This window comes from Bartonella sp. EBT8, from assembly GCF_055796165.1.
In genome coordinates this window covers 344,553-402,223 of sequence record NZ_JBTTDJ010000001.1, presented here as the reverse complement: position 1 = coordinate 402,223, position 57,671 = coordinate 344,553, and the positions used below count along the sequence as shown (strand labels likewise).

Genomic DNA, 57,671 nt, shown 5'->3' with positions numbered 1-57,671 from the left:
AGAAAATTAATTGCATCATAACAAACCTCTATGGTGGACGTGGAGCCATTATCCCGTCCCCTCTTCTCAAACAATTAGAATCTTGGGAAAAAGAAGGTTATGGCACATACCCTATTTGTATGGCAAAAACACCCTATTCCTTTTCTTCTGATCCCACTCAATACGGTGCTCCTGTTGATTTTGAAATTCCTGTACGTGAAGTTCGCCTCTCGGCAGGGGCTGGCTTTATTGTCGTTATTTGCGGAGATGTCATGACCATGCCAGGCTTACCGCATTATCCTGCCGCTGAAAAAATTCATCTTGACACAAGTGATCGGATACAGGGGCTTTCATAAGCCTTTCTTCGTAAACTTAATCATGCATTATGAAAAGCACTTTATAGCGAAAAGAATAGAATTATAAAAAGCGATCTAGACAAGTACCTTATTTATATGATATATGCTTTGTAGCGTATGTCCTTTTAAATGCAACTTAAAAAGGGCTAGGTTTTTTACCTATTATTTATGACACTGAAACAAAGCAGGATAGATCGTGCAAGTACTCGTTCGTGATAACAATGTTGATCAAGCGCTGCGTGCGCTGAAGAAGAAGATGCAACGTGAAGGCATTTTCCGAGAAATGAAGATGCGTGGATATTATGAAAAACCATCTGAAAAGCGTGCTCGTGAAAAAGCTGAAGCTATTCGTCGTACACGTAAACTTGCCCGTAAACGTGCACAAAGAGAAGGTCTTGTTACTAACGGCCGGACTGCTGCAATAAAATAATATATTCTTTAAAGTGTTCTTAAAGTTGCGACTACGATGGTGTAAGTGCAACATTAAGAGTGTTTTAGTGATACTTTTCTCTCTGTTTTTTGTTCTAGTGGTTTTCTGAATAGAAATCGATTTAGAGAGAGGGTTGTTTTGTAGTATTTTTGACCTCTCTTTAACTCTTATCTTTTTAAGTGATAGGAATGCAAATTATCACTTAGAATTTTTGAAGATATCCGTTGTTATACGAAAACTTATCGGATGCGGAGTTTTTTTGTTATCGCTCAAATTTTTCTTGACGTACAAATCTTGTAAGATTTTTTTATTGATATCAAACATTTCGCATCTTTTACATCCCTTGAATTCATTAAGCTTCTAAATGTCAATTACTATCACAGTATATGATTGCATGATAAATGATATAATATAAAATAAGTGATTTTCTCTCCTTCACTTAATTTAATGAAGCGGTGAAATTTGTAGTTTTTATTTGAACAATAACATTTTTATTTATAATGATAACTCACAACTTGAGTTTGTCCCTCCCTCGAATATTGAAGATTTCCTCATTTCAAATCTGTTTTTGTTGAATCAAAAAAATCATTCCTTTCCAGAAGTATAAGAGGATTTGTGTGTGGATAAAACTATGAAGAGAGGAATAAAAATATCTCTGATAAACCATCTAAATACAAGACCTGTCACACCACTGGGAGCTAGAAAAGGTTATGATAGTTCTAGCTTGTTATGTCCTTCCCCTTCTCAAAAGACAAAGATTCCTAACCTCTACCAGCCTGATTAACAGATTAGTTTTTTCAAAAATAGCTTTTTTCTGCTGTTTACTTCGATAATTCATTTTATAGATTACTCAAGCGAATTCTGCATTAAATCTTCCGTCGAATTTTACACCTCTATACTTGGTTTGATACAAAAAGCTGAAATGAGACATCAACGATCATTGTATTTTTAATATGCCCACATGTGCATCACATCACCGTACTGCAAAGCAATGTCGTCCGCTTCTACCAAGAATGATCTGAAATTGATATAGGCGCACATAGTCTTATCTGGCTTAATCTATCTGTTTAGCATATTACAGCATTCCCAATTAAAGACCATAACGCTACCCAAACTATACAAAGCTTGCAAAAAACATTGAGATTGAGAAGCACTCTCTTTACGATCTACAAAATTTAAACTCGTTTATTATATCTTAGCTTGCTCTCAATAAGCATATTTTTTCATTTAAATGCCTCATGAAATGTATGTTGCAACCTATTCCAAAACTGCTTTTTAAAATCCTATGTCTCTTTTTTATTAACCTATCGTTAAGCAGTTTTTTGATCAGATCATAATATGTAATGTGTATATGGCTGCCGTTTAAAAAATAAACCCTGTCGATAGCTATACATTTTAACCCTTTCTATCATACAAAAGGTGACATAATTTATAACACATTCAATCGTTGTAAGATTTATCTCAAGTATACGACCGTATGAGGATCGAATATCGATTTCCTAATCCTCTACAAGTGAAAAAATAGACATTAAGAAAAGCAAATTTTTACATTATTTATTGCATTTTTTTGTAAAAATTTTCTCATTGTTTAGATCTCTTTAACTAGCAGTATGCCATAGCTTTAATTTATTTTTCAATTCTATTTTCCAGATCTTAGATTGCAATATAGAGAAGAGATAAAAGGTTTCAGTGTGCAAAGTCCTCGTTGGTTTCGCTTTTTAACACTCGCATTATATATCCTAACGGCAGGATTCTTTATATTTAATTCACCTCATTTTTTGTATGCTCAAACACTTAATCAAAATTTAGGCCCAAGTGGTTTACCGCTTCCGCGGTTTGCTTCCATTAAACCGACCCGTGTTAATGTACGCATCGGACCGGGAAGCAATTACTCTATCATCTTCACCTATAGAAAACAGGGGTTGCCGATTGAAATCATCCAAGAATATGATCAATGGCGTAAAATTCGTGATGCCGAAGGTGACGAGGGTTGGATATACCAATCACTTTTATCAGGAAAACGAACCGCTATAACTGTCCCATGGCAAAAAGATAAAACTAAAAGACTGATGCTCCGCAAAAAACCAACAGATGACGCAGAACTTGTGGCAGAAGTAGAACCTAATGTTATCGCTAACATTCGCCAATGCGATGGACATTGGTGTGAACTAAGTATTAATAACATCCGCGGATGGCTTCCTCAACCCCAATTATGGGGAATCTACCCTGATGAAAAAATTAAAGGTTAGTGAATTTCCAAACAAAACACATTGAAATTTTACGGCTTGCTGAATTTTTCCTGTTCTATACTCAATCAGGTTAATTTTTCGGCTTTAACCGAACTATCAAATCAACATGTGAAATTTCCATACCTTCTGGTGGTTGAGGCAAATTTGCAATGATTGGAGTTTCCTCCAAATTGCAAGGAATATCGAGAATACGATTTTCGCCTTCTATATAAAAATGATAATGATCAGATGTATTGGTATCAAACCAAGTTTTCGAACCCTCTACTGCAATAATCCGTAATAACCCTGCCTCTGTAAATTGATGAAGCGTATTATAAACAGTGGCTAAAGATACAGGTACACCCAATGCTATTGCTTCTTCATAGAGCTCTTCAGCAGCAATATGACGATTCCCTTGAGAAAAAATCATATTAGCAAGTTGTAACCGCTGGCGTGTTGGCCGTAAACCATTTTGACGCAAACACTTTTCCAACATAGGCATAGAACAATAACGCACAACCTTCTCACAATCTTTTGCAGGCTGTTGCTTTTCATTCAAACTTAAATTATCTGCGCTCACTGTCATTTTAAAACCACACTGTATTTTTATTCGAAGGAGGTTAAAATACAAGAAATAGAAACAATATGGTATAATTTTTTACCCATTTTTAAATAACACCCGCGCAGGATACATAAAAAAGGGCTTTTGTCATTAAAAATGATATAAAATCATTTCCCTCTCCTTAAAATTTGCTCTAAAAGTAGGTTGAGAAAAGCGCAGAAGTAAAAATATATGCAAATAAATGGAGTAACAATGACTGAACAAAAGTCTCGCTACACTTATGAAGAGCTTCTAAGCTGCGCTCGCGGCGAAATGTTTGGTAAGGGTAATGCACAGTTACCTGCACCGCCTATGTTAATGATTCATCGAATCACTCAAATTAGTGAAACTGGAGGTGAATACAATAAGGGGATGGTTCGTGCCGAATTTGACATTACTTCAGACCTATGGTTCTTTAACTGTCACTTTATAGGTGACCCAGTTATGCCAGGATGTCTTGGTTTAGATGGTTTGTGGCAATTAACAGGTTTTTTTCTCGGTTGGTTAGGGGAACCAGGGAAGGGAAGAGCTATCTCAACAGGGGAAGTAAAATTATCAGGCATGGTAACTCCTCAAACAAAACTCCTTGAATATGGGATAGATTTTAAACGTATCCGGCGTGGAAATTTAGTCCTAGGAATAGCAGACGGATGGGTGAAAGCAGATGGAGAAGCCATCTATAAAGCAAGTGATTTACGGGTTGCTTTATTTAAAGAAGACTGAAATTATTTCCATGAGAAGAGACATAAACAAGGAGGTATGAATGCGTCGCGTTGTTGTAACCGGAATGGGAATTGTCTCCGCAATTGGAAATAACCCTAAAGCTGTTTTAACCAGTTTGTATGAGGCAAAATCTGGGATTTCTTATGCACCCCAATATGCCGAATTAGGCTTCCGTAGCAGAGTTTATGGCAAACCTGATATTGATATAGAGGAATTGGTTGATCGGCGTGCTTTGCGCTTTCACGGACGTGGTACTGCTTGGAATCACATTGCCATGGATCAAGCAATCGTTGATTCGGGTTTAGAGCTTCATGAAATATCCAATGAGCGCACTGGTATCATTATGGGTTCTGGAGGACCTTCGACTCAATCAATCGTTGCAGCCGCTGATATTACACGCCAAAAAGGCCCGAAGCGCGTTGGTCCTTTTGTTGTACCTAAAGCAATGAGTTCTACCGCATCAGCGACGCTTGCAACTTTTTTTAAAATCAAAGGCGTGAACTATTCAATCTCTTCGGCGTGTGCCACCTCTAACCATTGTATTGGCAATGCTTACGAATTGATACAATATGGCAAGCAAGATCGTATCTTTGCTGGAGGCTGCGAAGATCTAGACTGGACGTTATCTGTTTTATTTGATGCTATGGGTGCCATGTCGAGTAAATATAATGACACACCCCAAAAAGCTTCACGTGCCTATGATATCAATCGTGATGGATTTGTTATTGCTGGTGGAGCGGGTGTTTTGATTCTTGAGGAGCTAGAACTTGCTAAAGCACGCGGTGCAAAAATCTATGGAGAGATTGTGGGATATGGTGCAACATCCGATGGACACGACATGGTTTCTCCATCTGGTGAAGGAGCAGAACGATGCATGCGCATGGCACTTGAAACGGTAAAGAATAAAATTGATTATATAAACCCCCATGCAACAGCAACACCCGTTGGTGACCCTCCTGAAATAGAAGCGATCCGTCGTATTTTCGGGGAAGGTGATCAATGTCCACCAATTTCCGCTACAAAATCTCTGACTGGTCATTCTTTGGGGGCGGCAGGTGTTCAAGAAGCAATCTATACACTGTTAATGATGAATCATAATTTTATTTGCGAGAGTGCCCATATTGAAGAGCTTGATCCAGCTTTTAGCAATATGCCTATTGTTCGTGAACGTCGTGATCACCAACAACTTAATACTGTATTATCAAATACTTTTGGCTTTGGTGGTACCAATGCAACGCTCGTTTTCCAACGCTATGTGTAAAACAAAGGTTTTTAGCGGATCGAAAAAAAGCATAGTCTTATGGAGAATAATATGAAAGGTTTGATGGAGGGCAAACGTGGCCTTATTATGGGGGTTGCAAATGACCATTCAATTGCTTGGGGGATTGCCTGTCAACTAGCACAAGAAGGAGCTGAATTAGCTTTTACCTATCAAGGAAATGCTTTCGGAAAGCGGGTTCAACCACTAGCAGAAAAACTCGGTTGCAAATTGTTGCTTGAATGCGATGTAGAAAAAATTGAAAATGTTGATTATGTCTTTGAATATCTTGAAAAAGAATGGGGAACTATCGATTTCATTGTTCATGCCATTGGTTTTTCAGATAAAAATCAACTAAAAGGGCGTTACGTTGATGTAACAACACGCGAAAATTTTAAACGCACAATGGTTATTTCAGCCTATTCCTTTACTGAAATTGCCCAACGTGCTGGTAAACTTATGCCCAATGGAGGCGCGCTTTTAACGCTCACTTATGGAGCGTCACAGCAAGTTGTTCCTAATTACAATATTATGGGTGTTGCTAAAGCTGCTTTAGAAGCTATGGTACGCTATTTAGCAGCAGATTTTGGCCCTCAAAATATTCGCGTGAATGCAATTTCTGCTGGACCTGTTAGGACATTAGCAGGAAACGGTATTGCATCTGCGCGTGCAATCTTCTCATATCAACGCCGTAATGCGCCACTACGGCGTACCGTAAACATCCATGAAATTGGAAAATCTGCTCTTTATCTGCTTTCTGATTTATCGTCAGGCGTTACTGGTGAAATTCATTATGTTGATTCAGGCTATAACATTATGTCTATGCCAACACTTGAAGAACTAAAACAAAGTGAAGAATCTCAAGGAGAATAACTATCCATAATACTGTTGAAAAGTGTAAAAAGTAATCATCGTAACGTTTTAAAAGTGTATTGCGTGCTTTTTCGAACGTAAATGCTATAGATAATTAAAAAATATCTCTTCTCTTTAGAAGATATGACTTAGAAAACAGCTCAAATTATACTGCATAAACAACTGCCTCATAGAAACCCATCATTGGTTAAAGTGATGGTTTTGTTAATGATCAAGACAACTCGTTATTAAGTTTTTGTTGTAACTACATCATATCTCTTATCTATTTCAATAATTAAAAATTTACTGTCTCATCACTCTCATTTTTAAGTGTCCGGCTCAGTAATGCATTGGCTGCTTCAACTACGCTTTTATCACAAAAGAGAACTTGATAAATTTGTTCTGTAATTGGCATTTCCACCCCGATACGTTGCGCTAATGTACGTACTTCTTTAGTATTTAAATAACCTTCAACAACTTGACCAACTTGTTTTTCTGCTTCTTCTCTCTTTATTCCTTTTCCAAGCAGCATTCCAAAACGACGATTACGCGACTGGTTATCAGTACATGTCAAAACTAGATCACCTAAGCCCGTCATACCCATAAATGTGGAAAGTTCAGCGCCCATAGCAATGCCTAAACGACTAATTTCAGCTAATCCTCGTGTAATAAGAGCTATGCGAGCATTTGCTCCAAATCCCATACCGTCCGATATACCTGCACCAATAGCAATAACATTTTTAACTGCTCCACCTAATTGGACACCGATCATATCTGAATTTTTATAAACTCTGAAATTTTTGCTACAATGAAAAAGTTGCTGGAGTTCTTCACTAAATTCAGCATCAGAAGCCGCTACTGTAACTGCTGTAGGCAAGCCAATAGCAAGCTCTTTAGCAAACGTTGGTCCAGAAAAGACAGCTAAAGGAATTTTATCACCTAAAATCTCACAAGCAACTTCTTGTAAAAGACGTCCCGTACCATGTTCTAAACCTTTGGTTGCCCAAATAATACGTGAGTGCTGATCCAAATAAGGATGGATATTACACAATACCTGACGAAATACATGACTTGGAACAACAATCAATATATTGTGACTTGCCCTTATTGCGGTCTCAAGAGAATCTTCTAGCGATAGATTTTCAGGAAATTGAATATCAGGCAAAAAAGCCCGATTACAGCGATATTTCTGTAATTCTTTGATATGATGAGGATTATATCCCCAAAGGAAAACACGACGGCCGTTACGGGCAAGAGCAATAGCCAAAGCAGTACCAAAAGAACCGGCACCAATAACTGTTATCGAAATTGCTTTCATTAAATTTTCTAATTATTCTCCAAACCTTTAATTCGCATTGTAAGCTATTCCTGTAAATAGATTCAAATAAGATATTTTTAATATAAATTCACCGAACTTGAAAACTCTCTTTTTTTGGCTTCACCTCACACGACATAAATTTTTTTAAATTCCTCATATTTTCTGTACTGAATTGTATCAATGTTATTTTTGTACAGTCTATAATCGATACTTTTATCAAAAAAATTAAGGTAACAGCACATTATCTATGGATATTCTCATTTCAGAATAAAAATGTATTCAAAATTCTGGATTCTATCCCCCCTGTTTTTATCATTTTTCTATCACCCATTTTATATTCTAAAAACTGTTTTGTAACTCACACATATACAAAAAGAGCCAATGCCTTCAGCACTGGCCCCACGAATTTTTTACTCTTTGTTACTACTCTACGGGAGTGGCATATTTGGTGCCTGCTCCACAGGTGTTTGCCCCACAGGCATTTCAACACCTGGTGCTTGTTCCACAGGTGTTTGCCCCACGGGCATCTCAACACCGGGTACCTGCTCCACAGGTGTTTGCCCCACGGGCATCTCAACACCGGGTACCTGCTCCACAGGTGTTTGCCCCACGGGCATCTCAACACCGGGTACCTGCTCCATAGGTGTTTGCCCCACAGGCATCTCAACACCTGGTGCCTGCTCCATAGGTGTTTGCCCTACAGGCATTTCAACACCTGGTGCCTGCTCCATAGGTGTTTGCCCTACAGGCATTTCAACACCTGGTGCCTGCTCCATAGGCGTTTGTCCCACAGGCATCTCAACACCTGGTGCCTGCTCCACAGGTGTTTGTCCCACGGGCACTTCAACACCTGGTGCTTGTTCCATAGGCATTTTCACTCCCGACGCTTGCTCTATAGAAGTTTGCGTATTTGATAATTGCTCTGACACTGATGCAGAACTACCTAATATTTTTGGCTCAATAACACGCCCTGAACCACCCATCATATTATAATTCAAATGAGAAATAGCCCACCACGTGCCTCCAATAATAATAAAAACGCAAATAGCTGCAAACCACAAAGCACTTAAATTCCATTTGGCATCTGGACCAGAATTCAAGTGCAAAAAGAAAACAATTTGCACTATAATCTGAATAATCGCCATCCCAATAAGGTACATTACCTTTGTGCTAATTGCCCAACTGTCCATCATTCCATACATTACAGGAATAAAAGAACCCATTGTAAAAAATACAGCTAAAATAAAACCGATTAAATAAGAACCAGTACTGGGTCCATGTGTTTCGTTATGCACGCTCATTACAATGCTCCTAATAGATATACCATAGTGAAAACACCAACCCATACAATATCAAGCAAATGCCAGAAAATTGAAAGGCACACCAAACGCGTTTTATTGTCCTGATCCAAGCCATTACGACGAAGATGAAAAAACATAACGACCATCCACAGGAGACCAACACTTACATGAAGACCATGGGTTCCAACCAAAGCAAAAAATGCTGACCAGTAAGCGGATAGAACCTCTCGTCCAAAAAGCTGTAAACCTGTTGTAGGATCAATACCAGCATAAGCACCAGGATCGTAATAAAATACCTCACCTAAAAGCTCATGAAACTCGTAAATTTCCATTCCAATAAAGCAACATCCAAGGACAAAGGTGATAGCCATCCACAACCGCACACCACTGAGATTACGTTTATACGCTTGCACCATTGCAAACCCATAAGTAATTGATGAGAATAATAAAATAGCAGTTTCAACTAAAACAAACTTTAAATCAATAAATTCATTACCGGGTTTTCCTCCACCATAAGAAGCAGAAAAAACAGCAAAGCTTGAAAAAAGTGTCGAGAACAGTATCAAATCCGAAAGAATATAGACCCAAAAACCAAATGTCATTATTGAGCTACTGTCGTGATGATGTTCATCAATATGAGCATTATTCATTGTCATCGTATTCATACTGTTGCTCCTTGTTTTTTAAGAACAGCTGTAAAAACATCCTCAGTTTTTTGCACTTCTTCAACTGGAATATAGTAACCATGATGATCACCGGTTAACGAATGACACACAAGCGTTGCCACGAAACCAATTAATCCGATCGCAACAAGCCACCAAATATGCCAAACGAGAGCAAAACCAACGATTAAAGAAAAGAAGCCTGCAATAATCCCTGCTGATGTATTTGAAGGCATATGGATTTTTGAAAACCCATTTGTTGGACGCTGATAACCATTTTTTTTCATATTCCAATAAGCATCGTCCGTCTGTACTTCTGGAATTATTGCAAAATTGTAAGCAGGAGGAGGTGAAGAAATAGACCACTCAAGCGTACGTCCATCACCCCAAGAATCATTTAATGTTACCGGTAAGTGTCCCTTATGCTTGATACCATACCAAATTGCCAAAACAACCTGCAGCACAAAACAAAGAATACCAAGCAAAATAATGAATGCACCCAACGCAGCAATTATAAACATGGGCTGCCAGCTAGGTTCCATGTAATGTTGGAGACGACGTGTAGCTCCCATTAAACCAAGTGCATAAACTGGAAAAAAAGCAAGGTAAAAACCAATGAACCAACACCAGAAAGACGCAATACCCAATATTCGATTTGGTTTATAACCAAAAACTTTTGGAAACCAAAAAGCAAGTCCTGCTAAATAAGCAAAAACAACACCACCAATAATTGTATGGTGAAAATGCGCCACTAAAAAGAGCGAATTATGAAACTGCCAATCAGCAGGCACGATAGACATCAAAACGCCGGTTAATCCACCACCAACGAACGTAAAGATCATTCCCATACACCAAAGCATTGGAGGCTCAAAACGAATTCGACCTTTATACATAGTCAGCAACCAATTAAAAACTTTAACTCCTGTTGGAACCGCAATGATCATCGTTGCAATACCAAAGAAAGTATTTACAGCCTCTCCTCCACCCATTGTAAAGAAATGATGTCCCCAAACAACAAGGGAAAGAATTAAAATAACCAACATTGCCCATACCATTGAAGTATAACCGAAGAGGCGCTTTGAAGAAAAAGTCGATACAACCTCAGAAACAATCCCAAAAGCAGGAACAACCAAAACATAAACTTCAGGATGACCAAAAATCCAAACATAGTTAATCCATACCATTGGATTTCCGCCACCAACATTGGTAAAAAAATTCATACCCAAATAACGATCGCATGCCAAAAGTGCAAAAGCTACAGTCAAAACAGGATAAATAACTAAAATAAGGACATTGCTAACAAAAGCGCTCCAACAAAAAACAGGCATTTTCATCATTGTCATCCCAGGAGCACGCATTTTAATAATGGTTGCAACAAAATTGATTGCCCCCATCGTCGTTGCAATACCAGAAAGCTGAAGTGACCATAAATAATAATCTACCCCTGTATCTGGACTCCCTTGCAACTCAGAAAAAGGTGGGTACATCAACCAACCACCGCGACCAAAATTACCAACACCTAGGGATATGTTAATCAATATTGCTCCTGCAGCTGTAATCCAAAATCCTAAATTATTAGCAAAGGGAAAGGCAACATCACGAGCACCAATTTGAAGCGGTATAAGATAATTGAAAAGACCAAATAAAATCGGCGTCGCCATGAAGAAAATCATAATCGTGCCATGAGCCGAAAAAATCTGATCAAAATGATCAGGTGGTAAATATCCCGCCGCTTCACTCCCAAGTGCCATAGCCTGATGTGTCCGCATCATAATTGCATCGGCAAAACCACGAACAAGCATGATAATACCAAGAACGATATACATAATACCGATGCGTTTATGGTCAACTGTTGTAATCCAATTTCGCCATAAAACTCCCCACCACCCAAGTACTGTTAAAGCAATAACTGCAATTAAACCAACCAAAACAATCGCAATACATGTGTATAAAACGATCGGCTCATGTGCAAGTGCATGAAAAGCACCTGCCGTAGGATCTGTAAGTCTTCCAAACATTTCTCAACCCATATCAAATGAATTTCAGTTAAAAGAAACCTTCTTTTCAAAGGTCGCTTTCTCTATTGATGCTCTAAATGGCACCAGGATCAAAAACAGAACAAAGTGCACCCCAAAGTGTCTGAGCCGCAGCACGCTTCATTAAGTCTTCATTACATACCGTATTCTCATCAACGCATCGATTTACAATCCGGTAATAAAGCCGTTCTTCAATGGGCGCAAAATAACGGACTTCAGCATCTTTTTCTTTCGCAGCAATATCACCCATACGAGGCGCAATAGAAAGCTGACGATAAGATGCACGATCAAGAGCTCGTCCATGAGACCGAGCTTTAGCAATCCAGTTATCAAAATCTTGCGGAGACACAGAATACCATTTAAAGCGCATCTTCGCAAAACCATCACCACTATAATTCGCAGAGGTTCCTTTGAATATTCCTTGCTCATCCGCCACCAGATGCAACTTAGAATTCATCTGCGGCATAGCGTAAAGAACCGTCCCTAGCTTTGGTACCCAAAAGGCATTTACAGAATTTTCTGATGTCAACTGCAACAAAACTTGACGACCTTTAGGAGCGTAAATTTCATTGATCGAAGCAATATTATATTCAGGGTAAATAAAAAGCCATTTCCAATCAAGAGCTACCACATCTACTTGTAACGGCTTCCCTTCACCAACAACCTCAACTGGAAGCGGATTCTCTGGTTCAAGCTCATAGGTGTAATAGGCTGTCAAAGAACCTAAAACCATTACAATAGCAATTGGAATGCCCCACATAAATGCTTCAATTTTATTCGAATGCCCCCACTCAGGTAAATATTCTGCTGCACTGTTCGATGCACGGTACTTAATGGCCAAATATACCACACTTGCCATCACTGGAATCACAACGCAAAGCATAACAGCAACACAAATAACAATCAAAATAAGCTGTTGCCGTGCAACATATCCTGCTGGATGAATAACGTCAAATCTACAACCAGATAAAAGCAACGCCACCCCTAAAATTACGAGCATCTTTATTTGTTTAACAAAGTTTCTCATTTCACCTGCCCCATCTTTACATATCAGAAGTTAGCATCAAAAACGACGCAACCTCAATGATATGCTTACCTATTTAAAAACAATTATCAAGTAAATTCAAATGGCCTCATCAATATTATACAATTTTTGACCCCTTTAAAAAGGATTTAAGTCTCTTAACAATATATTCAAGCGCAAACCAATATCCATCACTCCCACAACCAGCAATGACCGCATCTACAGCCGTAGACGTATAGGAATGCTGGCGAAAAGACTCACGGTGATAAATATTAGACAAATGAACCTCTACTTTGGGACCTGAAAATATTTTTAATGCATCAAGAAGCGCAACAGATGTATGACTATAAGCAGCTGGATTGATGATCAAACCAGCGCTCATCCCAATCGCTGCCTGTATCCATTCTACCAATTGGCCTTCACAGTTACTTTGATGAAAATGAACTATTACACCAGTCCTTATTGCCCATTCTTTGCAAAATTGTTCAATATCCTCTAGAGTTTCAGTTCCGTAAATTTCTGGCTCTCGTCTCCCAAGAAAATTTAAATTAGGACCATTTAAAATCGTTATAATTGTAGACATAATAAGCCTCTTCCGTTCAACCATTACTTTATAAAAAATTCAGCATGTCTTTTAGTTCAATAAAGCTCCATCCTTAATCTCAAAAAACTCTGCTCGTCCTTTTAAGGCATCAAATAAAAGACGGTCTGTTCCTGTCATAAATGTTTGCCCACCTAAATCATCAAGAATATCAAATAAAGCAGCACGGCGATGAAGATCAAGGTGTGCTGCCATTTCATCAAGAAGAAGAATGGGGGCTCTCTCTGAGATCTCGCCTGTTAAACGCGCATGACACAAAACCAAACCTGTTAAAAGGGCTTTTTGCTCTCCTGTTGAACAAGATGTTGCAGCCATATTTTTATCAGCATAAAAAACCTGCAAATCTGTGCGATGTGGCCCTTCCAATGTCCGCCCAGCAGCACGATCTATTGCCCGATTATGCTGTAATCGATTATAAAATTGCTCTTCAACCTCAACCGCGGATATCTTACTAAGAGCTGTTTCTAAGAAACCATCAATTTGCAAAAAAGCACGCGGAAAAGGTATCTGTGATGGTGTTTGTGCAAACATGTCATTTAAAAGACGAACAACATCAATACGCGCCGCAGCAATAGCTGTTGCCAATTCTGCCATTTGTTTTTCTAAAGCAGCAAACCAAGCATAATCTTCATTTCCATCTAAGAACAAACGGTTACGTGCCCGCATAACCCTATCATAATCTGCTATGCGGCGGCTATGTAAAGGATCAATAGCCAAAACCATACGATCCAAAAAACGTCGGCGCTCAAGTGAAGGACCTGTAAAAAGCCCATCCATAGAAGGTGTCAGAATACTAATATGACAATAATCTGTTAAGCAATCACCTGTCTCATTCACACCATTAATATGAACCTTTCGACTGCTCTCACCAACTTCCAAAGATGTCCCGATCTTTACTTCCCCATAAAGAGCACATTCAAGACGTGCAAAAACAACAAATCCTCCACCCCTGCCATCTGCAAAACTAATATCAGAATAAGCGGCACGTCGTAAACCACGACCAGGTGAGAGAAAAGATAAAGCCTCTAAAAGGTTCGTCTTACCAGCACCATTATGGCCGGTAAAAACCACATGCTGACCTGAAAAATGAATATTAAAGGAAGCATAATTGCGATAACGTACAAGCTTTAGCTGCCTCACTGCCACTTTGTGCACATGACCAGCTATGTATTGCAAAATAACTGTCCCTAAACGCGGATCGGCATCAACACGTAAAGTGCATCTGCATTATCATTATCACGAATTAGAGCTGGAGCTACAGCATCGGACAACATAAAAACCATTTCATCATTCGAAAGTTGTCCAGCAATATCCAAAAGATAACGTGAATTAAAACCTATCTCAAGCGGAGCAGATGTATAAGCCGCTGATAACTGGTCTTCCGCACTTCCTGAATCGGGACTATTAACAATAAGCTTCAATTGTCCATGTTCAATCGTTAACTTCACCGCACGCCCACGATCATTTGAAATTGTTGAAACACGATCAACCGCAGAAGAAAAATCCTGCCTATTAACAACCAACTTTTTATCATTTCCAAGAGGAATAACACGTTGATAATCTGGAAAGGTTCCATCAATTAACTTTGATATCAAAATCACAGAACCTACAGAAAAACGAATCTTTGTCTCTGAAAGCTCTACAGACACATCACCATCAATTTCTTCCGAAAGAAGCTTTTGCAATTCTCCCACAGTTTTACGAGGAATAATAACACCCGGCATTCCATCAACACCTGAAGGAGCTTCCATCTCAACTTGCGCCAAACGATGACCATCAGTCGCAACTAAACGCAACTTTAAAACACCATCATCAATAACATGGAAATAAATACCATTAAGATAATAACGGGTTTCTTCAGTAGAAATAGCAAATTGCGTACAATCAAGTAAACGCTTTAACCCTGAAGCCGGTAGAGAAAAATGATAACCAAACTGCCCTGGAAGTGACTCTGGAAAATCTACTTTGGGAAGGCACTGTAGATGAAAATGCGCACACCCTGAAACAACAGACATTGTACGCGCTTGATTCTCATCAACTGATAATATGATTTCACTGCCATCAGGAAGCTTTCGAACTATGTCATACAACAAATGTGCCGGAACAGTTATTGCACCACTCTGTTCAACATTGACTTTAAAAGATTCCGTAATCTCTAAATCAAGATCCGTTGCTTTTAATTGCACACTACCGTTGTCTGCATCAATCAATACATTCGATAGAATAGGAACAGTATTACGACGTTCCACCACACGATGAATACGCCCTAGAGATTTAAGAAATTGACTGCGATCAACTGTAATACGCATAAAATCCCCGTTACAAATTTACAAAAAACCACAAAAACTCTCTAGATTAAAAATAACCTATCCCCTTAAGAATCACCTACCAAATTTTATTCTTCCTCTTTTAAAATAGCAAGTAACTGCTGGATAAGAAAAGACAGTTATTGTTACTAATTCTCTATGAAAGTGCATTTAAAGAGAGGTAAAATATTATACTGCCTGCTCTCCAATCAACCGCTTAAGCAATTCAAGCTCTTTGGCCAATGTTTGGTCACCACAAACCAAATCTTCAATTTTGCGTACGGCATGTAAAACTGTTGTATGATCACGTCCACCAAAACGACGTCCAATTTCTGGTAATGAGCGAGGCGTTAATACTTTGGCTAAATACATTGCAACTTGTCGCGGTTTCACAACTGTACGCGTTCGACGGTTAGATAACAAATCCTGTTTAGAAACATTATAATGACGCGCAACCGTACGTTGAATTTCTTCAATGCGAATGCGTTTAGGTTCGCCAGAACGTGTCAAATGACCTAATAATTCATCAATTCGTTCTAAAGATAAATCAGATTCAAAAGACTGACGAAACAATAACTGATTAAATGCCCCTTCAATATCACGTCCCGATCCTAAAACTGTTCTAGCAATATACTCCAGAATATCATCAGAAATTGAAATCATACCATCATCTTGTTGCGCCACCTTTAACCGCTGATGCAGCATTTTTAAACGCATTTCATAATCTGGTGCTTCAATTTCAAGAGCTACTCCTCCCTGAAGACGAGACCGAACCCGAAGATCTAGCGATTCTAACTCCGCTGGTGGACGATCCGCCGCAACAACAACTTGTTTTGCACTATCAAGCAACATATTAAGCAAATGGCAAAATTCATGCTGTATCGACTTTCCTTGCAAAAATTGCATATCATCAATAATAAGAAGATCAATATCACGAAGCTGCTCTTTAAAAGAAAGAGCATCATTATCACGAATAGCTGTCGCAAAACGCCACATAAAATACTCAGCGGTCAAATAAATAACCCGCGCAGACGTTAAACGCTTCAACGCTGCTGCCGCAATAGCTTGAAGTAAATGTGTTTTTCCCAAACCAACAGATGCATGAATAAAAAGAGGATTAAACCTTAAAGCACTCTTGTGCCCTTCAGCAATCGAACGAGCAGCCGCTAAAGCAACACGATTAGAAGAACCCTCCACAAAACTCTCAAAAGTATAACGAGAATCAAGGGGTGAACCTAAAACACCAGTTTGAAGACTCTTAACTGGATGTTCAGAGCAACTTTCAACAAAAGGTAGCTCCACATGCTCTTCCAAAATAACAGGAGCTGTACTTGTTCTACAAACGACACCTTTTGAAACACGCTTCATACCGCGAACGATAACTTCAACACGAAGAATCGCTGAATTCTCTTGCTTCCATAAATTGGTCAAAAGAGAGCCATAATGATTGGTAATCCATGATCGCAAAAACGCTGTAGGAACAGAAAGCTTTACAAGATTACGGCTATATTCAGCAAGCTTCACACGTCCAAACCAACTTGTATAAGCCTCAATACCAACCTGCACCTTTAATTGCGCCATCACACGCGCAAAAGCCGCTGCTCCCGCCTCTTCTGATATAATAGGATACTCTAAAGAGGCATTTATATCAGCTGCCCCACTCCTATCCGTCATATTACTCTTGATTATTTTCTCTGCCGACAGGATATTCACCGAAACCCTTTTAAAGGAACTAGCTCTAGAGTTCAACTTATCCACCATCTTTCATCCTGATAAAAATAAAAAAATTGTTCTACCAAACAGCTAACATTCAAATTAGCAAAGGCAAAACGCCCTACCCCAATAAGATTACTTACCCTCCCCTAGGATAGCCTCATTACAATCCCACCAACAAAGATGACTAATTAAGATTTACTTGTACTCACAATGCGACCCACTCTTCTAAAATGGCAAATAGACTAATAGAAAACTCAAAAAACATGCCGTCCCCCATGAAAGCCTATATAGCTTAACTCAAAGCATCTTACATTTAGCATAGAACAAGATAACAAGCTGATGTAACCCCTATATGTTTTTAGTCTCCACAAGAACCATACAAAACAGCAGAGGTAGAATGCAAGAGGTCAAAATGAAATCAAAAGGCCCTAAAAAACGCCATAAAGCTGATCATAAAAATAAGAAATGAGAAAAATTATTGATTCAATTCATTTTTTTTCTCTAAATTTACCAATAATTAAAGAATCTTTTCAGATAAAAAAAAAAAAATAAAAATACTTGACAAAAAAGACTCTGTAAAAATCCACAGAGCTTGTGGATAACCATACAAAATCTACGCATTTTCTCTCCTTTTAAGAAGGAGAATCGTTACCGATTTCTCTCCCTAAAAAGGTTGGTTTTTTAAAAAAATAAGCAAAAAAAACCAGCACCCACGCGGATGCTGGTTCTTTTAGTAAGAATGGAAAAGTCTAAACGCTAAGAGCTTTTAAACGTTTTGCCAAACGTGATACTTTTCGTGCAGCAGCATTTTTATGAAAAACCCCTTTGGAAACTGCACGCATAATTTCAGGTTCAAAATTCTTAAACGCTATTTCTGCAGAAGCCCTATCGCCACCAGCTAAAGCATCATCAAACTTACGCATAAAAGTACGAACGCGCGAACGACGGGCCTTATTAACCTGTGTGCGTGCTGCAACTTTGCGCACGGCCTTTCGCGCAGAAGGTGTATTCGCCATAAATATCTCTCTCTTTCAAAGCATCAGATAGGATTAGTCCAAACAAAATCTCTACCAATCTAAATAAAGCTAAGCAATAAAATTATAAAGCAGCTGATAACCGTATGGTTTATAACGCAATCCTCAAGCTAACGTCAATCAAATTTTCAAAGATAAGCATAAAAAGATAAAGCCAAATTTCTGAACACTTCCTTTAAAGGTTTAAAGATCTTCTGAACAAATGTGATTTAAACTGCTAGATTTCGCAAAACATATTGCAAGATTCCACCATGATGCAAATAATCTAACTCATCTTCCGTATCAACACGGCATAATAATGGAACAATTTTTATGGTTCCATCAGAAAAAGTAATGGTAGCTATCGTTTTCTGACGAGGCTTCAAATTGTGAATCTCTTCTATCGTTACCTTCTCATCCCCCTTTAAACCTAAAGATTGCCAGCTTGTACCCGCTTCAAAAACAAAGGGAACAATTCCCATACCAACAAGATTAGAACGATGAATCCGCTCAAAAGACTGAGCAATCACGGCTTTTACACCAAGAAGATTGGTGCCCTTTGCTGCCCAATCACGCGATGACCCATTCCCATATTCAATACCGGCAAAAACAACAAGTGGAATACCTTCCTGCTTATAGGCCATTGCCGCATCATAAATTGCTTGCTCTACCCGCGATGGATAATGAATTGTATACCCTCCTTCACGACCATTTTCTCCCAGCATGAAATTGCGAATGCGAATATTGGCAAAAGTTCCACGCATCATCACTTCATGATTCCCACGACGTGTTCCATATTGGTTAAAATCAGCAACTTTAACACCATGATTCGTCAAATATTTTCCTGCAGGAGAATCAATTTTAATGGAACCAGCCGGAGAAATATGATCTGTCGTGATTTTATCACCAAACAGACCTAAAATTCGCGCCTCCTTAATATCTGACAACATATTAGGAATTTTCTGCATATTCTCAAAATATGGGGGATTACGTACATATGTTGATTGCTCATCCCAAGAATAGGTAGCACCCGTTGGAACCTGAACTTTTTGCCAATATTCATCTCCCTTAAATACATCCGCATATTTTTCGACAAAAATCTTACGTGTGACATTTTCTTCGATAAATTCTTGTATTTCTTTAGAAGTTGGCCAAATGTCTCTCAAGTAGACAGGTTGACCATCTGAACCTATCCCAAGAGGTTCCTTGGTTAAATCTTTACGCACTGTTCCTGCCAAAGCATGTGCAACAACCAATGGTGGCGAAGCTAAATAATTCGCTTGCACATCAGGGGATACACGCCCTTCAAAATTACGATTTCCTGAAAGAACCGCAGCTGCAATTAAACTATTATTATTAATTGTTTTGGAAACAGCTGGGGACAAAGGACCAGAATTCCCAATACATGTTGTGCACCCAAAACCTACTAAGTTAAACCCTAGTATATTTAAATCTTTTTGCAAACCGGAATTGATAAGATAAGCCTCAACAACTTGAGAACCAGGTGCAAGAGAAGTCTTAACCCATGGTTTGCTCTTAAGACCTTTCGCTACAGCATTACGGGCTAGAAGACCTGCAGCAATAAGAACACTTGGATTTGATGTATTCGTGCAAGAAGTAATCGCAGCAATTACGACATCGCCATGACCAAGCGTGTATTCCTCACCCTCAACCCCATAACGGTCATCTTGCCCAACAATTTTTTTATAATCCTCGACCAATGCTCCCTCAAAACCCTGTCCAACATTTTCTAATGCAATACGTCCTTCAGGACGTTTAGGACCGGCCATAGAAGGCACAACACTTTCCATATCGAGTTCAATTGTATCACTAAAAACGGGATTGGCTACTGCTTCATCATGCCACATCCCTTGTGCTTTGGAATAAGCTTCTACTAGAGCAATCCGACTTTCATCACGCCCTGTCATATTGAGATAACGCACCGTTTCTTTGTCAATTGGAAAAAAACCACAAGTTGCGCCATATTCAGGTGCCATATTTGCAATTGTGGCCCGATCAGCAAGTGTCATGTGTTCCAGACCTGGGCCAAAAAATTCAACAAATTTACCAACCACGCCCTTCTTGCGTAGCATTTGTGTTACCATCAACACTAAATCAGTAGCAGTCACACCTTCTTTAAGTTTACCTGTTAAACGGAAACCTATCACTTCAGGTAACAACATAGAAATGGGCTGACCTAACATTGCTGCTTCTGCTTCAATACCCCCAACACCCCAACCCAAAACACCCAAACCATTCACCATAGTTGTATGCGAATCAGTCCCTACACAGGTATCAGGATAAACTGTCTGATGGGCCTCATCATTCTTCATCCACACACATTGCGCTAAATATTCCAGATTAACTTGATGGCAAATCCCCGTTCCTGGAGGAACAACACGAAAATTTTGAAAAGCTTGCTGTCCCCACTTAAGGAAACGATAACGTTCACCATTGCGTTCATATTCACACTCAACATTTTCTTTAAAGGCCATAGGATTGCCAAAATAATCAACGATAATTGAATGGTCGATGACAAGATCAACAGGAATGAGAGGATTGATTTTTTCAGCGCTCCCTCCAAGTTTAACCATGGCATCGCGCATCGCAGAAAGGTCGACAACTGCAGGGACACCTGTGAAATCTTGCATAAGAACACGCGCTGGACGATAGGCAATTTCCGCACCAGCACTCCCTTTGTCGCTTAACCACTTAGCAACATTTAGAATATCTTCCTTTTTGACCGAACGCCCGTCTTCAAAACGTAATAAATTTTCGAGAATGACTTTCATTGAAAACGGCAAATGAGAAACACCATCGAGCCCATTCTTTTCCGCTTCAATCAAACTGTAATAAATATATTGCTTGCCCTCAACATCTAAAATTCTACGGCAATTAAAGCTATCAATTTGAGTCATGACTGTCCACCCTCATACTACAAACCATCCAATTTCCCGGAATGAACAACACAAACTACGAATCAAGGTCGCAGCCTGAGCGCAGACGCAATCACCTCCGCTATCCATTTCCCCCTTTGCCTTTCCACAGGCAAATTCGGAAATCAGCGCCAAAAACTATTCTACACCAGATATTAATGTAACACAGAGCTTATAGAACTATTTCTAGAACTATTCTAGATATAATCGCATAAAAAACGTGTTTTTTGTGCGATAATGCAATTTTTTATCTTATGATGCAATCAATGTTCTAAAAAATAAAAGCAAAGCAAGAAATTACATGGTATTATCAGGTAAAGATTTAGCAGCTCACAGAAACCAAGAAATTCTGTTCGAAAATCTTTCTTTTTGCTTATTCCCCAAGCAACTTATGATAATTACAGGCCCAAACGGAGTTGGAAAATCTACCTTATTGCGAATCATAGTTGGTCTTCTTAAAGCTGCTGAGGGCAACATTATTCTTAAAGAGTATGAACAAACATATCCTGTAGGGACGGCATGTCATTATCTTGGTCCACAAAATGCCATGAAGCCTTCTTTATCCGTCATCGATAATCTAAAATTTTGGTCAGCATTTTATGGACAACATTTGCTTTATCCGCAGGAAGCTCTTGCCGAGATCGGTCTTTCTGATCTTCAACACTTACCCTTCAACGTTTTATCAACTGGGCAAAAAAGGCGTGTAGCCATTGCTCGTCTTTTGCTCTCCCATCGTCCTATTTGGATTTTAGATGAACCAATATCAGGAATTGATAATCATGCTCAAATTCTTGTTGCAAATATTTTTCAGCGTCATCTCAATCAAGGAGGTATGATTATCGCTGCAACCCATCATCCCCTAGGTATTCCAGAAAACCTTAAAATCGCGCTGGAAGAATTCTTACCTCCCCAAGAGAGAAGAAAATGAAAGCATTATTCTGGCATGATCTTAAATTAGCCTTAGCTCCACAAGCCTCTTCGTTAACAGGGCTTTTGTTTTTCATCGCTGTTGTTTTGATAACGCCCTTCGCCATTGGACCAGATCCTAAAGTCCTTGCACAAATAGGACCAGGCATATTATGGTTTGGAGCTCTTCTCGCAGGACTTCTTAATCTGAATAAACTTTTTCAGACTGATCACGATGATGGAACTCTCGACCAATTTATTCTCTCGGAACAAAGACAAAGTTTCACATTGATTATATTTACTAAATGCCTTGCCCATTGGGTAGGAACAATGTTTCCTCTTATTTTTGCTACGCCTATTTTAGCATTCATGCTCCATTTAGACGCTACAATAACTTTTACAACAATACTTACCCTCTTATGCGGAACACCAGCCATTATTTTTATCGGCGCTATAGGAGCAGCCCTTGCAACGTCATTGCTACATAGTACTCTTCTCATTTTTATCATCATCTTACCGTGGATTATTCCAATTATGATTTTCGGTGTTTCAGCTGCTATAGCGCCAATAAACCCAAATGTTTCTTTTCTCACTTCTTTGGCTCTTCTTATCGCTTTTTCACTTCTTTTGAGTCTTTTTAGCTGTTTTATTACAACCATAACGTTCAAGCTTTTATCAGAATAGTAAAAGGAATTGCCGCACAGTAAAACTGTGCCTATTATAAACCTCATGAATGAAACATCTCACATCTATAAAACGAGGACGCTTCCTACAAGTTTAACTCGTTTTATGAAAATAAGCAGAGCCATTTTACCTTGGTTAACTGGTATAATATTCTGTCTTCTTATCTTAGGGCTTATTCTGATTATGCATTCTCCTGATGACTATCAGCAAGGTATCACCGTCAAGATTATGTATATCCATGTGCCATTTGCGTGGCTCTCTACAGTTTGTTATATAATAATAAGTATTGCTGCTTTAGAAAGCTTGATTTGGAAACATCATCTTGCTGATGTAACGCTTAAATGTGGTGCGCCAATTGGAGCAATTTTTACAGCTTTGGCTCTGATGACAGGTGCGCTTTGGGGACGCCCGACATGGGGAACGTGGTGGGTATGGGATGCACGACTCACATCGGTTTTAATTCTGCTTTTTATCTACCTTGCCATTATCATGCTGGCTCGCGCTTTTGATAACCAAACAAAAGCTACACGCGCTACAGCAATTCTCACCCTCGTTGGACTCGTGAATATCCCCATTATCAAATTTTCCGTTAACTGGTGGAATACACTCCATCAATCAGCATCCCTTCTACGTTCAGGAGGACCAACAATCGAGCATGCTATGTTATGGCCCCTCATAACAATGATATTTTGTTTCAGCTTGATGTTTATTTTACTCTATTTGATGGCTATGCGAAACGAAATCAATCGTCGTCATATCCAAATACTCCAGTTTAAAAAAGCCCGTCATGCACAACATAAGGACTCTTCATCATGCTCAACCTAAACAATATTCATAATGGACTTTTAGGGAGTCTCTCTCAAAAAATTGACGGGTTTCTTGGTACCCTTCACCATGAGCAAATTGTGGTTCTAAGCTATATGCTTTCTGCAATCTTTCTTTTATGTTTTATTGGATACATTCTCTACAAAGGTAACGATCAAAAAAAAATCTTAAAACAGTTGAACCAAAAAGAGTTATTTCGAAAAGAAAAATAGAATGAAAAACATCTCTCAAAAACCTAAAAATAGTGGATCTTTATTCGTTTTATTTGGTCTCTTTGGACCATTTGTGTTTGTTCTTCTTTTCATTATGCTTTTTTTTTACTTTATGAGCAGTAAACATCCCAATGATACTTCTCTTCTCCCCAACACATTATCTGCAAAACCCGCCCCCAAAACCAGTCTTCCCCTTCTTGATAAGGAAAATCATCTTCTTAATTTAGAACAATTTAAAGGACACGTAACATTGGTCAATTTTTGGGGATCTTGGTGCTTATCTTGTCGTGAAGAGCATGCACTCCTCATGAAGCTTGCACAAGATCAACGTTTTGATATTATTGGCATTAATTATAAGGATAGCAAAGAGAATGCACAACGCTTTCTGAGAAATTTTGGTAATCCTTTTAAAGCCATTGGCTTTGATGCCTCAGGGCATATAGCCATTAACTGGGGCGTATATGGACCACCAGAGACCTTTCTTTTGAATAAGGAAGGCACTATTATTGCCAAACATATTGGTCCTTTAACATGGCAAATTTATCAGAAAAAAATCCTGCCAGAAATTGAAAAAGCGATAATGACAGAAGAGCTCTCTAACAACAATACATTGCTTCATAAAAAAATTCGTTTTCTTTCTCCTCTTGAGGAGAGAAAATAGTTAAATTTCCTTGCTTCAACTCCTCCTATAATGAAGCCTCCAAAGCTTACTTGCATACCACAAAGAAGATAAATGTATGATAAAAATTATTTGAAAAAAATAATATATTTCTTATGCACTCTTTTAGTACAAAAGAAGGCATAACATTGGAAGCTGAGAAAGAATATAAAAGTACTGTGATTGCCCCCTTCACAAGCTTAAAAATCATAGTACTTAATGTAATTTCGCACGACACATAAATGATCGAATTGAAAGGGAAAAACGATATTTTTTAACATAAGTATGAAAATGAATAAGTGAGTTGTCGTTCTTTGTAAAAGGTGAAATTTTATTCAAGAACATGAAAAACAAAAACATGAGATTTTTACTAATCCCTCTTATTAAAAAATATCGCTGTTGATACCTTTAAAATCGCAAAGCTGAATTCAACAAGATGATAAAGATGGAAATGACTAATACATAATTACACAATGAGGTGTAAAAATGAAACTTGAATCCCCCTGAGGAAAGCGTTTCCCTCTTGATTAAAATCCTCACCTGTGCAATTTTCTCTTCTAGAATATTATAGATTGAAACAACAACTGAATGAGAAAGCATAAATATAATATTCGTTACATTGCCAATATTATACTCTTATCCGTCGTCTTTCAGAGATTGGCTGAAATGCTATCTTGGCATGAAAAGCACAATAAGGACCATTTTCACCAGAATCCGCACCACAAAAATGGAAATCTGATGATAAAGGATCTCCAACTGGCCATCTACATGTATTTTCACTCAATTGTAAAAGATTAAGCTGGCGTGATATAGGCACAACGACATTTGATTGTGAGGGTACCTCCGTTTCTATTACAGCTTCCGCTACACGTTCCACCTTTAAATCTGTTACGCCAACACTGCTAGAGGCAGTATTTTTTGGCAATCCAGCTGATGGAGTACGACGCATACGCGGAGATGATGGATCAGTAGGTGCCTTTTGTGCACGGGCCCCGCCTGGTGCTGTCTTACCGCGTCCTGGTAACTTTAATCGGTGTACTTTACCGATCACTGCATTCCTGCTAACCCCACCTAACTGAGCTGCAATCTGACTTGCACTTAACCCTTCACTCCAAAACTTCTTAAGAAGTTCAACACGTTCATATGTCCAACCCATATCAGCACTCCATTCTGATCACTTCATTGAGATGCATCTCGTTGCATCTTCAAATGCTTAAATAAAAAATCTTATACTCCAACACGAGCATAAAAAAATTTACTCAACCTATGGAACTTACAAACTGAAACACAACCTTACTTCTGATTTAAACTACAATAGGCACTAACTCTCTGACAAGTACCTTTCCCTCTTGAAGAGTTTATTTAGAATGTTTTCCCCAACTTGCAAATAAAGAGAGAAAAAACCTCATATTTACTTAAGATTTTTCCCTAATAAATGCTTCTTACAAAATTTTATTTTTTTTGCCAAAATGAAACTCTGATTGCACCGTATCTAAAACGACAACACTGCTTTATTTGCGTCGTTGTTTTGTTTATTATATGGCAAAATGTAGAACATAAAGGAAATAATGATGGGCGATAGCGTTATACAGTCACTTTATACATGCTTTGCTCGACGTAATTTGCATTTCAAAAAAGGTGAGGGTGTATGGCTTATTTCCGATAAAGGTGAGCGTTATCTCGATTTGGCATCTGGCATCGCTGTTAATGCATTAGGATATGCACATCCAAAATTGGTTGAGACCCTCAAAAAACAGGCTGAAAAACTTTGGCATATTTCCAATCTTTTTCAATCACCTGAACAAGAGGCTCTTGCTAAACGACTTTGTGCAAACAGTTTTGCTGATAAGGTTTTTTTCTGTAATTCTGGTGCTGAAGCACTTGAATGCGCCTTCAAAACTGCTCGTCACGCACATTATACCTCTGGCCATCCAACACGCATTGAAATTATTACTTTTGAAGGAGCATTTCATGGGCGCACACTTGCAACGCTTGCCGCTACTGGGCACGAAAAATATCTTGAAGGCTTTGGACCAAAAGCTGGTGGATTTATTCAAATTCCTTTTTGTGATGAAAATGCTTTGCGGAACGCTATCAATAAGAATACCGCTGCTATCCTGATTGAACCTATTCAAGGCGAAGGTGGAATACGAACAGTCTCTCACGAAACTTTAAAGTTTTTGCGCAAAATCTGTGATGATAATAATCTGTTACTCATTCTGGATGAAGTTCAAACAGGGATTGGACGAACAGGAAAACTTTTTGCTTATGAATGGAGTGATATTACACCTGATATTCTTACTCTCGCAAAAGGACTTGGTGGTGGATTTCCGTTGGGAGCTTGTCTTGCAACAGATCAAGCTGCAAAAAGTATGACACCAGGAACCCATGGCTCAACTTTTGGCGGAAATCTTCTTGGGATGGCTGTAGGAAACAGTGTTCTTGATATCATATTAGAACCAGATTTTCTTCCCCATGTTCAGCAAATGGGCAATAAGCTAAAAAGTGGACTTTCAAACATTCTCAATATCTATCCTGATATTATCTGCGCAATTCAAGGTGTTGGCCTTATGCTAGGTATCCAATGTGTTGTTCCTGCAAATGTTGTCGTCACTGCTTTAGAAAAGCAATATGTTCTAGGTGTTGCTGCTAACAACAATGTAGTGCGTTTATTACCTCCCCTTATTATAAAAGAAGAAGAAGTAGACGAAAGCCTATATCGTATTGAAAAAGCAATTGCTTCTCTTTCACAAACAAATAAAAAAAGGCAAGTACCATAAACATGACAAATGCTCTTCGCCATTTCACCGATTTATCGGTTTTACCCCCTCAGACAGCACGTACTCTTATCGATTATGCGAAAAGTCTTAAAGCATCCTTTAAAGCAGGGAAAGGTGCAAAACCTTTTATTGGTAAAACATTAGCAATGATTTTTGAAAAACCGTCCACACGAACTCGTCTTTCATTCGATATTAGCATGCGCCAACTGGGTGGTGATACAATCATGCTAACCGGTTCAGAGATGCAGCTTGGTCAGAGTGAAACTATCGCTGACACAGCACGTGTTTTATCGCGTTTTGTGGATATCGTTACCTTACGAACAACACGCCATGACCGAATGCTCGAATTGGCACAATACGCACAAATTCCTGTTATCAATGCTCTTACCGATGATACACACCCTTGCCAAATTCTTGCAGATATACTGACTTATGAAGAACACCGTGGGCCTGTTGCGAACAAAATATTTGCGTGGATGGGAGATGGTAACAATGTGCTTCATTCCTTGATCGAAGCCACTGCTCTTTTTGATTTTCATCTACGGATTGCTACTCCCAAAGGCAATGAACCACAAGAAAAATTTGTCAACTGGGCACGTGAACGAGGGGCGCATATTACACTGACCAACGATCCTCAAAAAGCAGCTAAAGATGCTGACTGTATTATGACTGATACATGGGTTTCCATGGGACAAGAATTTCGTGCTCGCAGTCATTCTATTTTTCAGCCTTATCAAGTTAACGACGCTTTAATGAAACGAGCTAAACCTGACGCCCTTTTCATGCATTGCCTTCCTGCTCATCGTGGCGAAGAAGTTGTCGATGCTGTAATAGATGGAGCGCATTCCGTTGTTTTTGATGAAGCTGAAAATCGCCTTCATGCCCAAAAAGCAATTCTTTTTTGGTGCTTACAAGAACCATTTTTCTCTCCACAATAGCCTACCAAAACAAATCATATAAAAGGCAAAGATATGATGCATGAACAATCCACAGAGACATTCTCTCTCAATAATATCCATTCAAGTGAAGATGATACTGTTCTTCCCTTTCAAGTCGAAGAACTTGATATTCGTGGGCGTGCTGTACAAATTGGAGAAACTTTAAATTCTATTCTCACAAGACACCAATATCCCGAACCGGTTTCTTATCTTCTCGCAGAAGCTTTAGTTTTGACCGTTCTGCTTGGAACCTCCCTAAAACTTATGGGAAAATTTATTTTACAGACCCATTCCGATGGACCGGTTAATATGGTGGTGTGTGATTTCTCTCCTCCGTCCAGTCTCCGCGGTTATGCGCGTTTTGATAAAGAAAAGTTAAAACAAGCAATAGCCAATGAGCAAATATCTTCAGAAACACTTTTGGGAAAAGGGACTTTAGCTTTCACTATCTACCAAGGCACCCATACGCAACCTTATCAGGGAATAGTGGCATTAGATGGAACAAATTTACAAGAAGCTTCCCATACCTATTTTAATCAGTCAGAACAAATTCCCACCGATATACGTTTAGCAGTCGCTATACTAATCAACCGAGATCAACAAGGAAAACCACAGAAAAACTGGAGAGCAGGAGGAATTTTGACTCAACTCTTGCCCAAAGCATCGTCTCATCATCAAATATATGAACCAAATAAAAATCCAGAAGAAACGAAAACCCGCACACAACTTGAAAATCAATGGCAAGAAGCCAAAGCATTGACAGCAACCATTGAAAGTGCAGAATTGACAGATCCCCAAGTTGGCAGTAAACGGCTGTTGTTTCGTCTTTTCCATGAACAAGGTGTTAGAGTTTTTAATCCCTTTTCTCTCATCGATCAATGCTCTTGTTCGCGTGAAAAGATTAAAGAAATACTGGAAGGTTTTCCTCTTGAGGAACGTAATGAAATGGTTAAAAATGAATATATTTCAGTTACATGTGAGTTTTGCTCAACAACTTATCGTTTTAAACCACAAGAATTTTCTGAAAATAAAACATAACAAATATTCTTCACAAAGAGGAACATATTGGCTACAGCTAAAATCAATTTAATGACGCATCTGGAACATAAAAAGAACTAACATCAATCTTTAGAATATATGGTGTATCTTGTTCCCTTAGAATTAATAGTTCTTTCATTCATTGCTTACATAATCACGCTCCTTATTCAAATTAACACACACGCCATGTACTTTTTATTTTATAAAAAAGATCCTTCTTGTTGATATGTTTCTTGCTCTCTGAAAAAACCTCTCCTTTACTCGTAACATATCAACAAGAAGGATCTTTTAACACAATCAAGTTTTTGAAGCCTTTTATAAGCGCATCAAGTTCTTGATTTTAAATATAAATAATCTTTATAAATTGAATGAGATTCATGAATAAAGTTATATTTTTTATTCGAGTTCTCTTAATTTAAGAATCAAAAAATGTCGTTGTAAGAAAAGCAATTATCATGAATAATAAAATGGGGATTTTATGGATTATCCTCATACAAAAACAAAAACCCTATGGGGATAGCGTATAATAACAGTCTTAGTCTGTGTCATACACCAATCCAAACCTATTATACTAATCTCAATAATCAAGAACAAAGTCAGTCAATAAACATCTCATTGCTTAAGAAAAATTTGAACATCTTAAAAATTATGGAATGTTTTGGATATTCTTTAGACAGATCACTTCATTCAACAAATATTTTTTTGGATAACGATCATCAACTTATAAAAAATAGTTTCAGCAGAATCACGATTTGTAAAGGTTAGACGTAATGGTACGGACCTCACAATAAAATTTTACACTCATACCTTTTCCCAAAAATATAGCTTGTAAAATACTATAACTGATAAAATCAATATTGACTTGAAAAAAATCTGAACAACATCATAGCTCTTTGCTTGGCACAAAACGGCGTAACCAAACATAAAGCGCACCTCCACCACCATGTTGATGAGCTGCACGCTCAAATGCATGAACATAATATCGAAAAGCTGATGTTGATAACCAATGAGGAACAAATTTATACAAAGCACCATCACTTCCGGCTGATCGACCTTTCCCTGTAATCACAAGCACATAACGCAATCCACGTTGCTGAGATGATTGTAGAAATTCTTTTAAGAAAAAATACGCTTCTTCCTGTATACAACCATGAAGATCAAGACGAGCTTCAAGTGGATAATGGCCTTTTGCAATTTTACGATGAATAGCATGATCGAAGAAATGGACCTTATGTGCTTTGGCAATCGCCATCTTTTCTCTTTTAACCACTGTTGGTTTCTGCTGTTTTCCCTGAGATAATGAAAGGATTGATGGTCCATGCTGTTTTTTATGATCGATATTTGTAATATTTTTTTCGATAGAAAAATGGAGTTTATCATGAAGAGGAACTATTGTACGACAAACACTCTCCCATAGAAGACGATCTTTTGAAGTTAATAAATCCTTCTTCTCTCTCCATGCATTCGTGGGCATTTCAATCTTCAATCTCTTCTAAAGCTTCTTTCTACGACCTTATGAACCAAAGAGATTTTAATTTTCATCTTCTGTTGCAAAAAGTTTCCAATTTGGATCTGACGATAGGCTATTGCGAACAAAAGTCCAAATATCCCTAATTTCTACAATCGCATCAGGATCACCATCTATACGCTCTCCCTGCTCATTATAGGTTACAGAAATCATTTCGCTAATAATTCGTACAGTTAAAAATTGTTCCTTTTCTTGCATTTCTGCTGCGACAAACTCAATTTTATTAATTCCAACAAAAGTAAACTCGACTTTTTCATTGTTTTTTTCGCGTTGCTCAATAGCAGCACTAAAGCTCTCAAAAACATTCTGAGAAAGTAATTTCTTAAGCTGATCACAATCCCCTTTAGCAAAAGCTGTTACAATCATTTCATAAGCAACTTGAGCACCTTTTATAAAAAATTGAGGAGAAAACTGAGGATCGCTCTGACGAAGTGCGCGTAAACCTTTATTCAGTGCACTTCCCTCTGGTGAAATCGCATCAATTTCATTAAAATCGCTCTTTTGTGAATTATCCTGATGAGGGAACGAAACAACATGGTCTGTCGTTTCTGATTCAATCTGTTTTTTAGAATGACGTGAATAGGGGTCGAAGGGAGGCTTTTCAAAACCAATCCGTTTTCCTAATACATTACGTAGTTGTACAAAAACGACAACCATAATAACAAGAGCTATGACAAGTATAACGTCAAATTCCATGGGCGCTGTTAATCTCCAAATCTAAGATGATCTGTAATAAACATTGCAGTCAATATCATTTATAAATAAAGATGTAAAATAAGGAATCTACTATTTAAATATTTTTATAGCCTCTCATGCATTTTCATAGCCTTTATTCCTTCGTGTTTATACAAAAATAGCTCTGTCGTTTTCTATCACAAAACTTGGGAAGGAAATTTTTGTGTGATAAAGTCTTACTCTTTAAACCCTCGCTTTTTTATCGTTCTCTTCCTCAGCGCTCTCTTGATTGAAATCGCCGGCTTTATCGTTGTTGGAAAAGAAATTGGAATTTTAGCAACTTTAAGTTTGGTTGTTCTCACAACAATAGCAGGAATTATTTTGTTGAGAATTCAAGGATTTAGCCTTTTAAAAAACATACAACGTGAATTTATCCAAGGGCAAACATTAAAAAATTATATGGTTGATGATGTTTTCATCATTCTTGGCGCAATTTTACTTATTCTGCCAGGTTTTGTAAGTGATCTTTTGGGAATATTACTGCTTATTAAACCAGTCCGTTCTGTTGTTTGGCGTTTTTTATCATCCCTTAGCAAAAAAATGAATTCCCATCCTAAGCACAAGACCAACGCTCAAAATACATCTGAAAAAATAATTGATCTTAACGAAGAAGACTATCAAGTCCATAATTCCACAGATTCTCCATGGCGTAAAGGTGATGATAATCATTAAAATACCCAAAAAATCTACAAGCGACCTAAAAAACAATCAAGACAAGACAGAGGGTTCCTTGCAACCTTTTGCGAAGCGTGTTAACCAGCTTGATCTTTAGATCCAAAACAGAAATATACACAATAATGATGAGAGGTTGCTAATATGGCCGAAAGTGAAATAAACAATAACGGTGGAGAGCCCGTTTTTGCTGTATTAACTCAATATTTAAAAGATTTATCATTCGAAAATCCAAGTGCTCCTCGCTCACTGCGTCTACGTGAAAAGGCACCACAAATCGATATCAACATTAATGTTAACGCCAACCCGATTGGTGATGATAATTATGATGTCATCTTAACCCTCTCTGTCAAAGCGAATGATGACACTGAAACATTGTTTCATGTAGAACTCATTTACGGTGGCGTTTTCCATATTGAAAATATTCCACAAGAACATGTGATGCCTCTCGTTTTTATTGAATGTCCTCGTCTTTTATTTCCATTTGCTCGGCAAATTATCTCTGACGCCACGCAAAATGGTGGTTTTCCGCCTTTATGGATTGACCCAATTGATTTTGCTGCTCTGTTCCAAAAACGACTTGCTGAAGAACAAAAAGACAATCAAAGTGAGAGACACCCCTCTTAAAGGATTATTTTTTATTTTCAAAAAGGCCCTGAAATATCAGAGGCCTTTCTTTTTTACAATTTTTTCGCATGATAAGCGGCTAGCATTGCAATATTAACAACATCGGTATCGCTTCCACTAAACGGTACAATTTGGACAGACTTTTCTAATCCAATCAAAATAGGACCAATAATTGTTGCTTCACCAAGCTCTTGTAACATTTTGCTCGCAATAGAAGATGCATGGTATCCTGGCATCACTAAAATATTAGCAGGGTCTTTTAATCCCATAAAAGGATATTGCTGCATCAATTTCGAATTAAGTGCCACATCAGCACTCATTTCTCCATCAAATTCAAAGCTAACTTTGCGTTCATGTAAAATATGAACGGCATCTTGAATATGTTGTGTAATCTGTCCTTTCATATAACCAAAAGTAGAAAATGCTACAAACGCTACCCGTGGTTGATATCCTAATCCACAAACAAAAGAGGCTGTTTGTTCTGCTATATCAGCAAGTTCTTCAGCGTTGGGGTTTTCATAAATAGCTGTATCGGCAATAAAAACAGTGCGCCCACGACAAATAGCCATGGAGATACCAATCAAACGTTCTTTTTGTTTCTCACCAATCACACGACGTATATCAATCAATGCTGTTTCATAATTGCGTGTCACTCCTGTAACCATCGCATCAGCATCACCTAATGCTATCATGCAAGCAGCGAAATAATTGCGATCATTATTGATACGACGGTGACAATCACGCAACAGCCAGCCTTGACGTTGCATTTTTTTATAAAGATAATTTGCATAAGCATCGGTGCGACAAGAGAGCTTGGCATTCGTAACAGAAATACCTTCACGTTCAAGATCAATCCCAGCAATAGCAGCCGTTTCCTTCACTTGTTCTTCACGACCAATTAGAATCGCCTGTCCTAGTTTTTGGTGAACGTAGGAAACAGCAGCCCGCATTACTTGCTCTTCTTCACCCTCTGCAAAGACAATTTGTTTTGGCGCTTGACGAACATGATTGTAAACGCCACGCATAATGGAGGAAATGGGATCACGTCTCGCATTTAAATCACGTTCATAAGCTTCTAAGTCATCAATATGCTTTTGTGCAACACCACTTTCCATTGCCGCTTTTGCAACCGCCATTGAAACAACGGTAAACAAACGCGGATCAAAGGGAACAGGAATGATATAATCCGGACCAAATTTTAAGCGCTTTCCATGATAAGCTTCCGCAACACTGTCAGGTACATCCTCATGAGCCAAACGAGCAAGAGCCTTTGCCGCAGCAATTTTCATATCCTCATTGATGACCGTTGCACGCACATCAAGCGCACCACGAAAGATATAAGGAAAACAAAGGACATTGTTAATCTGATTTGGATAATCGGAACGGCCTGTTGCTACAATGGCATCATCACGCACTTGCATAACCTCTTCCGGTGTAATTTCCGGATCTGGGTTGGCCATAGCAAAAATAATTGGTTGAGGTGCCATAGACTTTACCATTTCAGGAGTAATTGCCCCTTTAGCAGAAACTCCGAAAAACATATCAGCGCCTTCCATTGCTTCAGCAAGAGTGCGTTTATCCGTTCGCACCGCATGCGCAGATTTCCACTGATTCATCCCCTCCGTGCGTCCTTCATAGACAACACCCTTCGTATCACATAATATGATATTTTCAGAACGAAACCCCATTGCCTTAATCAATTCAATGCAAGCAATTCCGGCAGAACCAGCGCCATTACAAACTAACCGCGTATTTTGCATATCGCGCCCCGTTAAATACAATGCATTAATGACACCAGCAGCGACAATGATTGCCGTACCGTGTTGATCATCATGAAAAACAGGAATATTCATGATCTCACGTAAGCGACTTTCAATTATAAAACATTCGGGCGCTTTAATATCTTCAAGATTGATGCCACCAAAAGAAGGTTCCAAATGACGCACCAGATTGATAAAACTTTCCGTATCGTTTGTATCAATTTCCAGATCGATTGAATCAATATCCGCAAAGCGCTTAAAAAGGACTGCTTTGCCTTCCATCACCGGCTTAGATGCAAGTGCCCCTAAATTGCCCAAACCTAAGATCGCTGTTCCATTGGATATAACAGCAACAAGATTGCCCTTTGCTGTATAGTCATAAGCCAATGCTGGATTTTCAGCAATCGCTTTAACGGGAACAGCAACACCTGGTGAATAAGCAAGTGCTAAATCATGCTGTGTTGCCATAGACTTTGTTGCAACAATTTCAAGCTTTCCAGGCCGACCACGACTATGAAAATCAAGGGCTTCCCTCTCACTAGCACTGTAAATCGTTTGAGGTATTTTCTGATCCTGATCACTTTTTTTCATTTCATTTAGCTTTCCAAAAACAGTGTAAATTCTGCTCTATAATGTGCGTAATTACCCGATTTTAAAATTTGATTCCTATGTTATAAACCGTTATGCTTTCTTTAACAGAGCCGGTCTGTGTTTCAATTTAGGGATAATGAAGATAAACATTGAAGTAAACAAAAAAGGGTGTCAAAGCCTCACTTGAAGGAAACAGGCGCATAAAAATGGATAAAAAAAACGATCATAAAAATAATTTAATTCCACAGTCTACCCCCTCATCTGCTCTTCCTCAACAGCGCCTCACACCTATGATGGAGCAATATATAGAAATCAAAGCAGTTAATAATGACTCTCTTCTCTTTTATAGAATGGGTGATTTTTATGAATTATTTTTTAATGATGCAGTTGAAGCCGCCCAAGCATTAGGTATTACACTCACAACACGCGGAAAACATTTAGGTGAAGATATTCCTATGTGTGGTGTTCCCGTTCATACTGCTGATGATTATTTGCAAAGACTTATTGCCTGCGGCTATCGTGTTGCTGTTTGTGAACAAACAGAAGATCCTGCAGAAGCCAAAAAACGTGGATCAAAATCGGTTGTTCAGCGCGATGTTGTTCGTCTTGTCACACCTGGAACCATAACAGAAGAAAAGCTCCTCGATCCAACGCGCGCAAATTACCTGATGACACTTGCCCGTATAAAAACTAGCGACGGAGAGGAATTTGCCCTTTCTTGGATTGATATCTCAACAGGCATATTTCGTGTAACAGAAAGCCGCAATGAAAAGCTTTTGGCAGATATTATGCGCGTAGATCCACAGGAAATTATTGTCGCTGATTCTTTCTTTCATGATAAATCCTACAAATCGCTTTTTGATGTTCTCGGTCGCATCATTTCACCTCAACCCATTAGTCTCTTTGATGTAGTTACCGCTGAACGGGATATTTGCAGTTATTTTAAACTCTCAACCCTTGAAGGCGTTGCCGATTATTCACGCCCCGAACTTTCCGCAATCGCTGCTGCCATTCGTTATATTGAAAAAACGCAAATCACACATCGCCCTCCTCTCATGCGCCCCGAACGGCAAAATGAAAGTGCTACCCTTTTCATTGATGCAGCAACCAGAATGAATCTTGAGCTTATTCGAACAACATCCGGTCAACGTGATGGTAGTTTATTAAAAGCTATTGATCGTACCGTAACAGGAGGAGGATCACGCCTTCTCGTCGATCGTCTCATTGCGCCTCTCACTACACCGGCGGCTATTGATAAACGTCTTGATTCAATTGACTTTTTTCTACGCAACCCATCCCTTGCAGAAGCCATAAAGCTGATTTTAAAAGGGGGACCAGATATGCCACGCGCAGTTTCTCGGTTGGCTCTTGGCAGAGGCGGTCCCCGTGATATGGCTACAATCCAACGTGGCTTTGAAATTATTCGTGAACTTCATCAGCTTTTTAACAATGAATTGCTTCCTCAGGAAATAAGTGATGTACAACAGACTTTTTCAAATGTACCTACTGCTTTACATTTTCATCTAGAACAAGCGTTAGCGGATGACCTTCCTCTCCTTAAACGTGATGGTGGTTTTATTCGCCCTCAATACCATAAAGAGCTTGATGAAATGCGCGCTCTGCGCGATGAATCTCGCCGCGTTATTGCTGAACTTCAAGCACAATATGCTCAAGAAACAGATATTAAGACACTCAAAATAAAGCATAACAATATTCTAGGTTATTTCATTGAAGTCACTAATGTACAAGCGTCTGCTCTCACAAATAGCCCTCAAGCTAAAGCCCGTTTTATCCATAGGCAAACAATGGCAAATGCTATGCGCTTTACCACAACAGAACTTGCTGACCTTGAAAGCCGTATTGCTCATGCCGCAAACCATGCACTCACACTCGAATTGGAAATTTTTGAGACTCTTGTTCATGAAATTACCGAACAAGTTGATTTCATCCGTAAAGCCTCTGAAGCACTTGCTGTTTTAGATGTCACCGTTGCGTTAGCACATCTTGCTGAAGAACAAGGATATTGTCGTCCTAAAATTGATCAATCTCTTACCTTTCATATTACAGCAGGGCGCCATCCTGTCGTAGAACAAGCATTACGGAAACAAGCAGCAGAACCATTTGTTGCTAATAACTGTGATCTTTCTGTGCAAGAAAATCATCAATATGCAGCAATTTGGCTTTTGACAGGTCCTAATATGGGGGGAAAATCAACCTTTTTGCGGCAAAATGCTCTTATTGCTATTATGGCACAAATGGGTTCTTTTGTTCCGGCTACGACAGCTCATATTGGCGTTGTCGATCGCTTGTTTAGTCGTGTTGGTGCCTCTGATGATCTTGCACGCGGACGTTCAACTTTTATGATGGAAATGGTTGAAACAGCAACGATTCTTAATCATGCTAGTAGTCATTCCCTTGTTATCCTGGATGAAATCGGACGAGGCACATCAACTTTTGATGGGCTTTCTATTGCTTGGGCCGCTGTTGAATATCTTCATGAGGTTAATCACTGTCGTGCTATTCTTGCTACGCATTTTCATGAAATGACAGCTCTTACCCAGAAACTGGATCGCCTCCATAATGTAACAATGAAAGTAAAAAATTGGGAGGGTGATGTGGTTTTTCTTCATGAAGTTACAAAAGGAGCTGCTGATAGATCCTATGGCGTACAAGTCGCAAAACTAGCTGGACTTCCCGAAGCAGTTATTACACGTGCTACGGATGTACTTCATCAATTAGAACAAGGTGAAATGGCTGGAAAAGGACATAAATTAATTGATGATCTTCCACTCTTTTCCCTTAAAGCGACATCTCCCGTAAATGACAAAACAAATAAATATTCTGTACTTCATGAAGCTTTAAAAAATATCCATCCCGATGAACTCTCTCCTAAACAAGCTTTAGAGGCACTCTATCACCTCAAACAACTTGAAAAAAATCATCCCTTATGACGAAATTAAGTGATGTGCTTTTTCATGATCCCTCTTGATACGAAGTGAATTATTTCTTCATATTATTACTGCTTTTTAGCGCAATGTATATTGATCAGAGGAATGTATAGAGAGGAAAAGCCTGCGCGTAATCTTTCTTAAGATTCAATCTCTTATATGAAAAGAAACAATCTCCGGTGCGATTTTCAAATCATAGTCACAATGGCTTGAAATACTCCATCAAGCTCATTGAGTAGCCTGCTTGCAATATCCCCCAAGAGATGCACAAATCTCTAAAAAACTCTCTTTCACAAGATGAATTTTACCATAGTCAAATGCTACGAACCGCTCCTTTAGCAGCTGAAGTTGTCATTGCTGCATAAGCTTTGAGAGCCTTTGAGACCTTACGTTTACGCTCTTCAATGGGTTGCCAAGCTGTTTTTCCTTTCGCTTCCATTTTAGCACGACGATGCACCATCTCAACATCATCAACCAACATATTAATGGTACGATTAGGAATATCTATTTCTATAATATCCCCCTCTTCCACCAAAGCAATTGCTCCTCCTTCAGCCGCTTCTGGTGAAATATGCCCAATAGAAAGCCCTGAACTTCCCCCTGAAAAACGACCATCTGTTATAAGCGCACAAACTTTTCCTAATCCTTTAGATTTGAGATAGCTTGTTGGATAGAGCATTTCTTGCATCCCAGGTCCACCACGTGGACCTTCATAACGGATTAAAACAATATCACCTGATTGAATTTTATCGTTCAAGATTGCCGCAACAGCTGAATCTTGGCTCTCAAAAATCCTTGCTGGGCCTTTAAAAGTTAAAATCGACTGATCAACACCTGCTGTTTTTACAATACAGCCATCTTCTGCAAGGTTTCCATAAAGGACTGCCAATCCTCCATCTTGCGAATAAGCATGTTCACACTCCCGAATCACACCATTTTTACGATCCAGATCGAGGGTATCATAGCGACAAAATTGACTAAAAGCTGTTTGAGTTGGAACGCCTCCTGGAGCTGCACGATAAAATTCATGAACAGCTGCCTCATGTGATTGCTTCACATCCCAGTGTCCAAGAGCTTCTTTCATTGTTTTCGCATGAACTGTATACGTAGATGTATCAATGAGTCCCGCGGCATCCAATTCTCCTAAAAGCCCCATAATACCACCAGCACGATGAACGTCCTCCATATGCACATTGGCAACAGCAGGAGCAACCTTGCATAAAACAGGGATACGACGCGAAAGGCGATCAATATCTGTCATGGTAAAATTGACCTCACCTTCTTGCGCCGCAGCCAAAAGATGTAAGACAGTATTGGTTGATCCTCCCATAGAAATATCTACAGTCATTGCATTTTCAAAAGCCTTGCGTGAAGCAATAGAACGCGGCAAAACTGTCTCATCGTCCTTTTCATAGTAACGCTTGACCAGCGCAACAATCTGTCGTCCAGCTTCTTCAAAAAGCATCCGTCTGTCTGCATGGGTCGCTAACATTGACCCGTTTCCAGGAAGAGAAAGCCCTAATGCTTCGGTCAAACAATTCATAGAATTGGCTGTAAACATTCCTGAACAAGAGCCACATGTAGGACAAGCAGCGCGTTCTATTTCCGCAACTTCTTCTTCTGAATTATACTCTGAAGCCGCAGCAATCATTGCATCAACTAAATCAACAGTAAGATTTTGACCTTTCCATTTAATCTTACCTGCTTCCATAGGGCCGCCTGAAACGAAAATTGTTGGAATATTCAACCGCAAAGAAGCCATTAACATACCAGGTGTAATTTTGTCACAATTGGAAATACAGACAAGCGCATCAGCACAATGAGCATTGACCATATATTCAACAGAATCAGCAATAATTTCACGCGAAGGTAAGGAATAAAGCATCCCATCATGCCCCATAGCAATTCCATCATCTACAGCAATTGTGTTAAACTCTTTCGCAACACCACCAGCAACAGCTATTTCGTGAGCTACAAGCTGCCCGAGATCTTTTAAATGGACATGTCCTGGTACAAATTGTGTAAAAGAATTCGCAATGGCAATAATGGGTTTACCAAAATCGGTATCTTTCATCCCCGTTGCACGCCAAAGACCGCGGGCCCCTGCCATATTGCGCCCATGAGTTGATATTCTTGAACGGTAAGAAGGCATTATTTTTTCCCCTCAAATAATTCCATTTTCTATGTTGTGCTGCAAGCCAACCTTAAATACAAGAGCTGGTGCATGAGAAAGAGAAAAATACCTCTTTTGAGACATTTAAACCACAAAATTCGAAGTTATTCATAAAACCCCATTCGACAGCACTTTTCATAATCTCATCAAGCTTTTTCTAAAGATTTTACCACTGTTACTTTTTACGAAGGGTATCATCAATGATAAACAACGTGCTTTTTATGCATCAGATGAATATCACTCACTTCTTTTTCGTTTTTATTACAGGAAAGCTCTATAAATAATAAAAAACACGACCAACAATCGCAAACAAACATTCTTCAAGAATCACTAAAAAATTACAAGGAAAAAATAGCACCAACGACCATCGATCCTCTTAAAATATGCAAAATCCTGTTATAAATGACGACGCTTTTCTAACAAAAATTAGTCTCTTTTTGGTGGAGCTAAGCGGGATCGAACCGCTGACCTCTTGCATGCCATGCAAGCGCTCTCCCAGCTGAGCTATAGCCCCACATTAAAGATAGACCCTCTTCAAAAAGGATAAAACACCTTTAAGAGGGGTTTTCTAGAACGAGAAAAATCGAAGATCAAGAAGAATTTGTATTCAAGAAAAAGAATACCCTTTTAACTTCTCTTAAAGATCGTCATCGTTAGAAACACCGCCTCCGATAATACCAGTAACGTCATCATCATTGTCGTCTTCATCGTGAGATAAAAACGCATCATCGTCATCGCCGAGATCCACATCACTATCTTCCAAATCAGGAAGATCATCATCTTTAGAATCGTCATCATCCTCTTCGAGAAGCATAAAGGCAGACTTTTCAAGCGCTGTATCAAGCTCTTCTGCATCAACTTCTTCTTCACTACTTGCTTCAGCTGCCACAACCTCAAAATAAGAGCGCGGGTAAGAAATTCCTGTATAAGGTGATACAATAGGGTCGCGATTAAGATCATAAAACTTTTTTCCTGTTTCTGGATCGGTACGCTTCGTTCCAAGTTCTTGTTTTGCCATGAACCATCCCTCTTGATTAACTATAATTCCATTAAAATAAATTTTATGGTCCTTAATCGAAAAATAATGTCTTTGTCAAAGATAAATACCTCGTTCTACATAGATTTTCTCATGACGCCTGTCAAAGCATGTGCTAAAAGATGCTTAATTCAGTCAAATTTAGATAAAATTAAATAGAATTTCTATGCAAAAAGCAATACCTATAACCGCCTACAAATCTACCAATCTCTCTGGTAAAATTAAAATACCAGGAGATAAATCAATCTCCCATAGATCCCTTATATTAGGAGGATTAGCAAGTGGTGAAACATATATCCACGGATTGCTAGAAAGCGATGACGTTCTCAATACAGCTAAGGCTATGCAAGCTATGGGCGCTTGCATTCAAAAGAAAAATGATCTCTGGATCATACGAGGAACAGGAAATGGTTGCCTTTTAACTGCACAAAACCCTTTAGATTTTGGCAATGCTGGAACAGGTGTTCGCCTCGTTATGGGAATGGTTGGTCCTTATCATATGAAAACAACTTTTATCGGGGATGCCTCTCTTTCCAAACGCCCAATGGGACGTATTCTCGATCCCCTCCGTTTAATGGGTGTTGAAATTGAAGCAACTAAAGGCGACCATCTTCCTATAACGCTTTATGGACCCAAAACGGCTAACCCGATTCGCTATCCTATTCCAATGGCTTCTGCCCAAGTTAAATCAGCAATCCTTCTTGCTGGACTTAATACCGCTGGCACCACAACTGTTATTGAACAGATTCCCACACGTGATCATACGGAAAAAATGCTAAAAGCGTTTGGTGCTGAACTTGAGATAGAAACAAATGCTCAAGGGACACGCTTTATTCATCTCAATGGCCAAACACATCTTACTGGACAAGCGATTGATATTCCTGGGGATCCCTCTTCTGCCGCTTTTCCACTGATCGCTGCCCTTCTTGTAGAAAATTCTGATATCATCATTGAAAATGTTCTTATAAACCCTTCTCGAATAGGACTTATCGAAACATTATGGGAAATGGGCGCTCAAATTGAGCTTTTGAACCAACGCCAAACAGGAGGAGAAAATGTTGCTGATTTGCGAGTCATATCCTCAAGACTAAAAGGTGTCACTGTACCCAAAGAACGAGTCCCTTCAATGATTGATGAATATCCAGCTTTAGCGGTAGCAGCAGCCTTTGCGGAAGGCAAAACAGTTATGCTAGGCATTGAAGAATTGCGTGTTAAAGAATCAGATCGTTTGTCCGCACTTGCTCAAGGGCTCAAAATTAATCATGTAGAATGTGAAGAAGGGAGAGATTTTCTCATTGTTCATGGAAAAGGCTCTGAAAAAGGACTGGGTGGTGGAAATGTTACCACATATCTTGATCATCGAATTGCTATGTGTTTTCTAATCTTTGGGCTCATATCAGAAAAATCTGTTACGATCGATGATAAACGAATGATCGCTACAAGTTTTCCAGAATTTATCCCTTTTATAAAACAACTTGGGGGAAAAATCTCTTGAAACCTTTTGTTATTGCAATTGATGGACCAGCGGCCTCAGGAAAAGGGACATTAGCACGAAAAATTGCTGCTCATTATCACCTTCAACATCTCGATACTGGTCTCACTTATCGCGGTGTTGCTTTTGCACTTTTACAACGAAAACTGACTCTCGATAATGAAAAAAGTGCTCTTACCTGTGCCATAGAACTTGATTTTAATACTTTAAATCCAACTCTCCTCTCTTCCCATGAACTTGGTGAAGCCGCTTCAAAAATAGCACTCATCCCTGCTGTACGGGAAATTCTCGTTGCCAAGCAACGTCATTTTGCTAAAATTATGCCCGGCAGTGTGCTTGATGGGCGTGATATTGGCACTGTCGTGTGTCCCGATGCTGATATTAAATTTTACGTTCTCGCTAATGTTCAAACACGTGCAAAACGCCGCTATCAGGAAATTTTAAAAAAAGGCATGCACGCAGATTATCATGAAATCCTCGCTCAGCTTGAACAACGCGACAACCGTGATACAATGCGCAAACAAAGTCCGCTAAAACCCGCAAAAGACGCCCACTTGCTTGATACATCAGAATTGAGTATAGAAGCAACATTTGCAATTGCATGCGCTTTTATTGATCCAATCATAAAAGAGCGTATAATTGGATGAAATCGTCAAGGTGATTTTCAGCCTAGCGCTAATTTTTCTTCTTATATTTAAGAAATATTAAGAAAAAAGGCATGAAGTTACCCTATGTTAACACTAACCTAGCGCTTATACCTTTTAAATCTAAGGTATGTATCAGGAGTTCTTATGTCACAATACAATCCTACAACAGCGGATTTTGAAGCCCTTTTAACAGAATCCTTTCAAACCAATGATCTTACCGAAGGATCCGTTGTTAAAGGTCATGTCATTGCAATCGAAAAAGACATGGCCATTATTGATGCTGGACTTAAAGTCGAAGGACGCATTCCACTCAAAGAATTTGGAGCTAAAGGAAAAGATGGTTCTTTAAAAGTTGGCGATGAAGTTGAAGTTTATATTGAACGCATTGAAAATGCGATGGGTGAAGCTGTTCTCTCACGTGAAAAAGCACGGCGCGAAGAAAGCTGGATTCGTTTAGAAGAAAAATTCAATGCTGGTACACGCGTTGATGGGATTATCTTCAGCCAAGTTAAAGGAGGGTTTACAGTCGATCTTGATGGTGCTGTTGCTTTCTTGCCTCGCAGCCAAGTCGATATTCGCCCCATTCGTGATGTTTCCCCTCTCATGCACAATTCACAGTCCTTTGAAATTTTAAAGATGGATCGTCGTCGTGGTAATATTGTTGTTTCACGTCGTACTGTCTTAGAGGAAAGCCGTGCTGAGCAGCGTTCAGAAATTGTACAAAATCTTGAAGAAAACCAAATCGTTGAAGGTGTCGTTAAAAATATCACTGATTATGGTGCCTTTGTTGATCTTGGTGGAATTGATGGACTCTTACATGTTACAGATATGGCTTGGCGCCGTGTTAACCACCCTTCTGAAGTCCTCACAATTGGACAAACTATTAAAGTTCAAATTATTCGTATCAATCAAGATACACACCGTATCTCTCTTGGCATGAAACAGCTTGAAAGTGATCCTTGGGAAACTATCAGCGCTCGATATCCCGTTGGTACAAAAATTACTGGTGCTGTTACAAATATTACCGATTACGGTGGTTTTGTCGAAATAGAACCAGGAATCGAAGGACTGATCCACGTTTCCGAGATGAGTTGGACAAAGAAAAATGTTCATCCAGGAAAACTTCTCTCTACATCACAAGAAGTAGAAGTCGTTGTTCTTGAAATCGATCCTTCTAAACGACGTATTTCTCTTGGCTTAAAGCAAACATTTGAAAATCCGTGGATCGCTTTTGCTAATAAATTTCCTGTCAATTCACAAATTGAAGGAGAGGTCAAAAACAAAACAGAATTTGGTCTCTTCATTGGACTTGAAGGCGATGTTGATGGCATGGTTCATCTTTCCGATCTTGATTGGAATCGTCCGGGTGAACAGGTCATTGATACTTACAATAAAGGTGATGTTGTTAAAGCCGTGGTTCTTGATGTTGACGTTGAAAAAGAGCGTATCTCTCTTGGAATTAAGCAACTTTCTAGCGATAAAGTTGGAGAAGCTGCTGCCGCTGGGGAACTACGCAAAGGGGCTGTCGTAACATGTGAAGTTATTGCAGTGAATGAGAACGATATTGATGTAAAATTGATTGACCACAATCTTGAAACAACTATTCGCCGTGCTGACTTGGCTCGTGATCGTGACGAGCAACGCCCTGAACGTTTTTCAATTGGTCAAAGAATTGATGCTCGTATCACCGCATTTGATAAAAAAACACGTAAACTTTCAGTGTCTATAAAAGCTTTAGAAATTGCAGAAGAGAAAGAGGCTGTTGCACAGTATGGTTCTACAGACTCAGGCGCTTCTCTTGGTGATATTCTCGGTGCAGCTTTGAAAAAACAAGAGCAAGATTAATGTTTAGTTATTAAAAAATTGTCAAAACTAAGGTCGCTTATCATTCTAGCGACCTTTTTTTTTAAGAAATTGTTTGCTCACTTCTTCAATTATCTCATCAAAAATTATAAATAATCTTAGAAGAGAAATAGAAATTTTATTTTTTCTTATAAACTAATTATTATTAAGATAAAGTGCTCAAAGATTATTAAATGTAAAAAAACCACGTAATTGAATAGCAATAAAATATTATGGCACGTACAATATCTTTCATGAATTATTTCTTTTCTAAAAAAATTGAAACCGGTCATCTTATTAAAAGCAATTCTCCTCTTCGCTCAACTTATAAATCGCAAGATGAATTGTATAAATTAGGTCATGATATCGCCTCTAAAAAAGAAATATTACTTCCTGAATATAAAGGAGAAAATAATTTTTACAGAAGATTGAAAGAAAATGGCAAACTTATTTTCCATGCCTTTCAGACCAGCGATATTGCTGCTTGGAATGATGAAACCATTGCTCCATCTGCTCAATGGCTCATTGATAATCATTATACAATTGACAAAACTATACAAAAACTCCGTCGTAGCCTCTCTAAATCATTCATCAAACAACTCCCCGCTTATAAACAAAATATAAGCATACCACGTATCTTTGCTTTAGCTTGGCTTTATATTGCTCATACAGATAGTGGATTTTCACAAAAAACACTCACAGCTATGATCAATGGGTTTCAAGAGATTTGTACCCTTAAAATCGGTGAATTATGGGCACTCCCTTCTATCATACAAATGCTGTTAATTGAAAATGTTTGTCGTCTCTCACAGCGTATTGAACAAACTCGGTCGATGCGCCTTCTTGCTCATAAAGCAGCCGATAAAATTTCCCTCGCAGATAATATAACAAAATTACATGCTCTTTTAATGCAGTATGAACCATGCACTGTAGATTCAACCTTTTCAACGCATTTATTCTACCGTTTACGGAGCGCATCTGTCGATTCAACAAACGCATTAAATTGGCTTGAAAAGCAATTACAGAGTCGAAGTAGTAACTTAGAAACTGTAACAGCTGATGAACATACCCGCCAAGCAGCAGATGGTGTAACTATGGGCAATATTGTTCGTTCCCTTAAAGCCATTGATGATGTTGACTGGACAATATGGTTTGAGACTGTCAGTTCCGTGGACTCTATTTTGCGTGAAAATAGTGATTTTTCTGAAATTGATTCTCACTCACGCAATATCTATCGACAAGTCATCGAAAAAATTGCACGTCTTTCGCCTCTTAGTGAACTAGAAGTTGCACGCAAAGCTGTGGAAATGGCACACTCTTCTTCTAAAGAATCCTTTCATCATAGTCTTTCCTCTGTTGGTTGGTATCTTGTCGACGATGGACGTTATACTTTTGAAAAAGCTTGTGGTTACACGCCTCCTCTGCTCATAAAATGGGCACGAGTTTTTTCTTCTTTACAAATAAAAACTATTGCAATTCCTGTCTCTTTTTTAACCTTCACTTTTTTGCTTACAATTTATTTTCTGTTCCAGAAATCTGGCATAGCTCCATGGATGTCTATTTTCTTTACTGGATTAGCACTTTTTCCTGCTATGGATGCAGCTTTTGCCCTCTTTAACACTGTTGTTTCATGGGTTATTCCATCAAAACAACTCATTGGTTACGAATATAAAGCAGGTATTCCTGAACATGCGCGCACAATAGTCGTCGTACCTACCCTCATTACATCACGTGATGATATTGATGAACAAGTGCGTAATCTCGAAGTGCACTATCTTACTAACCCGAAAGGAGCCATTCATTTTGCCCTCGTAACGGATTGGGGTGACGCTTCCTTCGAACAAACGCAAGATGATCTTGACCTGCTGCATTATGCACAAAAAAAAATTGATAAACTCAATCGCCGTTATCATCGTGATGACATCCCCCTCTTTTTTCTTTTACACCGTCGGCGTCTTTATAATACCAGCGAAAAATGCTGGATGGGATGGGAACGAAAACGTGGCAAGCTTCATGAACTCAATCTGTTGTTAAGAGGCGATAAAAATACAAGCTTCTATCCCCCAAATCCACTTCTACCCATGGATTGCCGTTTTGTTATGACACTGGATTCAGACACACGTCTCACCCCTGAAAGTGTTACAAAACTCGTTGGAAAACTTAACCATCCACTCAACCAGCCAATTTTCGATCCACACAATGGAAACGTTGTGAAAGGTTATAGTGTTTTGCAACCTCGTATTACACCTTCCCTTACAACAGGAAAAGCAACATCAATTCTGCAACGTGTTTTTTCTACCAACCGTGGACTTGACCCTTATGTCTTTGCTGTTTCTGATACTTATCAAGATCTTTTGGGAGAAGGAAGTTTCATTGGTAAAGGTCTTTATAATATTGATGCATTTCAACACGCGCTTGAAGGAAAAATTAAAGAAAATACCGTTCTTAGTCACGATCTCTTAGAGGGAGGATATGCACGTACGGCATTGATAAGTAATGTAGAAGTAATTGAAGATTATCCAACCTCCTACAATATTGATGTTATGCGTCATCACCGTTGGATTCGTGGTGATTGGCAACTCTTGCCTTATCTCATTTTCCCTCATAAAATCAGTTCTACGACACGTTGGAAAATGCAGGATAATTTGCGTCGTTCTCTCACACCACTTCTGTGGATGATCGCAACCATTACAGGGTGGTCTCTTTTACCATTAAAAAGCGCAATCATCTGGCAAATATTCTTGCTCATTAGTCCCTTTATCTCACCAATTTTAAACATATTACAAACTCTTGTTCCATCCACTCTTGATCATTCTTTACGCGGATATTTTCAATTAATTTTGAAAAAAATTATCCTTACGGGTGCAAATATATTTCTTAAAATTACATTTCTTGCCCATTCAGCTTATTTTATGACTGATGCTATTCTTCGCACACTCTATCGCATAATGATTTCAAAACAACATCTGCTTGAATGGAAAACCTTCGCTGCAACAAAATCAATTCCCAACAGTCTAAGCTTTTATATCCTTACAATGTGGCCAGCATCACTTATTGGTATTCTTGCCGTTGCATTCCCTCTTTTTTTTAAGAGTTTTGCAAGCTTTATTGCTTTGCCTTTTGGACTTGCATGGTTTTTTTCGCCCTTAATTGCTTGGTTTGTCAGCCAACCTTCAACATTTCAAGATACCCTTGATATCTCTTCCGAAGATAAAAAAATACTACGCTCTATTGCACGACGTACATGGTTTTATTATGCAACCTTCGTCAATGCACAAAGCAATTATTTGCCACCTGATAATTTTCAAGAAGATCCAGAACCTCTTGTTGCTCAACGCACATCTCCTACCAATATTGGTGTTTATCTTCTTTCTGTTATTGCTGCACGTGATTTTGGTTGGATTAGCTTTGAAGAAACAATTACACGCATTGAAGCTACATTAAGCTCTCTTGCAAAAATGGAAAAATTCCGTGGACACCTCTACAATTGGTACGCAACGGATACACTCAAACCTCTCTTGCCAACTTATATATCAACCGTTGATTCAGGAAATCTCGCCGGCCATTTGGTAACACTTTCTTCAGCCTTAAGTGAATGGGCTGAAAAACCTCATGTTTTTTTTCAAGGCGATCGAGAAGGTCTATGGGATATTCATGCTCTTCTTGAAGAAACTATGAAAGAAATTCCGGATAATCAACCCAATTTATATCCCTTACGCCAACAAATCGAAGAGCACATCGCTAATCTTTATCACTCCATTAGTGCTTTCATAGAAAAATCAGAAGCAACCACTGCTCATATCACAAACCTTTCACTTAAAGCCCGTGCTCTTCAGTCCTTAATAGAAGACCTTGATCAAAAAATTCAAACTGTAGAATCTGCCCGCGCACACTGTTGGGCTAAATGCCTCCTAGAAAACTGCCAAGTTCATCATGATGATAATACTAGGGATTATGATATAGAAAAAATACGTCAAAAATTAAATATTTTAGCTATAAGTGCACGACAAATAGCCTTTAATATGGAATTTGGTTTTTTAGAACAACCTGAACGGCAACTTTTGTCCATTGGCTACAGTGTTCAGGAAAATAAACTTGATGAAGGATGTTATGATCTTTTGGCTTCAGAAGCTCGTCTCTCAAGCCTTTTCGCCATCGCAAAAGGTGATATCAAATTCAAACATTGGTTTCATCTTGGTCGATTACTCATCCCAATTGGTTGGAAAGGTGCGTTATTATCATGGTCTGGATCCATGTTCGAATATCTGATGCCATCTCTCATTATGCACGAACCCAAAGGTTCGATCCTAGATCAAACAAATAGATTAATTATTCGTCATCAAATACAATATGGTTATGAAAGAAGATTGCCATGGGGTATTTCAGAAGCCGCATTTAATGCTCGCGATCATTTAATGAATTACCAATATGCCAGTTTTGGGGACCCAACTCTTGGACTCAAACGTGGTTTATCACGCAATGCAGTTATTGCTCCTTACGCAAGCCTTTTAGCAGCACAATATATGCCAAAACATGCCATAAAAAATTTAAAGCGACTCCGTGATCTTGGAGCTTTAGGAACATATGGTTATTACGACTCCGTTGATTTTACGCCTTCACGTGTCCCGACAGGAGAAAAATACGCCATTGTACGTAATTATTATGCGCACCATCATGGCATGTCAATTCTTGCTATTAACAATGTCATTTTTGATGGGCGCATGCGCAATCGTTTTCATCATGATCCAGTCATTGAAGCAACACAATTTTTACTCCACGAAAGAGCCCCCTATCAAATTCCCGTCATTCACACAAAAGTTGCCAATCCCATCCGCAACAACTCTCAAGAATTTGATAACGCTCCTACCCGTACTATTACAAACCCACTTCTCAAACCTCGTGCAACTTTACTCTTATCCAATGGCTTTTATTCTACAATGTTGACAGCCAATGGTTCAGGTTACAGCCGTTGGCATGATTACGCAATTACGCGCTTTATGCCTGATGCAACAGAAGATCAACAGGGACTCTTATTTTTTCTACGTGATATGCATAGTGGACGTTGGTGGTCTGTTACCGGTGAGCCAACACGCGTTGTTGAAGAAGAAGCAATCAGCATTTTTACAGACGAAAAAGCTGACTATATGAAAATGGTTGATGGCGTAAAATCAAGGCTTGAATGTCTTGTTACATCCGAGAATGATGGTGAAGGACGACGTCTCCAGCTGATAAATACGACCAACAAAGATCGTTTCATTGAAGTTACCTCCTATGGTGAACTAGCGCTCGCAACCATGGAAGCAGACTGCGCTCATCCTGTTTTTTCACGTATGTTTATAGAAACAGAAATAGCTGAGGGAGGAAAAACAATTTTTGCCAAAAGGCGCAAACGCTCGCCTCATGAGCCTGAAATTCATATCGCCCATTTTGTTAGCGATATCACGAAGAGTATCCAAGAAACAGAAGCTGAAACTGATCGTTCTCTGTTTATTGGTCGGGGCCGCTCCATTCATCGACCTGCTGCGTTTGATCAAAATGCTCGTTTTAGCAACAGTCAAGGCTGCGTCCTTGATCCAATCATCTCACTTCGCTGCCGTGTAAAAATTCCTGCCTATGAAAAAGTTGAACTCATTTTTTGGACTTTCGCTGCTCATACGAAAGAAAAACTGGATAATTATATTAAACATTATCAACAATCTAATGTATTTCAACGAGAGTTTTCAATGGCATGGACACGCTCACAAGTCTCGCTATACCAGCGTGGCATCAGCCTTAAAGAAGCTATTACTTATCAAAAATACGCAACGCCTCTTATCTATCCAGACCACACATGGCGTCTTTCTCCTGAAATACTAGCAAAAACTCTCGGCAAACAGTCTGATCTTTGGCCAATGTCCATTTCAGGAGATATTCCCATCTGCCTTCTAAGATTAGATAATGGGACGGATATAACTGTCCTTCGCGAACTCCTTAAAGCCCATGAATATTGGCGTATACGTGGACTCATTGTTGATCTTGTTATTTTAAATGAGCAAGCCTTTTCCTATGTACAGGATACGCAACACGCTATTGAATGGGTATGCGAATCTTACCGACACAACACCATTGAAACCGATAAACGCCAACATATTTTTACCCTTCGGCGTGATCAAATGAATGAACAAAGTTTCAAAACACTTCTTGCATCAGCCCGTATTATCCTTCATGCGCAAAATGGATCTTTGTCTGAACAACTCAAACGTATAGAAAATATTGATTCTGATCTGGGTGTACGCAATAGCAATCAAGAATTCAATAATAAATTCAATGATAGCAAATGTGATAAAAGAAAGCAAATAACAACACCAACTGAACAAAATCTCTTTACTTCTCTTGGTCTTATTGGCCCCAAAAAAGTCTTGCCTCTTGCTACGAATGGCAAAGATCTAAAGTATTGGAATGGTTACGGTGGCTTTAATCATGACAATCATTATGTCATCCGTCTTCATGGGCATACAACGACACCGCATCCATGGATTAATGTCATTGCTAACCACAGCTTTGGCTTCCATGTCTCTTCTGAAGGCACACTCTTTACTTGGGCTCACAATAGTCGCGATTATCAATTAACTCCTTGGGCAAATGATCCTGTTTCTAACCGCCCAGGAGAGGCACTTTATCTTGTAGATCGCTCGTCCTTAAAACGTTTCTCACCAATTTCTGCCGTTGAATGCAATGAAGATGTTGTTTATGAAGCTTGTCATGGTTTTGGATTTTCAACATTTAAATCTACACATTCAGAGATTGCGTTAGAACTGACTCATACGCTCGATCAAGAAAAACCTGTTCGCCTTTCACGCCTCATTCTTAAAAATGAAGGAAAAAAATTGCGTAGTTTACGCCTCTATAACTATGTTGAATGGGTTTTAGGAAATGTTCGTACCAAATATGCACCTTTTATACTACCCTCTTATGATCCCAAACGTGGTGCACATTTTATTCAAAATCCCTATCACATTGAAAAATCTCAACAAACAGCATTTTTATCAGCATCAGAAATGCCAACCAGCACCACGACCGATCGCACTGAATTTATTGGTTCAACAGGAACTGTTACGCATCCTCATGCAATCCGCAAGGCTCATGCCCTTTCAAATAAAATTGAAGCACGATGTGATCCTTGCTCAGCATTAGCCTACGATATTGATCTGTTACCAGGACAAACAAAAGAAATAATCTTTTATCTTGGCAGTGCTGAAAACAGGCAAGAGGCTGAAAAACTCCTAGATCAAGTGCGCACAAATCATTTCACAAACCTCTTAACACAACAAAAACAACAATGGAATGATTTCGTTTCTCCTCTTCAAGTAACAACACCTGATCCATCCTTTGATATTATGGTCAATCATTGGCTCCCTTATCAGACCTATGCATGTCGCATGCTAGCGCGTACAGCTTTTTATCAAGCGAGTGGTGCATTTGGCTTTCGTGATCAATTGCAAGATAGTTTATCTTTATTATTGCTGAAACCACAACTGGCACGTGAACAATTGTTAAACGCCGCAGCGCGTCAATTTCCCGAAGGTGATGTACAGCATTGGTGGTTACCAGACACCAATGCTGGTGTTCGCACACGCATTTCTGATGATATTGTTTGGCTTGCATATGGAACAGCTCTTTATGTCAATACGACTGGTGACTACGAGTTTCTTGATACCCCAATTGCTTTCATTGAAGGCGCTCCTTTAACTGCTGAACAACATGATGCTTATTTTCAGCCTTTACAATCCTCAAAGGTCGCAACACTTTATGAACATTGTGCTTTAGCTTTAGATCTTGCCATCAAACGCTGTGGACAACATGGGCTTCCACTTATTCTAGGTGGGGATTGGAATGATGGTCTGAATTTGGTTGGTATTAAAGGAAAAGGCGAAAGCACTTGGCTTGGCTGGTTTCTTGGCACTACATTACAAGCATTTATCCCCATTGCCAAAAACCGTGGTGACAGCAGTCATATGCAAACATGGAGTGCATCTCTTAAACATTTGAAAAAATCCCTAGAAAAAAATGGTTGGGATGGTGCTTGGTATCGACGTGGTTATTTTGATGATGGAACCCCTCTTGGTTCCAAGATAAATGATGAATGCCAAATTGATACCATTGCTCAATCTTGGGCTGTCATTTCTCAAATGGCATCACTTAAGCGTCAAAAAAAAGCAATGACATCAATGCTTGAGCAGCTGTCTGATGAAAAAGGTGGTCTTATACACCTTTTCTGGCCTCCTTTTGATAAAAGTATCCTTGAACCTGGCTATATAAAAGGTTATCCACCAGGAATTCGAGAAAATGGTGGTCAATATACGCACGGTGCCATTTGGAGCATCTTAGCGCTTGCTGAAATGGGGGAAAGTGATAAAGCTTATGCTTTATTTTCTATGATAAACCCTATTAACCACGGAAAAAATCCTGAAATTTACCGTGTTGAACCTTATGTTATAGCCGCAGATATTTACGCTATTGAACCACGTCGTGGACAAGGTGGTTGGACATGGTATACAGGCTCAGCAGGTTTGTTTTATCATGCTGCAATACAAGCCATTCTTGGAATTAAGCGTCAAGATCATCAATTGTTTTTACATCCAAATTTACCTTCCTCCTGGCCTGAATATGAAGCAAAAATGAAATTGTATGACGCTGTTTATACCATTAAAGTCAAATGGGGGGCTGAAAATATACTCAGTGTTGATGATAAAAAATATACTGATGTTTATGCAGGTATACCGTTACAAAAAACCGGAAAACACAAAATTATACGCACCGTTAAATTTTAAAAAAACGAAAAAGGTAAAACACTTTTTATTCTTGCCCAAAACCTTAGAGTTGTTATAGTCTCTTCATCCTCTATATTGATCGTGTTGGTAGACAGTAATTTTAGATTTTATGAGACTGAAAGAAACAGGATTATGAATCACCCAGATATTGCTAGACGCGTTTATGATCATACTTGGAAACTTGATCCCATTATTCGCTCGCTTCTGGATACGGATTTTTATAAACTTCTTATGGTACAGATGATTTGGGGGCTTTATCCTAATGTCAATGTTACCTTCTCTCTCATAAACCGTTCTAAAACAATCCATCTTGTCGATGATATTGATGAAGGTGAATTGCGCGCCCAACTTGATCATGCCCTTAGTTTGCGTTTTACAAAAAAAGAAATGATCTGGCTTGCTGGTAATACATTTTATGGACGTAGACAAATTTTCGAACCAGATTTTCTTCATTGGCTTGAAAACTTTCAACTACCAGAATATGAACTAACCCGTAAAGATGGTCAATATATTCTCCATTTTCATGGTTCTTGGGCCCATAGCTCTATGTGGGAAATTCCTGCTCTTGCTATTATCAGTGAATTACGTTCACGTGCTGCTATGAAAAACTTAGATCGTTTTGCTCTTGATGTGCTTTATGCACGTGCTAAAGCAAAAATGTGGGATAAAGTTGAACGTCTTAAAAAATTGCCTGATATTAAAATATCCGACTTTGGCACAAGGCGTCGTCATTCTTTCTTATGGCAACGCTGGTGTGTTGAGGCATTAAAAGAAGGAATTGGCGATTCTTTTACTGGAACTTCCAACGTTCTTCTTGCCATGGATACAGATTTAGAAGCTCTTGGTACCAATGCACATGAATTGCCCATGGTCATTGCCGCCCTCGCCAAGAATGATAATGAATTGTGCAAAGCACCTTATAAAGTTCTGCAAGATTGGAGCCGTTATTATGGTGGAAATCTTCTCATTGTTTTGCCTGATACCTTTGGTACAGAAGCGTTTTTACGCAATGCTCCAGATTGGGTAGCAGATTGGACAGGTTTTAGACCTGACAGTGCTCCACCTATTGAGGGTGGCGAACGCATTATACAATGGTGGAAAGAAAAAGGAAAAGATCCACGTGAAAAATTACTGATTTTTTCTGATGCACTTGATGTCGATACAATTGAAAAAACCTACCATCACTTCTATGGTAAGGTGCGTATGAGTTTTGGATGGGGAACAGACCTTACAAATGACTTCTCAGGATGTGCACCGCAAGAAATTGCAACTTTTGATTCTCTTTCCCTTGTCTGCAAAGTCATACATGCCAATGGCAAGCCAGCCATAAAACTCTCAGATAATCCTGAAAAAACTATCGGTGATCCTAAAGAAATACAACGGTATCTCAATTTCTTTGGGAACGAAAAACGTGTTGCTAGACCCGTAAAGACTTAATCATAAACCCATTTGTATGAAACAATAGCATAAAAATTTTATTATCCATAAAAATACCATGCTGCTCTAAATAGTTTGTACGATGGTAGATATTCTTTTTTCATCAAAAACTCCTTACAATGGTAAAGGTTAACATATTAATCTAATGGCTGAATCTGAGAAACAAAAAACTATAATTTATTTATTGACAATTATAACCAAAACGTGCATTTCATGTGGCCATAATGTGTATTTGCCTTAATTTCAGAGCAAACGCATTTGTAAATTTGTTTGTTATTAGGAAATTTATCTCATGAAACATATTATTTTAACTGCGGTAGTGTTTTCTATCTTTTCTTCAGTATTATCTCCAATGACAGCTAGTGCGCGAGGCTGTGGGATACTGATAGCGGAAAAACTTGTAAAACAAGCTAATAGTCAAGGTAAGAAGCATGGAGAGAACGAGAAACAACTTCTTGCAGAAATTATTACTCCTCAGGCGAGAGGATTCTTTAAAATTAGAGAAGACAGATATTCGGTTGATCTAATACATTATCCCGTTCTTCGTGCTTTGGGATTTGGGAAGGACTGTCATTTGATTGACCCGCATCTGAAAAAGAGGACATACTGGGCTCTTTCATGCTCTGTTGATTGAAAGTAGTAAAGAAAGATAAAGGCTCTTGATAAAGAAAGCATCTCGTGTTGCACGAGATGCTTAGCTTCGTAGATTACCCATAGGTGTAGCAATGGCAACATGCAAAACAGTGAATTATCATCGTAAATCAATATGTTGTAGCTCCTCAAAGTAGCTTTATAAACATTGGGATGACAGTACACCATTTTCTCTACTCATAAAATTGTCTTCACAAACGCATCATTCTACCGAATAAATCATTTTTAAAAAGCTCATTGTTTTGTATATTCTTTATAGCGATACGTGATTTTTAAACTTTGAGAAAAAAATCTTTATCTCTGGTTCCCATAAATCAACTAAAGAGAAAGAAACGTTTGGTTCCTAAGTCCTGTTTCTGTCATTATGACGATGGACGTGTCACAATATAAACGGCAATAAACAGCAAAATAGCAGCAACGAGTAGAGCAAACCACAAAGCAGGATGCACCATCACTAAAAAAGATAAAAAACCACCAACCATACTCACCACTGCAAAAACTTTAACAAATGTCGAAATCGCGCCTTTTTCTTCCCATTGCTTAAGAGGAGGCCCGAATATACGGTGATTGTTCAACCAACAATGAAAACGTGGCGATGAACGAGCAAAACACCATGAAGCAACTAATAAAAAAGGTACGGTTGGCATAACAGGTAATAGGATACCAATGACACCTAATATAACCATAACCCACCCTAATATAAAAATGCAAATGCGCAAAGAGTTAGATATTTTAAAATTTTTCTTCATCTTTTAATACTTTGTTCCTTTGTGCAAAACTATTGTATATACTTTTTTGCTTCTCAATGCTCTAGGGCATAACTCCTATACATCTTTATTTGTAAGCATATTTGCTATGATAACCTCCGCTAAAGCATAAAATAGCTCATGCAATATGATGATCATTGCAAAATTTTCAAGAAATCAGAAAAAAATTCAGAAAAGATAAAAATAAAAAGGCTGCAGAATAAATCAATGCAGCCTTTTAATTATAAATGCAGTGTTTGGGGGAGAATACAGACTGCATTCATCTGCTAGACATTAGGAGGAAAACGTTCTAGCACCTCGCCTTCTAGTTAAAACTAGCATGACAGACAATATACAAAAATGCATGTCTACCATGCATAAATTTTGTCGTACTTAGATTTCCTGAATTGTAGTTCGACGAAAGAAAAGTGACATAAAAATAGTGATAAAAATAAGTGTTAAAATCAATACAATTGTGGAAGCAGAATCAGAGCCAATAAATAAGCTTAAATAAATTCCTAAAAAACCAGAGAAAGCTGCAACAAGTGTAGCGATTACCAACATAAAAGAAAATCGTTTTGTGATAAGATAAGCA

The 57,671-nt window shown here is 38.8% G+C and carries 43 protein-coding genes and 1 tRNA gene (2 of these 44 cut by a window edge); 23 read left to right on the top strand and 21 right to left on the bottom strand.

Annotation, left to right across the window (positions count from 1 at the left end; genetic code table 11):
• The 3 genes from AC0QT4_RS01785 to AC0QT4_RS01775 form a co-directional block, all read left to right on the top strand.
• Positions 1 to 335, top strand: partial view of a formate--tetrahydrofolate ligase gene (locus AC0QT4_RS01785; protein WP_473199990.1) — the end only. It extends 1,339 nt beyond the left edge of the window; 335 of the gene's 1,674 nt are visible here — the last part of the coding sequence; the start codon falls outside the window, past its left edge; its stop codon occupies positions 333 to 335.
• 196 nt (positions 336 to 531) lie between these two features.
• On the top strand, positions 532 to 765 hold the full coding sequence (gene rpsU, locus AC0QT4_RS01780; RefSeq protein WP_473199989.1) for a 30S ribosomal protein S21: 234 nt from the start codon (positions 532 to 534) through the stop codon (positions 763 to 765).
• A gap of 1,691 nt (positions 766 to 2,456) precedes the next feature.
• Positions 2,457 to 3,014 carry an SH3 domain-containing protein gene (locus tag AC0QT4_RS01775; RefSeq protein ID WP_473199988.1) on the top strand — a complete coding sequence of 186 codons (558 nt, stop codon included), beginning with the start codon at positions 2,457 to 2,459 and terminating at the stop codon, positions 3,012 to 3,014.
• A 70-nt stretch (positions 3,015 to 3,084) separates the two neighbouring features.
• On the opposite strand, the gene irrA is transcribed toward AC0QT4_RS01775, so the two are convergent.
• Positions 3,085 to 3,579: an iron response transcriptional regulator IrrA gene (irrA, locus tag AC0QT4_RS01770; RefSeq protein WP_473199987.1), complete on the bottom strand. Its 495-nt coding sequence runs from the start codon at positions 3,577 to 3,579 to the stop codon at positions 3,085 to 3,087.
• A 228-nt stretch (positions 3,580 to 3,807) separates the two neighbouring features.
• On the opposite strand from irrA, the gene fabA reads away from it, so the two are divergent.
• From fabA to fabI, 3 genes are read left to right on the top strand one after another with little or no spacing between them, the layout of a single operon-like run.
• Positions 3,808 to 4,317 carry a 3-hydroxyacyl-[acyl-carrier-protein] dehydratase FabA gene (gene fabA, locus AC0QT4_RS01765; protein ID WP_473199986.1) on the top strand — a complete coding sequence of 170 codons (510 nt, stop codon included), beginning with the start codon at positions 3,808 to 3,810 and terminating at the stop codon, positions 4,315 to 4,317.
• Between the two features lie 40 nt (positions 4,318 to 4,357).
• Positions 4,358 to 5,578: a beta-ketoacyl-ACP synthase I gene (gene fabB, locus AC0QT4_RS01760; RefSeq protein ID WP_473199985.1), complete on the top strand. Its 1,221-nt coding sequence runs from the start codon at positions 4,358 to 4,360 to the stop codon at positions 5,576 to 5,578.
• A gap of 51 nt (positions 5,579 to 5,629) precedes the next feature.
• Complete coding sequence (gene fabI / locus AC0QT4_RS01755; RefSeq protein ID WP_473199984.1) at positions 5,630 to 6,448, top strand: enoyl-ACP reductase FabI; 819 nt, start codon at positions 5,630 to 5,632, stop codon at positions 6,446 to 6,448.
• A 274-nt stretch (positions 6,449 to 6,722) separates the two neighbouring features.
• Here fabI and gpsA read toward each other — a convergent pair whose 3' ends face one another.
• From gpsA to acnA, 11 genes are all read right to left on the bottom strand, one after another.
• Positions 6,723 to 7,745 carry an NAD(P)H-dependent glycerol-3-phosphate dehydrogenase gene (gene gpsA, locus AC0QT4_RS01750; protein WP_473199983.1) on the bottom strand — a complete coding sequence of 341 codons (1,023 nt, stop codon included), beginning with the start codon at positions 7,743 to 7,745 and terminating at the stop codon, positions 6,723 to 6,725.
• A gap of 428 nt (positions 7,746 to 8,173) precedes the next feature.
• Positions 8,174 to 9,046 (bottom strand): cytochrome o ubiquinol oxidase subunit IV, encoded by an 873-nt coding sequence (gene cyoD / locus AC0QT4_RS01745; RefSeq protein ID WP_473199982.1) that lies wholly within the window; start codon positions 9,044 to 9,046, stop codon positions 8,174 to 8,176.
• Entirely contained in the window at positions 9,046 to 9,711 is a 666-nt protein-coding gene (locus tag AC0QT4_RS01740; protein ID WP_473199981.1) for a cytochrome (ubi)quinol oxidase subunit III, read from the bottom strand. The genes cyoD and AC0QT4_RS01740 overlap by 1 nt, the downstream gene beginning before the upstream one ends.
• Complete coding sequence (gene cyoB / locus AC0QT4_RS01735) at positions 9,708 to 11,726, bottom strand: cytochrome o ubiquinol oxidase subunit I (RefSeq protein WP_473199980.1); 2,019 nt, start codon at positions 11,724 to 11,726, stop codon at positions 9,708 to 9,710. The genes AC0QT4_RS01740 and cyoB overlap by 4 nt, the downstream gene beginning before the upstream one ends.
• Positions 11,727 to 11,799: 73 nt before the next feature.
• Complete coding sequence (gene cyoA / locus AC0QT4_RS01730) at positions 11,800 to 12,771, bottom strand: ubiquinol oxidase subunit II (protein ID WP_473199979.1); 972 nt, start codon at positions 12,769 to 12,771, stop codon at positions 11,800 to 11,802.
• A 115-nt stretch (positions 12,772 to 12,886) separates the two neighbouring features.
• Positions 12,887 to 13,351 carry a type II 3-dehydroquinate dehydratase gene (gene aroQ, locus AC0QT4_RS01725; protein ID WP_473199978.1) on the bottom strand — a complete coding sequence of 155 codons (465 nt, stop codon included), beginning with the start codon at positions 13,349 to 13,351 and terminating at the stop codon, positions 12,887 to 12,889.
• 51 nt (positions 13,352 to 13,402) lie between these two features.
• Complete coding sequence (recF, locus tag AC0QT4_RS01720) at positions 13,403 to 14,536, bottom strand: DNA replication/repair protein RecF (RefSeq protein ID WP_473200033.1); 1,134 nt, start codon at positions 14,534 to 14,536, stop codon at positions 13,403 to 13,405.
• Between the two features lie 20 nt (positions 14,537 to 14,556).
• Positions 14,557 to 15,678, bottom strand: a complete 1,122-nt coding sequence (gene dnaN, locus AC0QT4_RS01715) for a DNA polymerase III subunit beta (RefSeq protein WP_473199977.1) — start codon at positions 15,676 to 15,678, stop codon at positions 14,557 to 14,559.
• A 186-nt stretch (positions 15,679 to 15,864) separates the two neighbouring features.
• The gene (dnaA, locus tag AC0QT4_RS01710; RefSeq protein ID WP_473199976.1) at positions 15,865 to 17,436 is read right to left on the bottom strand and encodes a chromosomal replication initiator protein DnaA; all 1,572 of its coding nucleotides are present in this window, start codon (positions 17,434 to 17,436) and stop codon (positions 15,865 to 15,867) included.
• Between the two features lie 704 nt (positions 17,437 to 18,140).
• Positions 18,141 to 18,407, bottom strand: coding sequence for a 30S ribosomal protein S20 (rpsT, locus tag AC0QT4_RS01705; protein WP_473199975.1), 267 nt, complete (start codon positions 18,405 to 18,407; stop codon positions 18,141 to 18,143).
• A 227-nt stretch (positions 18,408 to 18,634) separates the two neighbouring features.
• A complete protein-coding gene (gene acnA / locus AC0QT4_RS01700; protein WP_473199974.1) occupies positions 18,635 to 21,322 on the bottom strand; it encodes an aconitate hydratase AcnA in 2,688 nt (895 codons plus the stop codon).
• Between the two features lie 319 nt (positions 21,323 to 21,641).
• Here acnA and ccmA point away from each other — a divergent pair, with 319 nt between their 5' ends.
• The 5 genes from ccmA to AC0QT4_RS01675 are packed head-to-tail and all read left to right on the top strand — an operon-like array spanning position 21,642 to position 24,628.
• Positions 21,642 to 22,268, top strand: a complete 627-nt coding sequence (gene ccmA, locus AC0QT4_RS01695) for a heme ABC exporter ATP-binding protein CcmA (protein WP_473199973.1) — start codon at positions 21,642 to 21,644, stop codon at positions 22,266 to 22,268.
• On the top strand, positions 22,265 to 22,930 hold the full coding sequence (gene ccmB / locus AC0QT4_RS01690; RefSeq protein WP_473199972.1) for a heme exporter protein CcmB: 666 nt from the start codon (positions 22,265 to 22,267) through the stop codon (positions 22,928 to 22,930). The genes ccmA and ccmB overlap by 4 nt, the downstream gene beginning before the upstream one ends.
• Positions 22,931 to 22,975: 45 nt before the next feature.
• Complete coding sequence (locus AC0QT4_RS01685; protein WP_473200032.1) at positions 22,976 to 23,755, top strand: heme ABC transporter permease; 780 nt, start codon at positions 22,976 to 22,978, stop codon at positions 23,753 to 23,755.
• A complete protein-coding gene (locus tag AC0QT4_RS01680; RefSeq protein WP_473199971.1) occupies positions 23,743 to 23,967 on the top strand; it encodes a hypothetical protein in 225 nt (74 codons plus the stop codon). The genes AC0QT4_RS01685 and AC0QT4_RS01680 overlap by 13 nt, the downstream gene beginning before the upstream one ends.
• A 1-nt stretch (position 23,968) precedes the next feature.
• Complete coding sequence (locus AC0QT4_RS01675; RefSeq protein WP_473199970.1) at positions 23,969 to 24,628, top strand: DsbE family thiol:disulfide interchange protein; 660 nt, start codon at positions 23,969 to 23,971, stop codon at positions 24,626 to 24,628.
• A gap of 625 nt (positions 24,629 to 25,253) precedes the next feature.
• Here AC0QT4_RS01675 and AC0QT4_RS01670 read toward each other — a convergent pair.
• Positions 25,254 to 25,781, bottom strand: coding sequence for a GcrA family cell cycle regulator (locus AC0QT4_RS01670; RefSeq protein WP_473199969.1), 528 nt, complete (start codon positions 25,779 to 25,781; stop codon positions 25,254 to 25,256).
• A gap of 415 nt (positions 25,782 to 26,196) precedes the next feature.
• Here AC0QT4_RS01670 and AC0QT4_RS01665 point away from each other — a divergent pair, with 415 nt between their 5' ends.
• The 3 genes from AC0QT4_RS01665 to AC0QT4_RS01655 are packed head-to-tail and all read left to right on the top strand — an operon-like array spanning position 26,197 to position 29,381.
• On the top strand, positions 26,197 to 27,405 hold the full coding sequence (locus AC0QT4_RS01665; protein WP_473200031.1) for an acetylornithine transaminase: 1,209 nt from the start codon (positions 26,197 to 26,199) through the stop codon (positions 27,403 to 27,405).
• Between the two features lie 2 nt (positions 27,406 to 27,407).
• Positions 27,408 to 28,343, top strand: a complete 936-nt coding sequence (argF, locus tag AC0QT4_RS01660) for an ornithine carbamoyltransferase (RefSeq protein ID WP_473199968.1) — start codon at positions 27,408 to 27,410, stop codon at positions 28,341 to 28,343.
• 36 nt (positions 28,344 to 28,379) lie between these two features.
• A complete protein-coding gene (locus AC0QT4_RS01655) occupies positions 28,380 to 29,381 on the top strand; it encodes an Hsp33 family molecular chaperone (protein ID WP_473200030.1) in 1,002 nt (333 codons plus the stop codon).
• Between the two features lie 883 nt (positions 29,382 to 30,264).
• Here AC0QT4_RS01655 and AC0QT4_RS01650 read toward each other — a convergent pair.
• Together AC0QT4_RS01650 and AC0QT4_RS01645 are read right to left on the bottom strand one after the other, a co-directional pair.
• Entirely contained in the window at positions 30,265 to 30,855 is a 591-nt protein-coding gene (locus AC0QT4_RS01650; protein ID WP_473199967.1) for a Smr/MutS family protein, read from the bottom strand.
• A 57-nt stretch (positions 30,856 to 30,912) separates the two neighbouring features.
• Positions 30,913 to 31,605 (bottom strand): Tim44/TimA family putative adaptor protein, encoded by a 693-nt coding sequence (locus AC0QT4_RS01645; protein WP_473199966.1) that lies wholly within the window; start codon positions 31,603 to 31,605, stop codon positions 30,913 to 30,915.
• A gap of 204 nt (positions 31,606 to 31,809) precedes the next feature.
• On the opposite strand from AC0QT4_RS01645, the gene AC0QT4_RS01640 reads away from it, so the two are divergent.
• Entirely contained in the window at positions 31,810 to 32,316 is a 507-nt protein-coding gene (locus AC0QT4_RS01640; protein ID WP_473199965.1) for an FxsA family protein, read from the top strand.
• 144 nt (positions 32,317 to 32,460) lie between these two features.
• Complete coding sequence (gene secB, locus AC0QT4_RS01635; RefSeq protein ID WP_473199964.1) at positions 32,461 to 32,943, top strand: protein-export chaperone SecB; 483 nt, start codon at positions 32,461 to 32,463, stop codon at positions 32,941 to 32,943.
• Positions 32,944 to 32,996: 53 nt separating this feature from the next.
• On the opposite strand, the gene AC0QT4_RS01630 is transcribed toward secB, so the two are convergent.
• On the bottom strand, positions 32,997 to 35,294 hold the full coding sequence (locus AC0QT4_RS01630; RefSeq protein WP_473199963.1) for an NADP-dependent malic enzyme: 2,298 nt from the start codon (positions 35,292 to 35,294) through the stop codon (positions 32,997 to 32,999).
• 206 nt (positions 35,295 to 35,500) lie between these two features.
• Between AC0QT4_RS01630 and mutS the strand changes: the two genes are divergently transcribed.
• A complete protein-coding gene (mutS, locus tag AC0QT4_RS01625; RefSeq protein ID WP_473199962.1) occupies positions 35,501 to 38,245 on the top strand; it encodes a DNA mismatch repair protein MutS in 2,745 nt (914 codons plus the stop codon).
• Positions 38,246 to 38,555: 310 nt separating this feature from the next.
• Here the strand turns inward: mutS and ilvD are convergent, their stop codons facing one another.
• The 3 genes from ilvD to AC0QT4_RS01610 form a co-directional block, all read right to left on the bottom strand.
• Positions 38,556 to 40,394, bottom strand: a complete 1,839-nt coding sequence (ilvD, locus tag AC0QT4_RS01620; RefSeq protein ID WP_473199961.1) for a dihydroxy-acid dehydratase — start codon at positions 40,392 to 40,394, stop codon at positions 38,556 to 38,558.
• A 459-nt stretch (positions 40,395 to 40,853) separates the two neighbouring features.
• Positions 40,854 to 40,929: transfer RNA gene (locus AC0QT4_RS01615), tRNA-Ala, on the bottom strand.
• A 123-nt stretch (positions 40,930 to 41,052) separates the two neighbouring features.
• The gene (locus AC0QT4_RS01610; RefSeq protein WP_473199960.1) at positions 41,053 to 41,433 is read right to left on the bottom strand and encodes a TIGR02300 family protein; all 381 of its coding nucleotides are present in this window, start codon (positions 41,431 to 41,433) and stop codon (positions 41,053 to 41,055) included.
• Between the two features lie 184 nt (positions 41,434 to 41,617).
• Between AC0QT4_RS01610 and aroA the strand changes: the two genes are divergently transcribed.
• The 6 genes from aroA (at position 41,618) to AC0QT4_RS01580 (ending at position 56,313) form a co-directional block, all read left to right on the top strand.
• Entirely contained in the window at positions 41,618 to 42,946 is a 1,329-nt protein-coding gene (gene aroA, locus AC0QT4_RS01605; RefSeq protein WP_473199959.1) for a 3-phosphoshikimate 1-carboxyvinyltransferase, read from the top strand.
• Positions 42,943 to 43,590 (top strand): (d)CMP kinase, encoded by a 648-nt coding sequence (gene cmk / locus AC0QT4_RS01600; RefSeq protein ID WP_473199958.1) that lies wholly within the window; start codon positions 42,943 to 42,945, stop codon positions 43,588 to 43,590. Before aroA ends, cmk begins: the two co-directional genes overlap by 4 nt.
• 144 nt (positions 43,591 to 43,734) lie before the next feature.
• Positions 43,735 to 45,435: a 30S ribosomal protein S1 gene (rpsA, locus tag AC0QT4_RS01595; RefSeq protein WP_473199957.1), complete on the top strand. Its 1,701-nt coding sequence runs from the start codon at positions 43,735 to 43,737 to the stop codon at positions 45,433 to 45,435.
• A 230-nt stretch (positions 45,436 to 45,665) separates the two neighbouring features.
• Positions 45,666 to 54,242 (top strand): GH36-type glycosyl hydrolase domain-containing protein, encoded by an 8,577-nt coding sequence (locus tag AC0QT4_RS01590; protein WP_473199956.1) that lies wholly within the window; start codon positions 45,666 to 45,668, stop codon positions 54,240 to 54,242.
• Between the two features lie 132 nt (positions 54,243 to 54,374).
• A complete protein-coding gene (pncB, locus tag AC0QT4_RS01585) occupies positions 54,375 to 55,679 on the top strand; it encodes a nicotinate phosphoribosyltransferase (protein ID WP_473199955.1) in 1,305 nt (434 codons plus the stop codon).
• A 292-nt stretch (positions 55,680 to 55,971) separates the two neighbouring features.
• The gene (locus AC0QT4_RS01580; protein ID WP_473199954.1) at positions 55,972 to 56,313 is read left to right on the top strand and encodes a hypothetical protein; all 342 of its coding nucleotides are present in this window, start codon (positions 55,972 to 55,974) and stop codon (positions 56,311 to 56,313) included.
• A 379-nt stretch (positions 56,314 to 56,692) separates the two neighbouring features.
• Here the strand turns inward: AC0QT4_RS01580 and AC0QT4_RS01575 are convergent, their stop codons facing one another.
• Positions 56,693 to 57,079, bottom strand: coding sequence for a YbaN family protein (locus AC0QT4_RS01575; RefSeq protein ID WP_473199953.1), 387 nt, complete (start codon positions 57,077 to 57,079; stop codon positions 56,693 to 56,695).
• A gap of 390 nt (positions 57,080 to 57,469) precedes the next feature.
• On the bottom strand, positions 57,470 to 57,671 hold the final stretch of the coding sequence (locus AC0QT4_RS01570) for a metal ABC transporter permease (RefSeq protein WP_473199952.1). Its footprint extends 704 nt past the window's final position; the window shows 202 of its 906 coding nt (coding positions 705-906); its start codon lies off the right edge, out of view; its stop codon occupies positions 57,470 to 57,472.

Excerpts from the sequence above, each read along its gene's own strand:
- mutS (WP_473199962.1), top strand. The coding sequence starts at position 35,501 with ATGGATAAAAAAAACGATCATAAAAATAATTTAATTCCACAGTCTACC.
- fabI (WP_473199984.1), top strand. The coding sequence starts at position 5,630 with ATGAAAGGTTTGATGGAGGGCAAACGTGGCCTTATTATGGGGGTTGCA.
- cyoD (WP_473199982.1), bottom strand. The coding sequence starts at position 9,046 with ATGAGCGTGCATAACGAAACACATGGACCCAGTACTGGTTCTTATTTA.
- AC0QT4_RS01685 (WP_473200032.1), top strand. The coding sequence starts at position 22,976 with ATGAATGAAACATCTCACATCTATAAAACGAGGACGCTTCCTACAAGT.
- cyoB (WP_473199980.1), bottom strand. The coding sequence starts at position 11,726 with ATGTTTGGAAGACTTACAGATCCTACGGCAGGTGCTTTTCATGCACTT.
- fabA (WP_473199986.1), top strand. The coding sequence starts at position 3,808 with ATGACTGAACAAAAGTCTCGCTACACTTATGAAGAGCTTCTAAGCTGC.
- AC0QT4_RS01610 (WP_473199960.1), bottom strand. The coding sequence starts at position 41,433 with ATGGCAAAACAAGAACTTGGAACGAAGCGTACCGATCCAGAAACAGGA.
- ccmA (WP_473199973.1), top strand. The coding sequence starts at position 21,642 with ATGGTATTATCAGGTAAAGATTTAGCAGCTCACAGAAACCAAGAAATT.
- pncB (WP_473199955.1), top strand. The coding sequence starts at position 54,375 with ATGAATCACCCAGATATTGCTAGACGCGTTTATGATCATACTTGGAAA.
- ilvD (WP_473199961.1), bottom strand. The coding sequence starts at position 40,394 with ATGCCTTCTTACCGTTCAAGAATATCAACTCATGGGCGCAATATGGCA.
- AC0QT4_RS01580 (WP_473199954.1), top strand. The coding sequence starts at position 55,972 with ATGAAACATATTATTTTAACTGCGGTAGTGTTTTCTATCTTTTCTTCA.
- acnA (WP_473199974.1), bottom strand. The coding sequence starts at position 21,322 with ATGACTCAAATTGATAGCTTTAATTGCCGTAGAATTTTAGATGTTGAG.
- AC0QT4_RS01630 (WP_473199963.1), bottom strand. The coding sequence starts at position 35,294 with ATGAAAAAAAGTGATCAGGATCAGAAAATACCTCAAACGATTTACAGT.
- AC0QT4_RS01575 (WP_473199953.1), bottom strand. The coding sequence starts at position 57,079 with ATGAAGAAAAATTTTAAAATATCTAACTCTTTGCGCATTTGCATTTTT.
- aroQ (WP_473199978.1), bottom strand. The coding sequence starts at position 13,351 with ATGTCTACAATTATAACGATTTTAAATGGTCCTAATTTAAATTTTCTT.
- rpsA (WP_473199957.1), top strand. The coding sequence starts at position 43,735 with ATGTCACAATACAATCCTACAACAGCGGATTTTGAAGCCCTTTTAACA.
- AC0QT4_RS01665 (WP_473200031.1), top strand. The coding sequence starts at position 26,197 with ATGGGCGATAGCGTTATACAGTCACTTTATACATGCTTTGCTCGACGT.
- argF (WP_473199968.1), top strand. The coding sequence starts at position 27,408 with ATGACAAATGCTCTTCGCCATTTCACCGATTTATCGGTTTTACCCCCT.
- fabB (WP_473199985.1), top strand. The coding sequence starts at position 4,358 with ATGCGTCGCGTTGTTGTAACCGGAATGGGAATTGTCTCCGCAATTGGA.
- ccmB (WP_473199972.1), top strand. The coding sequence starts at position 22,265 with ATGAAAGCATTATTCTGGCATGATCTTAAATTAGCCTTAGCTCCACAA.
- irrA (WP_473199987.1), bottom strand. The coding sequence starts at position 3,579 with ATGACAGTGAGCGCAGATAATTTAAGTTTGAATGAAAAGCAACAGCCT.
- gpsA (WP_473199983.1), bottom strand. The coding sequence starts at position 7,745 with ATGAAAGCAATTTCGATAACAGTTATTGGTGCCGGTTCTTTTGGTACT.
- cyoA (WP_473199979.1), bottom strand. The coding sequence starts at position 12,771 with ATGAGAAACTTTGTTAAACAAATAAAGATGCTCGTAATTTTAGGGGTG.
- secB (WP_473199964.1), top strand. The coding sequence starts at position 32,461 with ATGGCCGAAAGTGAAATAAACAATAACGGTGGAGAGCCCGTTTTTGCT.
- AC0QT4_RS01670 (WP_473199969.1), bottom strand. The coding sequence starts at position 25,781 with ATGGGTTGGACATATGAACGTGTTGAACTTCTTAAGAAGTTTTGGAGT.
- AC0QT4_RS01655 (WP_473200030.1), top strand. The coding sequence starts at position 28,380 with ATGCATGAACAATCCACAGAGACATTCTCTCTCAATAATATCCATTCA.
- AC0QT4_RS01740 (WP_473199981.1), bottom strand. The coding sequence starts at position 9,711 with ATGAATACGATGACAATGAATAATGCTCATATTGATGAACATCATCAC.
- AC0QT4_RS01650 (WP_473199967.1), bottom strand. The coding sequence starts at position 30,855 with ATGCCCACGAATGCATGGAGAGAGAAGAAGGATTTATTAACTTCAAAA.
- AC0QT4_RS01645 (WP_473199966.1), bottom strand. The coding sequence starts at position 31,605 with ATGGAATTTGACGTTATACTTGTCATAGCTCTTGTTATTATGGTTGTC.
- aroA (WP_473199959.1), top strand. The coding sequence starts at position 41,618 with ATGCAAAAAGCAATACCTATAACCGCCTACAAATCTACCAATCTCTCT.
- AC0QT4_RS01680 (WP_473199971.1), top strand. The coding sequence starts at position 23,743 with ATGCTCAACCTAAACAATATTCATAATGGACTTTTAGGGAGTCTCTCT.
- rpsT (WP_473199975.1), bottom strand. The coding sequence starts at position 18,407 with ATGGCGAATACACCTTCTGCGCGAAAGGCCGTGCGCAAAGTTGCAGCA.
- dnaA (WP_473199976.1), bottom strand. The coding sequence starts at position 17,436 with ATGGTGGATAAGTTGAACTCTAGAGCTAGTTCCTTTAAAAGGGTTTCG.
- dnaN (WP_473199977.1), bottom strand. The coding sequence starts at position 15,678 with ATGCGTATTACAGTTGATCGCAGTCAATTTCTTAAATCTCTAGGGCGT.
- AC0QT4_RS01675 (WP_473199970.1), top strand. The coding sequence starts at position 23,969 with ATGAAAAACATCTCTCAAAAACCTAAAAATAGTGGATCTTTATTCGTT.
- AC0QT4_RS01590 (WP_473199956.1), top strand. The coding sequence starts at position 45,666 with ATGGCACGTACAATATCTTTCATGAATTATTTCTTTTCTAAAAAAATT.